This window comes from Neobacillus niacini NBRC 15566, assembly GCF_001591505.1.
GTDB lineage: Bacteria > Bacillota > Bacilli > Bacillales > Cytobacillaceae > Neobacillus > Neobacillus niacini.
Genome location: NZ_BCVA01000008.1, coordinates 1 through 57671, shown reverse-complemented (window position 1 = coordinate 57671; position 57671 = coordinate 1). Strand labels below are relative to the sequence as shown.

Sequence of the window (57671 nt, the reverse complement as noted above, 5' to 3'; positions counted from 1 at the left end):
TTCCTTGCTTGAAGAACGAGTAATTCCCTAGCTTGTTCTTCTTTGGATTTTTGCAGCTGCCTTAGCTCCCCGATACTTCCGTTTATCTCTTGTAATAAATGTGGTGAAAGCTTAGGAACCTCTTCACTTTGCTCCGCTTTTTGTTCGGCAGGAAAAACGGCTTCTTCAATAAAGAAGGCAATTTCCTTTATATTTTGTTCGGTGGTAAGTTTCCATTCTAGGTATGTTTGATTCCACTGATTTTGCAGTTCAACGGTCTGCTGGTGCTCTTTACCTATTTCTTGTTGCTGAAGTGTCAAGGCTTCCTTCTGTTTTTCTTTTTCCAGTTTTACCCGTTTATTTTCTAAGTGAAGCGTTTTTTCCTGATCAAAACCCTCTAATGTCTCAACATTTTTTGAAAATTTTTCTATCTTCCCTTTTGTCTTTTCCAGCTGTTCTCTTAACGCAAGCTGTGATTCTTTTTCTTTCTCTTCTTGTGTCTTAATTTCCTGTAGCTTCGTTTTCAAAGAAAGAAGAGTGTTTTGTTCCTGAATCATCGCTTTTTCGATATCACTAGAAAGCTCACTTGATGAAAAACGATCGATTTCTTTTAAAACACGACGCAAGGAGGTTTCTGTTTTTTCAATTTCAAAAAGGGTATCTTTCTTGTCTTCAATTTGTTTTGTAATATTTATTTTCCAGCTGGTAAATTGATTTTTATCGGTTAAAAGCTCTTTCTCTTTTCCGTTAATGATGACAAAGGTTGGTTGTTGCTGTTCATTGTTCATTTCCTCACGCAAGAAAATCGGAACAGGACTCTTAAACATTCTTCCTGAGAGAACCTGCTGGTTAATTTTTTGCCATTGCTGCCCGCTTACGACCAAACCGTATGGAAGCAGCGGATCGTTAATAAGGGTATTCGCCAATTCTTCGGGACTTAAAGATTGAAGAAATTGAGTTCCATAAAAGACATCAATTCCAGTCTTCTCATCAATCCATTCCTTTAACTCTTTCACATCTTTATTGGCAATCCAAAAGGGCTCATCGTTTAAGGAATAGTCAAGTTGTGTTTCCCAAAGTTCTTTTTTCATTTGTTCTGCTTGTTGTCGGTTATTGCTCAATATTTCTTCTATTTGCAGGCTATACTTGGATAAGAGAGAGTGCGTTAACGGTGCTGTAACATCATCCAGTAAACCATGCAGCCGATCTACTAGTTTTGCTTCTCTTTCTTTTTGCTTTTCATTTGCAAGGCTTAATTCCTCATATTTCTCTTCTGAATACTGAATCGATTGAACGTGTGTACCATGGGAAGTGGCCAACTTGTTTTGCTTTTCACTAGATTCCTTATCCTTTGTATGCAGCTCTACTAATCTTGCATTTTTCTCATCAATTTGCTTCAAGAAACTGTCAGTCAAGCCCTTTAAATCATAAGTTAAGCGGTCGCCAAATTCCTTAATGAGTGCTGCTTCCTTAGAATCAAAGTTATGCATTTGCGTATAAAGAAAATCAATTTCAGAACTGAGCTGAGCAATCTCTGTCGTCTTTTGTTTCTCCTGCTGCGACAGCTCTTTTGCTTTTTTAGTTAAGAACTTTTGATACCCTAGATACTGTTTTATCCCTTCTTGTATCGATAGAAAAGAATGATTCCATTGTTCTCTCGCTTCTTTTTTAATTTCGTCCATTCTTTGATTCACTTGCTCTAACCCGCTATTTTGTTCCAATGTTGCAATCTGCTGAGAGAGGGAAACAATACTCTGTTCATTTTCATTCCATTCTTTCAATAACGCTTGAAAAGCAAGCTGTTCTTTTCGTTCCTGTTTTTCTTTCACAACACTTTGTAAGGAAACATGTTTTTCCTTTTCTTGTACTAATTTCTTTTCCCAATCCATGACGTCTCTGTGAGCTTTTGCAAACTCCAAATTATCCTTTTGATAACGTAAATCTGCTTGCTTAATGATTAGTTTCTCTATGTCTTTCTGCAGAGTAAGCAAACCTTCCTCTTCTGTTTGCTTCAAATGCTCCAGCGCACCTAGAAGCTGCCTGCCAGTTTGTATACTTGCCTGAACAATTTCTTTATGTTCTACCCCTTTAGCTAAGTGCTCTTCAAATGGGACAATGTCTTCTAAAAACTCTTTATGAGCTTGCTCTCTTTTCAATAGGACAGGCAGATCCTTTGCGATACTGGCCTGACTTTTGAATATCTCCACTAGATCGTTCTTTTGGTGTTCGGTTCGATGTAAGACCTGACTTACGGTTGGAATGATTCGTTTTTGGAACAGGGAATGATCATCCTCAGCTCCCTCGAAGTATTTTCCAACGCCGCCTTCATCTTTATTAATGTCCTTCATAATATCCCAGTCTTTACGGTTAATGCCGTATGTATCAAGAATGCGATAATGCTTTTTCGTATCTCGGTAAACGTCATATCCATTCCACTTTAAATAGTCTTTTAAGCCTTCGGTTTCAGCCACCTCACCATTTTCATAGAGCGGAATATGCTCAATGGAAGCTTCTTCCTTCCGTTCAAATTCTCTTGTATAGAATGTTATATTAGGAAGAATCTTAGCTTCCTGTTCTAATGTTTTATTTTCGTTTTCTTCACTCATCGAAATCCGCTGCTCAGCTGAAAACATTCCTCCAGTTATCAAATGGCGGTGGTCCGCACCGTCCAACTCCCACTGAATGAGAACATGAAAAGTATAGGGAATAAATTGCTCTTTATTATTAAAAAAGAACTGCTGGTAATAACGATTGTTTTGCTTTCCCCAAGAGGTACCTGGTTTAAGTATCTGGAAAATGGTCTGAAGAAACACACCTTTCCCGCCGCCATTCATCATCGCAATCAGCCCATTTGTGGATGTCTCCTCATTATGGAAATTAAACGTGGTATCTTTATATTGCTTTTGCATGCCATCATACTTGAGGCCGACAATTCTAATTCGATGGATTTTCGGCATGCTCATCCTCCTCTGATGTCATTAACTTTTTAAAAAGTTCATAACGGTCATAATCATGATACAAGTATTCAATCCGTTCAAAAAGTTCTTGTTTTGGAATGACCTTAGCGATATCGTCTCGGTCCAATATGACGATAAGCCCCTCACTCTCTAATAAGCGCATAGCACCGGCAATTAAACCAATCCTAGTTCGTCTATTGCCCTTTTTTAACCCAAAATCGTCACTATCGACCTCCATGTATTTCCATGTAATCACCACTTCCTTCATATCAATTCGTTCTTCTTCTCCAAAGGTGGGTTGATTTTTAAGCAGGCTCTCCCATTTCATGATGAGATCATTTACTTGGCGTTCTAATGCATAAAAGCTAATGCCTTCTCGCTTCGTGCGGATTTTTGCAGCCTGGTTTCGATCGATGGCTGCCAAAAAAGACATAATGATAATGCTGATAAGATGAAAATGTTTTTTCGTTTCCACTTGCTTATGCTTATCTTTTAAATGGGTAAAATTGGTTGCAAAGACCGAACCCGTTGGCTGAACCACTAAATGGATGCGTTTAGGGGCTTCAATGATATATGTACCGGATTCGTCTGCTAATAATAGTACTGTCTGTCTTACTTCCGGATCAAAATAGGTTTGGAAGTGTTCACTATTTTCATCAATTACTTTTTCTTTTAATAGAGTAAAATAGACAGCTGATGCTTTTTTGATTGTTTCTGCATTCATCACTTATTCTCCTCTACACAAATTTTAAAAGGGGTCATTTTCGTTTGATACCACAGAAAAGGTTCCGCCTGATGATCGAACATGGTATAGATTTTTAAGCCTTCAAACATTTCAAATTGTGGATATTCCTTCATTAGTTTATAAAGAAGAATTTCCCTCTCATCGCTTAAGGTTTCTTCCTTTCGATGGAGCACTTGGACCTTCAGCGGCTTTTTATCGAACATCATCCACAAATCAATCGTTTCAGATTCTTCAAACCATAAGTCCTGCACTTCTAATGGCAGCTCTTTTAAATCGGTTAATGAAAATTCACCGTTGGTTTGTAAAAACTGAAATACATAACTCCATGCCTTGATAACAGAATCCCAGTTGGTCACTCGTAGTCTGGTGATTCCTTCTTCTTGTTCCTCTTCAATGATTGTATCAGTTACTTGTTTTTCATTGAGTTCTTGCTCACCCCAAATCCAGTCAAGCGGCAAGATAAATTCATTCTTCGGTGAGAATAAAGGAGATAGTAGTTTTTCTATGACAGTGAAACGTTGAACGCCTTCCTTCATTAACCAATTTTCATAAAAATGCTCTCGAAATGAAACGAGACTGTTTTCCCAAAACAATGAAGGGTTTTCAGCTTTTAATTTCATCTCATAGGAAATATTTTGAATGACGAGTTTGGCAAAACGATCATGCAGCTGCCTAGTATGGCCAATTTTTTCTTGAAGTAGAATCAATTCTTTTTGAATAAAATCATCTTCTTCGTTTCTTCGTTTTGTCTTATCTATCATACTAGTAATCGTCCGGAAGTGATTTTTCTCTTCTTCAAATTGCTTCTCAATTTCAACACGATTGTCTGCCCTTTGCCATTCATCTTCAATTAATAAGATTTTGGGATTATTAATCATTTCCTTTTGAAAGGAGAATTCCTTTGCCATTAGGCGGTTCACACGTGAAATGAGATGATCGAGGTTACGAGTGGCTTTTCTGAAATTACCGTTTTTAATCAACTGCATACTGTAGAGTTGTTCAATCGTAATCGAGAATTCCTCTGCCATTTCCCTGCTCATAAAAATCATTTCCTGAGCGACATCGGTGAGTTTATATACAATGGATCCGCCCATCTCCAAATTCGTATATAATTCATCCATGGTGACATATCGAAAGGTTTGTGTCTCCCAGGATTGTTTTATTTCATCGTAATATAAGGCTTCAAACGGTTTACTATACTCTTCTTTACCCTGATAAAGGAGCCCGCTTGTAATCCGTTCAATTTGCTTTTCGTCTGCTAATAGTTTCATCTGTTTAATAGAATCTTCCACCATATACTTAATATCTGACTTACGACGATGATCATCATCATTTAATTCACGATAAAAGATGGTGAGAAGAACTTGCATGAGAATGGTTTGGATATGTGGTTTCAATTCCCCTACTTCCATTCCCCTGCCAAGCTCAAACAGTGGATTTAATCGTTGGATTCGCTGGGCAAATCCTTCCCATGATTCGTTCACAGCCATCTCCTCCATGTTTCGATGTTTAAAACCTCTTGCGGAATCCGTTTATTTTCCTGCCATAATTGCATTAATAGATTTTGCTCCTCTTCGGTAAACCATTGAAAGAAGGCGTCACGGTATTTAAGATTCTGTGTTTGGCCTTGCTTTTGCTCATTTCGCTGATCTATACATTTAAGCATTTTTCGATAAATTTTTAAGGCAGGCTGAATACAGCAATCCGAATACTTTTCGATAAGCCGAATGAGGATGCCGTATCCTGCAACATCCAAATCACCTGCGTAATAGAAAAGATAGTTTTTGGCTGGAAACATTCGGAAGAAAAAAGAAAAGCTCCGTTCAATCTTAGTCCCTTCACCGTAAATAATCAGTTCAGGTTCATAATCAAGTTGATTGGCTTCCAATAACTTAATGGAAGTATGGAAAAAAGATAGATTCTCAACAATCAGTACCCGCTGAATATCGTTAATTTCTTTCCCTTGCTTCATCCAAAATACAAATGGCTCCCCGTAGTTAACCATTTTAAGACGCTCTTCTGATACTCCTATTCTAGCTAAAAATCCTTTCCCTTCAGGAAAACTATCACCGTCGAGTAGAAATTTTTCATGACCGAAGAGCTCCAAGCTTCTTTCTTCGACTGATACAATATCCCGTTCCTGACTGGATTGTAGAAACGAATATAAATGGTGGATTCGGTCCCATTCGTCTTTCGTTTGCCATTGGGGGTGCCGTTCATAAAAGGAAAAGTCAAACTGATCACTTAATTTCATCATCCCAAGACGATCCCATTTGGCTGATTGAACTTTTATATTAACCCAGTAATATAATGGCAGCCCTGGTGTTCTGCCATTATATTGATTATTTTGTATAGGAATAAGAATTCCCTCAGCTTGCAAGGCTTCAATGGCACGGTGGAACAATGCATACCCGTCCATTTCGAAATAATCATCCAAAAGCCTGCGCAACTGAATCTCTAAATCGTTGATATTAATCTTCTTTTTTTGTTTTGGGTGTTGAATATCAGCAATAAACCCTCTCACCCTTGTTTCAATGATGTCGATGACCATTCACCTACTTAAATCTCTTAGTTTCATAGGAATAGACTCCTATCATCCAATTTGGACATCCTTTTATTATAAACTAGTTGTGTGAAGGTTGGTAAATGGATTTTTTCTTACAAAAATTTCCCGTTCAAATAGGCACCGGTTAACTCATCCGCCAAGTCGCGGACCCTATGTGTTAGAATTTATAGAGTAGTCCTTTACTAGAAGTTCATGATTGTTTAATATGTAACATATTAGTTTTATACTATTTAAGAATTGTTTAAGGTTTATATTGGAGAATAAAAGGAATTGATAGACAAATAGAAAGAGGACACAAGCTCGGCTTAGTAGTCTTCTAAACCTGAAAGGAAGAGGCACCATGAAAAGGATTAAACTGTTACTTTTTCTACTGGCTATTGGGATTAGTACCATTTTTATATTAAAAGACAACGAAACCATACCTTCTAAAGCAACAAGCATAGAACAAAAGAAAGATGTACCCTTACCAACAGAGCTTCATCCCATCGTAAAGGAAAGAAGCGACCAATTAGTCCAACAAGCGGCAAAGATAGGAATTGTCGTTATGATTACGGACGGCTTCCGCAGTATAGAGGAGCAGAATACCATTTATGAGCAAGGTCGTACGGCAGAGGGCAATATTGTCACAAATGCGAAAGGTGGAGAGTCTTACCATAATTATGGGCTTGCGATTGATTTTGCTCTTGAAACTACTTCAGGAGACGTTATTTGGGATCGTCAATATGATCGTAATCAGAATGGAAAGTCCGATTGGTCCGAGGTAGTGAAAATAGCTAAATCACTAGGGTTTGAGTGGGGCGGAGACTGGAAAGGTTTTAAAGATTATCCACATTTCCAAATGGATTTTGGACTGACAATTGCGGATTTGCAGAATGGAGAAAGACCTGAGGATACATCTAACGTGGCGGATACCCAGTGATATTAACAATCACAAAAAACAAAGCACATTTGCGTCAGACGTACTTTGTTTCCTTTTATACTAATATACTCGGTTTCCGCTATTATATTGAAACTTTCAATCTATTTAATTACTTGAACATTTCTTGGGAGAAGTCCATTCCCTTTTCTCTAAAAATATCACTGCGCAGCATGATTCTCAGAGTATCGTTCCCTTCTTCTCGAATAACCTCGCTGCACGGGCACGATTCTCTCAGTATCGTTCCCTTCTTTTCGAATAACCTCACTGCACGGGCACGATTCTCTAAGTATCGTTCCCTTCTTCTCGAATAACCTCACTGCACGGGCACGATTGTCCATTACTTCCTTTCTCCTAGTGCATATATCAAAAAGCACAACCCTAATTAGATTGTGCTTCTTAATCAACAAATGCAAACTTTAGGGTTCACCCCAACAAGTATTTATGAACTTCCTGTGCAACTTCCCTGCCCTCGTTGATCGCCCAAACGATGAGGCTCTGCCCTCTTCTAGCATCACCTGCAGCGAACACTCCTTCAACGTTGGTTTTGAACTCACCGTATTTAGCCGCAACCTTTTGGTTGACTGCTTTCACACCGAATTGGCTTAACAGAGGCTGTTCCGTACCTTCAAAGCCGATTGCGATAAACACAAACTGCGCTGGCCATACTTTTTCAGTCCCCGGGATTTCTTTAAAATAATAACGTCCGCCTTCATCCTTCAATTTCTCCATTTGGATAGTGTGAAGTTCTTTCAGGTTCCCATTCTCATCTGCGACGATTTTCTTTGTTTGAATCGAATATTCACGAGGATCCTGACCAAATTTGGCTTCTGCTTCCTTATAAGCATAATCCATGGTAAAAACGTTCGGATACGCTGGCCATAAATTATCAGAAGTACGCTCACCAGGTAATTGCGGATGCTTCCCGAACTGAACGACACTCTTGGCTTTTTGACGAAGCGCTGTTGCCACACAGTCAGCACCTGTGTCCCCGCCGCCAATAACAATAACGTCTCTATCTTCAACATTGATAAATTGACCATCCTCAAAGTTTGAATCTAATAGACTTTTTGTCGCCATAGTTAAATAATCCATTGCAAAATGAATACCCTTTGCTTCACGGCCTTCAATCACTAAATCGCGCTGCTTCTGTGCACCCGTACAAAGAATGACCGCATCGAATTGTGCTTGAAGTTCTGCCGCTGTTATATCTTTACCCACTTCTGTATTCGTAACAAAGTCAATGCCTTCCTGTGTCAATAAACGAATACGGCGTTCTACAACATCTTTTTCAAGCTTCATGTTCGGAATTCCATACATCAGCAACCCACCTGGACGGTCGGCACGCTCATAAACAATTACGGAGTGGCCAGCTTGATTAATCTGATCTGCCGCTGCCAAACCAGCAGGACCAGAACCGATAATCGCCACTTTCTTTCCAGTCCGTACCCTTGGAATCCTAGGTGTAATCCAGCCGTTTTCAAAACCTTTATCAATAATTGCCTGTTCAATATTTTTAATTGTAACCGCTGGGTCGGAAATGGCTAACGTACATGAACCTTCACACGGAGCCGGACAAACCCTGCCTGTAAACTCAGGAAAATTATTTGTTTTCATCAGCCGGTCGAGTGCTTCTTTCCAACGGCCGCGGTAGACTAGATCATTCCACTCCGGAATCAGGTTGTGAATCGGACAGCCTGATGTTGCTCCTTGAATCTCCATCCCGGTATGGCAGAAGGGGATGGAGCAATCCATGCACCGCGCCCCCTGTATACGTAACTTTTCATCAGAAAAAGGAACCTTATATTCTCTCCAATCGTTTTGGCGTGTCAGCGGATTCCTTTCCCCTACTTTTTCGCGGGCATATTCCATAAATCCCGTTGGTTTCCCCATTGTTCCTCTCCCCTTTCTTAGCGGTTTGCAGCTTCCTGCTGTTTAGAATGTGTTAGTTTTGCAGAGGAGTTCGCTAAAAAGGCACTCATAACTGCTTCTTCTTCCGATAATCCTGATACTTTTTTCTCTTCAATCAAATCAATCATCCGTTTATAATCCTTTGGAATGACCTTGACAAATTTTCTGACACACTTTTTCCAGTCTTCTAGTACACAACTAGCCTTTACACTTTGAGTGTAATGGAAATGGTTTTCGATTAACTTTTTTAGCTCATCCTGTTCGGCAGGAGTTGAGACTGATTCAAATTCAATTAATTCTTGATTACATAAATGCTTAAATGCGTCCTTGTCTTCTGGTAACACGTAGGCTGTTCCGCCAGACATTCCAGCTGCGAAATTTTTGCCAACTTCACCCAAAATAACGACGCGTCCGCCCGTCATATACTCACACCCATGGTCACCAACGCCCTCAACTACGACATTTACACCACTATTCCGAACAGCAAAACGTTCGCCAGCACGGCCGTTAACATAAGCCTCGCCGCTTGTTGCCCCGATAAAGGCCACATTTCCAGCGATGACGTTTTCTCCAGAAGCAATCTTCGTATGCTCATCTGCTCTGACGATAATCTTTCCGCCAGAAAGACCTTTACCAACATAATCGTTCGCGTCCCCGGTAAGTTCAAGAGTCATTCCTTTTGGTACAAAGGCACCAAAACTTTGCCCTGCTGAACCGTTAAATCTTAAGGTAATGGTATCCTCTAAAAGACCTTCTTCACCATAGCGTTTGGAAATTTCACTTCCGACGATCGTACCAACCACACGATTGATGTTCGTAATTGGGAAGCGTAAATCAACAGGTGTTCCCTGTTCTAATGCCGGTTGAACAGCCGGTAGAATTTTTTGGATATCAAGAGATTCATTGATTCTATGATTTTGTGGTCGTTTAAAGGTACGTGCACCTTCAGGCTTGTAAAGCAATGCTGTCAAATCCAAATGCTTTGCCTTCCAATGGGCTTTTGCCCGCTCACTTACTGTTAGTACATCTGCTCGGCCGACCATTTCCTCAACTGTTCTGAAACCAAGTTCAGCCATAAGCTCGCGCACTTCCTGTGCAATAAAACGCATAAAGTTAACAATATAGTCTGCTTCACCCGTAAACTTTCTGCGAAGCTCTGGGTTTTGAGTGGCAATCCCAACCGGACATGTATCCAAATGACAAACACGCATCATCACACAGCCAAGGACAACCAGCGGTGCAGTTGCAAAGCCAAATTCCTCCGCTCCAAGCAAGGCCGCCATAACGACATCCTTGCCCGTCATTAATTTTCCATCTGTCTCAAGCACAACTCGATCCCGTAATCCATTCAGCATGAGCGTTTGGTGTGCTTCTGCTAATCCAAGTTCCCACGGTAATCCGGCATGTTGAATGCTCGTTTTCGGAGAGGCACCTGTTCCGCCATCATAACCACTGATGACAATAACATCTGCTACTGCTTTTGCCACACCTGCAGCTATCGTTCCAACTCCGCCTTTTGAAACAAGCTTTACGCTAATGCGCGCATCACGATTGGCATTTTTCAAATCATGGATCAATTGCGCCAAATCCTCAATGGAGTAAATATCATGGTGCGGCGGTGGAGATATTAAACTTACCCCAGGTGTCGCCCCGCGAACATCTGCAACCCATGGGTATACCTTGGTACCCATCAACTGGCCGCCTTCACCAGGCTTTGCACCTTGTGCCATTTTAATTTGCAGCTCTTGGGCATTCACAAGATAATGACTTTTTACACCAAAGCGGCCGGAAGCAACCTGTTTAATCGCACTTCCTCTGTTGTCGCCATTTTCATCTACCTCATATCGGCTAGAATCTTCTCCGCCTTCACCGGAATTGCTTTTTCCGCCTAACCGGTTCATGGCAATCGCCAATGTTTCATGAGCTTCCTTACTGATCGAACCAAATGACATTGCACCCGTTTTAAAACGGCGGACGATCGAATCCACTGATTCTACTTCTTCAATCGGCACAGATGTACGCGTTCCATTAAAGGAGAATAAGTTGCGCAAGAAGCCAAGTCTTTCTTCATTTGCCAATGTTGAATATTTTTTAAATAATTGATAATCACCGTTACGGCAAGCCCATTGTAACGTATGAATCGTTCCTGGATTGAATGCGTGGTGTTCACCATTATGTCTCCATTGGAAGTTACTTCCTGTTTCTAAAGTCTTGTCAGTTGATACTGTATAAGCTTGCGTATGACGCAGCTTCGCTTCTTCGGCAATAGTATCTAAACCAATTCCGCCAATCTGTGAGACTGTTCCAGTAAAGTAGGTATCGATGACATCAGAGCCAATCCCAACCGCTTCAAAAATTTGTGCACCGCGGTAGCTCTGCACGGTTGAGATCCCCATTTTTGACATGACCTTCACAACACCCTCCGTCATGGCATAGATATACTTCTTCACCGCTTCTTGATACGTGAATGGTATGGTTCCTTCCTCAACTGCTTGCTGATAGGTAGCGAACACAAGATATGGGTTAATGGCATCCACACCATATCCAAGCAGTACAGCAAAATGGTGAACTTCTCTTACTTCTCCGGTTTCAATGATGATGCTTGCCTTCGTTCTCAATCCTTCACGAATCAAGTGTTGATGAAGGGTGCTCGCTGCCAATAAAGATGGAATGGCAGCTTCTGTTGCATTCATATTTCGATCAGACAGGATAATTAAGCTGGAACCGCCTGCAATGGCTTTTTCTGCTTGATGGCAAATTTCCTTAAGGCTATTCTCTAAATCCTCTGTAAACAGGATATCGATTACTTGGCTTTTAAATGATTCGTTCGTTCTTAAATCTCCAAGCTGGCTGTTCGTTAGGATTGGTGTCTCCAACTGAATCCGACGGCAATTTTCTGCCGATGGATGAAGTAAGTTCCCTTCAGTTCCTAAATAGGAAATCGTCGAAGTGACAATGGCTTCACGAATTGAGTCAACCGGCGGATTGGTTACTTGGGCAAATAATTGCTTAAAGTAGTTAAACAAGTTCTGTGGCCGGTCTGATAAGACAGCAAGAGGCATATCATTTCCCATCGCTCCGAGCGGATCTTTTCCTTCTGTTACTGCTGGAAGGATATATTTTTGAATATCCTCATACGTATATCCAAAGGCTTTTTGAAGGGTCAGTATATCGGCCGGGATTTCTCCCTCAGCCTCTACGCTATCGCTCAATCGAACAAGCTGTTCATTTAGCCATTGCTGATACGGCTGTTGACTCGCTAACTGTGATTTGATTTCCTCGTCAGAAATAATTCTTCCTTCTTCTAAATCAATCAAAAGCATTTTTCCTGGGCGCAGGCGCTCTTTATATAAAACCTTTTCGGGTTCCACATCGATGACGCCAACCTCTGATGAAAAAATAATATAATCATCTTCTGTTACGTAATAACGAGCCGGACGTAATCCGTTCCGATCCAAAATGGCACCGATTTGTTTACCATCTGTGAAAGAAATAGCAGACGGTCCATCCCAAGGCTCCATTAACGAACTATGGTATTCATAAAAAGCGCGCTTTTCCTCTGAAATATGAGGGTTTTCAGACCATGGCTCTGGTACAAGCATCATGGCTGCGTGAGCTGGCTTTCGGCCAGCAAGCACCAAAAATTCGAGCGCATTATCCAAAATGGAAGAATCACTTCCATCGGTATCGAGAATTGGCAGTACTTTTTCTAAATCCGTTCCAAATGCTTCTGAAACGAATTGTTTTTCCCGCGCTTTCATCCAGTGAATATTTCCCTGAAGTGTATTAATCTCGCCATTATGAATTAAATAGCGATTAGGATGTGCTCGTTCCCAGCTCGGAAATGTGTTTGTACTAAAGCGTGAATGAACTAAAGCAAACGCTGAAACAAACGTCTCATCCTGCAAGTCCAGATAAAACTGATCAACTTGCTCTGGTGTTAATAACCCTTTGTAAACAATCGTCCTGCTAGAAAGACTAGCAAAGTAAAAACGATATTCTGAGGCCTTTGCCCATTTTTCTGCAAGTTTGCGAATGACGTATAGTTTGCGTTCAAACGCTAATGAATCCGTACCTTTTTCGTTATCACCAACAAACAACTGACGAATCACAGGACAGCTTTCCTGTGCCGTTACCCCTATTGGTTCTGCATTAACTGGGACTGTTCTCCAGCCAAGTACCGTTTGCCCCTCTTGTTCGACCATTTTAGTGATATATGTTTCAATTTCTTCCCGTTCCCCATCGTTCTTAGAGAAAAACAGCATCCCCACACCGTATTTCCCTTTTTGCGGTAAGTTGATTTCTGAACATTCTTTGCGGAAAAATTGATCCGGTATTTGAACCATAAGTCCCGCGCCATCGCCTGTAAGAGGATCACTCCCCTGTCCGCCGCGATGATCCAATTGACAAAGCATCTTTAGTCCTTTTGCCACAATATCATGTGTAGCATTCCCTTTAATGTGAGCATACAAGCCGATACCACAAGCATCATGTTCAAATTCTGGACGGTAGAGACCTTGTGCTTTTGGTAGTTGATGAAACGTCATATCTAATCTCTCCCTGTTAGTGAAATTGTCGGAATATTTATATCCACTATTCTAGGTTTTCTAATTAATACAAACAATATATAATTTATATCAAACCAATCTAAATTTTATATAAATAGAAGGAGGAATAGCATTGGAGCTTCGTCAATTACGTTATTTTATCGAAGTGGCAGAGCGGCAGCATGTGACGGAGGCCGCTGATCATCTAAACGTGGCGCAATCGGCGGTTAGTTATCAAATTACCAAACTGGAAGAAGAGCTAGGGGTTAAATTATTAGAAAGGGTCGGCAGGAACATTAAGATTACACAGGTCGGAAACATTTTTTTAGAATTTGCGAAAAGTGCTCTAAACACATTAGAAGAAGGAAAAGACAAAGTAGATGAATATCTTAATCCTTTAGGAGGCACGCTTCATATTGGGTATCCTTCGAGTCTTTCCATTTATTGGCTTCCAACTCTTATTTCGGCTTATAAAGAAGTTGCGCCAAATGTTAACTTCCATTTGCGGCATGGCTCCTATGCCTACTTAATTGATGCCGTTAAAAACGGTGAAATCGATTTAGCCTTTCTTGGTCCTGTCCCCATGAAGGAACCTGACCTTGAGACGAAGATTTTATTTATGGAAAATATCGCTGCATTGATTCCACAGCGTCACCCTTTGGCTGATAGAAAAAGTCTGTTTTTAAGTGACTTGCGGACAGATCCATTTGTCTTATTTCCAGATGGTTATGTCCTTCGAAAAATTGCTGTAGATGCCTGTCATGAGGCTGGGTTTGAACCGAATATTGTGTCCGAAGGGGAAGATATGGATGCTTTAAAAGGACTCGTATCCGCGGGAATCGGCGTTAGCCTATTACCTGAAAGTACTTTCTATGACTCTGTTCCCAGGTTCACAGTCAAAGTACCAATAGAAGCTCCAAAGGCCATGCGTACAGTTGGGGTTATCATTCCGAAACACAGAGACATAGGGCCTTCCGAAAAGAATTTCTATCAATTTCTCATCCAATATTTCAACCGATTGGATCAATTTAAATAATAAAGTAGTAAAACTTTAGCAGTGTTCGACAATAGAAAAAAGATAACGATATAATCAATTTCCGATTAATCCAAAATGGACATGGGAATAATAAACAGTGTTCGTGAATTTTAAAGCTAGAAAGGAGATAATCACATGCCACAAGGAGCTACTGAAACAAGTACCTTAAAAGTTGGTGATCCGGCACCGGATTTCACGGTGGAAGCCCATGGCGGCCGCAGAGTGACGTTAAGTGAATTCCGCGGATCCAAAAATGTATTTCTTTGTTTTTATCCTCTAGATTGGACCCCAGTTTGAGGAGCGCAAATGCCTTCATACGAGGATGATCTCCCTCGTTTTGAAGATTTTGATACCCAGGTCTTGGGTATTTCAGTCGATAGCGTTCACAGTCATGACGCATGGGCAAAATCAATTGGTGGAATTTCTTATCCGCTTTGTTCCGATTTCTATCCACATGGAGAAGTTTCGGAGAAATATGGCGTCCTTCGTAAAAACAAAGGCGAACCGGCATATGGAGCTTCAGAGCGTGCTCTCTTTATCATTGATAAAGAAGGAATCGTTCAATGGATTGATGTTCATCCACTTGATAAGCAGCCTGATAACGAAGAATTATTTGATGTTTTACGGAAACTATAAATCGAATAATGTTAGTAGAATATAAGGAGGCTGTGTGTGGAACTCTCAAGAAAAGCTATCCCATATACACCTAGTACCAAACCACTGCATGAAATGACCCTTATGATTGTTTCCACTTCTGGTGTTCATCTAAAGGACCAGGAGGCATTTAACACGGACCCTTCAGTAGGAGATGCGACCTTCCGCATTATTCCAGGAGACGTAAATTCAAAGGATTTAACCGTCACTCATGCAGCCCCAAAGGAGCATTATAATACAGATGCTCCGAAAGAGGATATTAACTGTGTTTTTCCTATTGATCGACTTCGGGAAATGGTAGACGATGGAGACCTAGGCGGGGTTGCCGAGAAACATATGACCATGATGGGTTATTCCATGAGATTAAACATTATCAATAAGGAAACAATTCCTGCACTCGTGAAAGAAGTAGTCCGTTCCAAAGCGGATGCGGTGCTTTTAACTGCCGGCTGACCGCTCTGTCATCGCACTGTAGTTACAGTGCAGCGCGGCATTGAATCTCAGGGAATTCCAACCGTATTAATTACGTTAGATGTAGAACAATCCAGTTTAATGAGGCCGCCGCGAGCTATCCATCCAGTGGGGTTCGAATTCGGACACTCCCTAGGAAAGCCTCATGATAAATCAACACAAATGAAAGTATTGATGGCAGCACTGGCAGAACTAAATGAAAGACAAGAGCCAGGAAATATACATGATGTACATTTTCCATCTTATTAAGGAATAAGAAGGGACGGCTTGATTGCCGTCCCTTTCTGTTTATACAATATCCCCCACTGAAGCCCTTTCATATTTTAGTTAATTGGTAGTCGGATTCTAGAGATTATAATGATTAAACGTTGGTAATCTTTCTATTTTTTCAAAATTTAGATCATTGCTTAACTGCTCCCACAGTACTTCAGGTTCGGCAACGTCTGCATACAGACAACAATCGTTAAACTTCTTTTTAACTTCACTGAAAAGTGTTTTAGGAAGTATGTGCTCGACTTGTCTTTTTGTTTCATTTGCAGTTATGACCTTAATATCACCTAAAGGAATACCTAGTGTATCTCCCTGGGTTTGCTCTATTTTTATACGATGAGCTAATTCTAAGACCTGAGTTTCCATTAGAGCACTCTCTGTCAGATTATTCAGGTGAACACTCCCGTGAATAAAGGCAAAGGCAACCATAAAAGGAATACTAAATTTAGCATCTTGTAAGGTTTTAGGATGACAGCGATCCTCAAGCGGCTGACATAACATACATGCTGTTTCATTTACTCCGATTACAATTTGTTCGATTTCATGAACACTAATATGATTTCGAAGAACAAGGGCTGATTGAATATACGGATGTGAGTAGCGGCAGCTAGGATAAAGTTTAATAGATGTATCAGAAAAAGCCCATGTAACAGTATCCAATAATACACCTCGTTGGTTTTCGTTTAGATTTCCCCCAAAATAATTTGGAAAAAGACCTGTCTTTCCATCCAAACAACTTGCAGGAGCAGTCACCCCTTCTCGGGCTAAAAATGCAGCTTGAACACCTCCCATTGAGGCAAAGGCTGGATAAATTGCTCTAGCCTTCGAACCGGTCCCCACTCCCGGCTCTTTCCCACCTGCCGCTTGCATATACGCAAGCCCTAAGGCATGAACTAACTTCTCATCATCTAATCCAAGTACAAGTCCAGCAGTAATTGCGGCTCCTAAATAACCAAACAGTTGACTTAAAAACCATTTGGAATCGGAACCCGTTCCCCTAGGTTCAATTGCATACCCAAGCCGGCATAATAACTCGTTTCCTAATGCAACTGAAGTAATAAGATCCGTCCTCCTTGAATCTTGAGCGTCAGCAGCAGCTAAGGCGGCTGCTAACGTAACAGGAGTTGGATGAATTCTAGCGAAATCATTGATATCATCATAGTCTAAAGCATGTGCTAATGCCGTATTCGAAAATGCAGCATAGGCGGGAGGTAATCGCTGCTCACTCCCGATTACTCGGCCTGTCCCACCGGTTACTCCAATTGATAGACCTGCTATTGATTTTAAAGCAACCGGTGCTCCTTTATAAGAAGCTAATGAAATGGCAAATGTATCACATACATGAAGAATCGCCTTTTCACGAATATGCTCTGGCACTCCTTGCTTCTGTCTTTGACGGATAGCTTTTACAATCTCGTGGCTTAATGACAAAATAGCTTCCCCCTAGTAAATGTTTTGTTGTCAAATATTCAACTATGTCCATCTAGTTTCCTGTTTTTCCTATAAAATTTCCTTTCCATACAAATAGCCCGCTTCATTGAAATAAAGCGAGCTATTACTTAAAGTTGGATTGACTCTTAACAGTTACACCGGATATACAGGATGTTTCCGTTCTGAAAAAATGAGATATTTTGAAGAATATGCCTCAAAACGAGTGACGAGTTCCTTACGTAATGAGTTCGCTGGGATAATTCCGTCAATCACCATTTCAGAAGCCAAGTTATAGATATCAATATCCTCTTTATATTCCTCACGTTTTTGTTCAATAAATGCAGCACGCTCCTCTTCTGGCAGCGCAGCAATCTTATTGGCATAGACCGCATTAACAGCGGCTTCTGGTCCCATAACCGCAATGGATGCGGAAGGTAAAGCAAGACAAGCGTCCGGTTCAAATGCTGGGCCAGCCATTGCATAAAGACCAGCACCATATGCTTTACGTACGATAACTGAAATTTTTGGAACACTTGCTTCAGACATCGCTGAAATCATTTTCGCACCATGGCGAATGATTCCTGCTCGTTCTACCTTGGTACCGATCATAAATCCAGGTACATCCACTAGGAATAATAGTGGAATATGGAAGGCGTCACAAAGATTAATAAATTTCGCCGCCTTATCGGCTGAATCGTGGAATAACACTCCGCCTTTTACACGCGGCTGATTGGCGATAATTCCAACAGGCTTCCCTTCCATGCGGGCAAGGCCTGTGATAAGTTCACCGGCAAAAAGCTTCTTGATCTCAAAGAAAGAACCTTCATCAATGATTCCATTGATTAAATCAAGCATATTAAATGGTGAATTTTGATTCACTGGAATTAACTCTTCTAATGGTTTCTTCAATTGTTTTGGATCCACTGCCTCACGAACTGGAGGTTTCTCTGAAAAATTGGCTGGAAAATAAGAAAGATAGTTTCTAGCCATAGAAATGGCTTCCTCTTCATTTTTCGCCAGAACATCACCGCAGCCTGAAACAGAACAGTGCATGCGGGCTCCGCCCATTTCCTCCAAGGTTACATGTTCACCAATAACCATTTCAGCCATTCTTGGTGACCCCAGATACATCGACGCATTTTTATCAACCATGATTACAATGTCACAAAAAGCTGGAATATAGGCTCCGCCTGCAGCAGATGGCCCAAATAGAATACAGATTTGAGGGATTTTCCCTGAAAGTTTTACTTGATTGTAAAAGATTCTTCCGGCTCCACGACGTCCTGGGAACATTTCCACCTGATCCGTGATCCGCGCTCCAGCGGAATCTACCAAGTATAATAATGGCACCCGCAGCTTTTCAGCTGTTTCTTGGATTCGAATGATTTTTTCAACCGTCCGGGCTCCCCAAGAACCAGCTTTAATAGTGGAATCATTGGCCATCACACAAACCGTCTGGCCATTTATCTTGCCCATCCCTGTCACAACTCCGTCAGCAGGAAGATCCCCCGCCATACAGTTTGCAAATAGACCATCCTCTAGTTCAAGGTCAGAATCAAATAATAATGATAAACGATCACGGACGAACAATTTCCCCTGTTCTTCGTTTTTCACGTGATATTTAGAAGGTCCACCCTTTTTAATTTGTTCGACTCTATCATTTAACGTTTGTTGGAGAGGTTTCATATCCACAGTCATTTTTCCTCCTCGATTCATGTAAGTTTCTTATTCTCCAATGTAGTTTGGAGTCCGTTTCTCTTTAAATGCCTGTAATCCTTCTAAACGATCTTTTGTTGGGATTGTCACTGCATAGGCATTTTGCTCAATGGCAAGACCGGTATTTAGATCAACATCATACCCTTTATCAATAGCGAACTTTGCTTGGGTAACCGCAATTGGGCCATTCCGAACGATTTGCCCGGCAACTTCTAATGCTTTATCTAGTAAATCTTCAAATGGAACCGTATACTCTACTAATCCAATTTCAAGGGCCTCTTTGGCGTCAATTCGTCTAGCAGTAAAAATCAGCTCTTTAGCACGTCCTTTTCCTACTAATCTAGGTAATCGCTGTGTTCCCCCTGCACCTGGGATGATACCCAGGGATGTTTCCGTTAGACCAAGCTTGGCCGTTTCAGAGGCAATGCGAATATCACAAGCAAGTGCAAGTTCAGTTCCCCCGCCAAAAGCGACTCCGTTCACAGCTGCTATGACGGGTTGTGGTAATGATTCAAACGAGTTGATTGTATCGCGGATCAAAGACACTGTTTTCTTCACTTGAACACTATCCATTCCAGCACGTTCTTTTAAATCAGCTCCTGCACAAAAAGCTTTTTCCCCCGCCCCTGTTATAACGATACAGCGGACTGACAAATCAAATTTACAGGCAAGAAGTGCGTCTCGGAGCCCCTCTAACATTTCTATTGATAAAGCATTAGCCGCTTCCGGCCTATTTAACGTAATCATTACGATTCCGTTATCCAGTTTATTAACTAATATTTTACTCATACATTCACCTTCCTCAAACGGAGCTTCCAAGTATTCCACCCAGCCCGGCGGAACTGGCTGCTTGAAAACTTTTACTAGGCAACGTTCTGCCTATCTTCTCCTGAATGAATTGCGAGGCATATAGCAGCTTTTGTTGATCAACCCCAGTATGAATCACCATCCCGTGGAGCATATAGAGTAAATCATCTGTCGCTACGTTTCCGGATGCACCAGGTGCATAAGGACATCCCCCTAAGCCGCCAAGGGACGAATCAAACGTAGTAATTCCCATGTCTAATGATACTAAGATGTTAGCGAGTGCGGTTCCCCTTGTATCATGAAAATGCATGGCTAGCTTATCTGCCGGAAATCTTTTCAATAACACTTCCAATACTTCATGGACTTGCTTTGGATTTGCGACACCGATCGTATCCCCGAGAGACAGCTCTCCAATCCCCATTTCAAATAACGCTTCGGACACTTTTATGACACCTTCAATATCAACATGTCCTTCATACGGACAGCCAAAAACAGTGGAAACATAACCTCTGGTTGATTTCCCTGCTGTCAGGGAGTCTCTTACCAAATCTCTTAAAACAGGTAAAGTCTGATCAATATTTTTATTAATGTTTTTAAGATTATGAGTTTCACTCGCTGACATAAATACAGCCACTTCATCTATGTTTGCTTGAAAAGCCCGTTCCAAGCCTTGGTGGTTTGGAACGAGTGCGGTATAGGTAACACCTGGCACTTTAGTAATTCCAGTTGCAACGGCAACGGCATCAGAAAGTGCAGGGATCCATTTTGGATTAACAAACGAAGTAATCTCAATATGTTTAAGTCCACTCTCTGACATTTGATTAATCCAAGTGATTTTATCCTCTGTCGAAATAAAACTCTTTTCGTTTTGTAAACCATCACGAGGACCAACCTCTTTAATCGTTACACCTGCCGGCCACTTCATTGCTCCATCTCCTTTCCACCTTTATACAGGCTTTATTCGACTACTACAATAACGTCGCCTTCATTTACAAATTCGCCTTCTGCCACCTTTACTTCTTTTACCGTTCCATCGAATTCAGCAGCAATTGGAATTTCCATTTTCATTGATTCTAAAATCACAACATCCTGACCTTCTTCTACTTGGTCTCCAACTTGAACTAATATCTTCCAAACACTTCCTGCCATACTTGCAATGATTTCACTCATGATTAATCCTCCTATTTTACCTTGTTGGGTTTAGTTTGTTTTAAATACTTACTGACAAAGTCTGTTGTCGTATCACCTGAATGGAATGCCGAGTGGGCAATCACTTCTTGCAGCATTGGGATATTGGTTTTAATCCCTTCAATATGATAATCAGCTAATGCAGCTTGTAAGCGATTGATTGCCTCTTCGCGAGTGCTTCCTTTAACAACAAGTTTCGCGATCATTGGATCATAAAATGGCGTAACGACGGATTGCCCGTGAATAGCTAATTCATGTCGTACTCCCGGTCCATTCGGAAGATCTAATTTTGTTATTTTTCCAGGTGAAGGGAAAAATGTCTTAGGGTCTTCTGCATAGATTCTAACCTCGATGGCATGGCCCTCTCGTTTTACATCTTCCTGAGAAAAATTCAAAGGTTGACCTGCAGCAATTTGCAATTGTTGTTCAACTAAGTCCAAACCTGTAATTTCTTCCGTAACCGGGTGCTCTACTTGTAAGCGGGTATTCATTTCAAGAAAGTAGAAGTTTTGCTCTTCATCCACTAAGAACTCAATGGTTCCTGCATTTTTATACCCAATTGATTTTGCCGCTTTCACTGCAGCCTCGCCCATCTTCGTACGGGTGTCTTCCGTGATAAACGATGATGGGGCTTCTTCTACAACTTTTTGATGGCGACGCTGGATTGAACATTCACGTTCCCAAAGATAAACGGTATTCCCCTCACCGTCTGCTAAGATTTGAATCTCAATATGTCTTGGATTGGAAACAAATTTTTCTATATACATTGAACCATCACCAAAGAAATCTGTCGCCCGCTTTTGGTTTCCCGCAAAAGCTTTTCGGACTTCATCTCCGCTATGGACCACCTGCATTCCAATTCCTCCGCCCCCAGCAGAGGCTTTCAGCATGACAGGGTACCCGATGCGATCAGCCACTTCTACTGCTTCCTCTGCATCTGCCAGCGGGTAAGTAATTCCTGGTACAACAGGAACACCTGCTTCTTCCATCACTTTGCGTGATTCAATTTTACTTCCCATTTTCGAGATTACCTTTGGAGAAGGTCCGATGAAGATTAGACCTGCTTCCTCACAACGACGGGCAAATTCAGCATTTTCAGAAAGCAAGCCATATCCCGGATGGATTGCCTCTGCCCCTGAAGCTTGAGCAACCTCTAGTATTTTATTGATGTTTAAATAGCTTTCTGCTACCCGGGAACCTCCGATTAAATAGGCCTCATCTGCTAGTTTTACATGCGGGGCATCCGCGTCCGCTTCAGAGTAGACTCCAATCGTTGTAATTCCTAAAGCTTTGCATGTACGGATAACACGAACAGCAATTTCTCCGCGATTAGCAATTAAGATTTTTTTGAACATGCTTTCCACCCTTTCTCGCTTTTATCAACTCGTAAGCTTCCTTACAAAGATATGTAAAGATACATTTTTATCAACTATCTTTATCAAAAACTCCTAATCTTAAATTAGAAACCAGTCATTTGCCAGGCTAGTTCCTGACAAATGACCAGCGCACCTGACTACCTCTTAGCTGTTGCTTTTTCCGCAACAATCCTTTGTATTTGAAGAACAGTAGCTGGGTCTTCTAGTCCTGTAATATCGCCTTGAACCTTTCCTGATACAACAATTTCCTTTAATAGGCGGCGCATGATTTTTCCGCTGACTGTTTTCGGCAGCATATCGGTAAAAATAATCGATTTTGGAGCTGCAATCTTGCCAATTTGTTGGATAATCTGGTCATTTACTTGCTGTTTTAATTCTGCTGTTTCATGATAACCATCGGCAAGACGGACAAAAACGAGTGGAACTTCTCCTTTGATTTCGTCAGGTATTCCGATGATTGCCGTTTCAGCAACACCCTCAATTTCTAGTACAGCGCTTTCCATCTCCATTGTACTTAATCGATGTCCTGCGACATTAAACGCATCGTCCGAACGGCCAACTACCCACAAATAGCCATCCTGATCAACTAACGCCAGGTCGCTGGCATAATAGCAGCCATCCACTTGACTGAAATAGGAGGCGTAATAGCGCTCAGGTTCTTTCCAAAGGGTACGGCATAGCATAGGAAATGGTTTACGAATAACCAGATTACCTAACCTTCCAGGTTGAACTGAATTTCCTTCTTCATCCACGACATCAAAAACAGCACCTAAAAAGGCAGTACCTGCAGCACCTGGTTTCATTGGCGTCAGCCATGCTGCTCCTGCGATAGGCGACCCTGCTGTTTCCGTCTGCCCCCAAGTATTGTTGATATATACTTTCTTCTTACCTAACACATCGTATGTCCAATACCATGTTTCTGGATCGAAAGGCTCTCCTACAAGAGATATGACATCCAGGCATGTTAAATCAAATTTTTCTAAAACCTTCTCTCCCATACTTTTTAACATTCTTAATGCAGTTGGGGCAGTAAATAGTTTATTCACCCTATATTTTTCAATCACTTGATAGAAACGGTCTTTTGCTGGATAATCTACTGCTCCTTCATAGACAACGGTTGTTACACCATTTGCTAAGGCACCAGTAATCCCCCAAATATGCATGGTTAACCAGCCGATATCCGCGGTACACCAGAAAACATCGTCATCCTGGTGATCCATATGATACTTGGCATATATATAATTCTGAATAACAAAAGCCATGCCGGAATGTACAACACCTTTTGGTTTCCCTGTGGTCCCGCTGGTATAAAATACAATACCGCTCTCATTCGCTTCTAATCTCTCAGGTTCACAAACAATGCTTGCTGCTTTTGTCTCTACATGCCACCAGTAATCCCGGCCTTCTTTCATTTGAACCTCTGAACCTAATCTATTTACAACAATGACAGCATCTATGGAAGCAATCGATGGGACAACATTGTCAACCTTCTCTTTTAAAGGAATCAATTTTCCCCTGCGTTCAGTTGCATCCGCAGTAATCAATACCTTCGGCTCAAAATTAATAAGTCTGTCAGTCAATGATTTTTCGGAGTAACCTGAGAAAATCGTATTGTATATGGCTCCAATTCGAAAACAAGCTAAAACGGAAATAATGGCTTCTGCAAGATTTGGTAGAAAAATAGCGACACAATCGCCTTTTTTTACACCGAATGATTTTAGAACATTGGCAAACCGATTAACCTCCGCAAGAAGCATATTATAGGTATAAAATTTGCTGTCTCCGTTTTCCCCCTCCCAAATCAGAGCTGTCCTGTTCCCTGCACCATTTTCTATATGCCGATCAAGTAAGTTTACACTCGGATTACTTATACCGCCGGTAAAAAAGCGAAAATCAGGAAGTTCTCCACTAATGGTTTCATACCATGGTTCATACCAAACAAGTTCACGTGCTGCCGTATCCCAGAATGTTGCAGGATCTTGTTGAGATTGTTTAAGAAGTTCTTGAAAAGCTTCGGTACTGCCAATCGATGTTGAACGTACTTTTTCTTCTGCTGGATAAATGAGTTTACTATTTGAAACAACTTGTAAAATTCCACTGATATCCATAATATGGCTCCTTTAACAATGATATTTATTCACCATAAAAATACGTTAACATCCAATTTGTTTCGCAATGACCATTCGTTGAACTTCAGATGTTCCTTCACCAATTTCCAATAGCTTTGCGTCGCGGAAGAATCGCTCCACTTGATATTCCTTCATATATCCATATCCGCCATGAATTTGAACCGCTTGGTCGCAAGCACGCATACAAATCTCAGATGCAAATAACTTTGCGTATGCGGCTTCCTTCTTAAATACTCGTCCTTGATCCTTTAACCAGGCTGCTTTGAAAACCATATTCCGCGCCAATTCGACATTCATTGCCATATCAGCTAGCTTAAATTGAATGGCCTGGAAGTTTGATAGACTTTTTCCAAACTGCTTTCTTTCTTTTGCATATTGAAGTGACTTTTCATATGCTCCTTGAGCAATCCCTACCGCCATGGCACCAATTCCAATTCGGCCGCCATCAAGAGTAGCTAAGAATTGTTTGTAACCGTTTCCAATTGTGCCTAGAAGATTTTCTTTAGGAACTCTTACATTGTCAATGATAAGTTCTGTTGTATTAGAGGAATGAAGACCCATTTTTTCGTAGTTGTCAATCACAGTGAATCCAGGAGCATTGGTAGGAACAATAAATGCGCTGATCCCATTGATTCCTTTTGAACGATCTGTTACTGCAGTCACTGCCAGGTGCTTGGCATAGCTTGCATTTGTAATGAAGCACTTTGAGCCGTTAATCACCCACTCGTCTCCATCAAGAACTGCTGTTGTTTGAGTTCCCCCTGCGTCGGAGCCTGCATTTGGTTCTGTTAATCCAAATGCACCGAAAGATTCTCCCGTACAAATAGGGGTTAAGTATTTTTCTTTTTGCTCGTGGGTGCCAAATAGATTAAGTGGAGCCCCGCCTAATGAGATATGTGCTGAATATGTAATTCCAGTGGAGGCACAAACGCGGCTAAGTTCTTCTACGACAATTGCAAAACTGACTGTGTCTGCTTCCCCGCCGCCATATTGTTCAGGAAATGGAAGACCCATGATACCTAGCTCTGATAATTTCGCGAAAATCTCTTTAGGGAATTCCCCCGTCCGATCACGTTCATCTGCACCAGGAGCAACCTCTGCATCAGCAAAGTCCCGAATTAAATTGCGGATCATCTCCTGTTCTTTCGTTAAATCAAAATTCATTTATCAACAACTCCTTTTAACAATTATGAGTGTTTTAGAAAAAAAATAGAAAAAACAACCTATTAAACTCCTTTTCTGCGTGCAGCCCCCCTTTCAATACATTCCAAATTTTCTTATAATCAGAATATAACGATTAGCAATATTATGCTATGTACCTTTTCATGAATATAGATGTGATAAATTTGTGTCTTTTACACAAATTTATAAAAATGGACCGATATGTAAATTACATTTCATAGAGGAAGGGTGATGAAACGGTGCAAGATACATTAACTCATCGGCAACTTAAGTCCTTGATTCATGTTTCCAACGTTATTAATTCCAAATTGGATATAAATTCAATTTTTGAATCCATCATGAGTGAAACCATCTCTGTGGTGGAAGCGGCTGGTGGGGGCTCGATATGGATTTTTGACAAAAAACAGAACCGACTAATCGCAAAATCAGCGCAAGGATTATTTTATCCTCACATCTTCAGGCAAATTAAACTTGTTAGCGGTGAATCGATGACGGGGATGGCTTTTGCTGCGAAAAAATGTCTCATTTTTTGGGATGAGGAAGAAGTGAAGCAAGCACTGTCTACACTGACTCCAGATAATAGAGATTTATTAGATCAGGCAATTCCGAGTAATTTTCATTTTACCTCTGTTATTTCCTCCCCTATCTTACAAAAGGGAGAATGTATCGGTGTTATTACATTAGACTCATTTGAACAGTCTTTGCAGTTTAAGCAAGAGGATATTCATTTATTGGAAGCGATTGGCCACCAAGCTGCGGTTGCCCTGGAAAAATCCAAACTATTTTTCGAGAAGGAAAGAATGGTTCATAAGCTTTCCCACTCTATTGAAATACATAGAAACTTAGCAAATCTTGTGGTGAATGGAGAAGGTATTCAATCCATTTTAAATTTTATACATAAATCAATTGGACAGCATCTGTTTCTCTTTGATGAAATTGGCGAGCTTAAGGCTTCTGCCTGCCATTCCTCCTTTTCTGTTGAAATGACCGAATTTATGAAAGCGTATGCAAAACAAATTATCTTAACTCTAGAAAACTCACATACTGTTTCTGAAATAACTTTAATAGACGATTCATACCAATTGGTTGTATTACCGCTTGGCTCTAAACAAAAGTCTCTTGGCGGTCTTATCATCCTTTCTAAACAAAAAGTAAGTAAAGTGGATATCGCCGCGCTTGAACATGCTTGTACAGTGATTTCACTTGAACTTGTAAAAGAGCAAGCGGTATATGAAACACAACAGCGTTTACGAGGAGAATTCGTAACCAAACTTTTTTCCGGACAGATTGATGAGCTGCTAATTCAGAAAGCAAAAAATTTACAGTTTGATCCGAACTGGAACTACGTGGCGATTATTATTAATGCGAAAGATAAGGTAAACGAGCAAAATGTGATCAGTGAACCCGTTATAAGAAATTTACTCCATATGACCAATCGAACATTGCTAGGAAGGAATTTTCAGGTAACGGCAGTACGGGAAAAAAATCAAATCGTTGCCCTTCTATCCTTGGATGTAAGAGTTACTTCATCCAATATTGTGGCTGAAATTAAGGAACTTGCAAAAAAGTTACAGCTTGAGATTACGAATAAATATAGCGAGATCGATGTATCCATTGGGATTGGAAGAATGAAGCAAGGACTTACACTTGTCCATGAGTCATTTGTCGAAGCGACTAAGTGTATTACGTTTCTCAAAAACTACCTTTTTGATGATAGAGTCATTAGTTATACAGACCTTGGGGTTCAAAGGTTTATTTTGCAAAATTCCAAGGAAGAATTGATTGATTTTATCCAAGAAGTATTAGGTGCTCTTATCCAGTACGAACAATCAAGGAAAGGTGAATTATTAAGCACGCTGATTGTCTATTTAGACCAAAATCAAAACATCAAGAGAACGGCAGACTCCTTGCATATTCACACCAATACGTTAAGCTATCGGTTAAAGCGGATTGAAGAAATTCTCGTAACAGACCTGAATGATAGTCAATCCCTCTTTAATATTCATTTAGCGATAAATATTTATCAGTTCATAAAAGATAAAGATCCATTACTAACAACCAAAGGCTAAATAGAAAAACAAATGCCCGAAAAACAGGAATAAAGCCCATCTTTTTAATAGAAGAGATTGGGTAATATTGTCTAAAATGAACCAATAGAACAAGTTCTATTGGTTCATTTTTCTAAATATAGGGATTTTTCAGTTAATAAAAACTTCCTCCTCTGGTAATATACTCTATAACTACCATTTGTTTCTATACTCGAAAGAAATGGCAGCTAAACATACTGGGGGGAATATCTATGAAAAAGTTTTCAAAGGCTGTTATTCCAGCCGCCATGGCATTAACCATGACACTTTCTACAACTGCATTGGCTGGACCTCAATCAAATCCAAACGGACCTTATATTGAGGGAGAACAAAATATCTCTTTATCAAGCTACATGTCTAATGAGGAACTAACCAAAACATTACAGAAACTGGAAGCGTCCTCTAAAGGGAAAATGAAGTTAGAAGTAGTCGGATATTCCAACCATACGTTAGATGGATATAAAACCGAAGTAGACAAAGGAGATCCATTGTATGTAGTCAAATTCGGTGATGCCGATCCAAACAAAAAAAGAATTTTAATTACGACGCAAATTCATGGTAACGAACAAATTGGAACAGAGGCAGCGATTGATATTATTCAAAAACTATCAAGCGGCGGGCAGGAAATCGATGAAATACTAGAAAATGTATCTATTTGGATTATGCCAAGAATTAATCCAGAAGGATCAGATAATACATATGAAGGAAAATGGTACCCTACTCGTTATACACACCAAACCTGGCTTCCAGAAAATATAGCTCTTCCTGCAGGAACCTTGGCGCCTTGGTACTATAATGCCGATGGCAGTGAAAGGGGTCAGGCAAATGATGGCCGTGTGGTGTATGGAATCCCTGGTTACGACCAAAACCGAGACTACAATCCTAACTTAGATTTTAGAGTGGAAAATATAGATAAAAGTACAGTTGCAGACTTTTTAAATAACAAAGCTACAAATAATAGTAAATATGGCGGTTTTTATGTAACAGCCGAAGCAAGGACGGTTACAGGTGTATTTAAAGAATTTAAACCTGATGTTTATGTAGATGTTCACCACCGTGGATTTAATACACTTTCTGATGAGGACAACAGATCCGTTCCAGTCCAAGTGGCGGCAGTTGTAGCCGATCCATACACCGATCCATTCTCAGGTAAACAATATGAAGTGGATGAAGAGGTATTAAAGCTTGGTAAACAAGTAAATGCGCTGGCCAATCTTGCTCTTCAAAGAGGGAACTCGCATTATGGCGCCATTCAAAAGTATCCTGACGTTAACCTTCCAGGTACAGCACTTGGAGCGTTTGCTTTAAATGATGCAGCCATCATGCTAATAGAAATCAAAGGTCAAAGCCAGACTCTAGGACAAAAACAAGCCGGTATGTTAAAAGAAACCGTAAAAGTACCATTATTTGAGGTATTTAAAGGGCTTGCAGATGGATCGATTCATGATGTGGATACAGCGATTTATGATGCCATTCCAGAATCAACAAATAGAATTGAAGACCCTACCACAAGAGATTAAGTAACAGAGACTGACACCAAAAGGAGCAATTCTTTTGGTGTCAGCTTTTTTAGTTATATTAAAGAACCTCTCCATTGCTTTCAATGACTTTTTTATACCAATGGAATGAATTTTTCTTTCTTCGTTCCAGTGTTCCACTTCCATCATCATTCTTATCGACATAGATAAATCCATAGCGCTTCGACATTTCGCCGGTTGACATACTGACTAAATCAATACAGCCCCAGCTTGTATAACCCATTAATTCCACACCATCTTCTATTGCCTCTCCCATCGCCCTCACATGGTCACGGAGGTAATCAATCCGGTATTCATCATGGATAGAACCATCACTCTCCAGTTGGTCATGTGCCCCTAAGCCATTTTCAACCACAAATAGTGGCATCTGATATCTTCCATAAAGCTTGTTTAAGCTGATACGTAAACCAACTGGATCAATCTCCCATCCCCAGTCACTAGCCTTAAGGAATGGGTTTTTTACGCCGCCAACAATATTTCCTTGTGATTTTTCCTCTTCAGACTTTCCTTTTTTATCCGTACGAGACATGTAATAACTTAAACCAATATAATCTACCGTACCTTGTTTGATTAAATCTAAGTCCCCGTCTTGAATCTCTAATTCAATGTTCTTTTTTTTAAAGAAACGCTTAATGAAAGCAGGATATTCCCCGCGCACATGTACATCACCACAGAAATAGTTAAAAAGTTCCTCTTCTTTTAACGCATACAAAATGTTTTCAGGATTACTATCGAACGGATAAACAGGTGCAAAAAGAATCATGCAGCCAATTTTTGCCCCAGGAATAATTTCCTTGCAAGCTTTAACTGCAATCGCACTAGCAACAAATTGATGATGAAATGCCTGAAACGTCTCCTGGTAACGACTTTCTTCATTTTTTGGAGAAAAGCCCATACTCATAATTGGCATTTTTAAGGCACCATTAATTTCATTAAAGGTCATCCAATACTTTACTTTATTTTTATAACGCGTAAGGATGACATTCGCATATTTTTCAAAGAAGCTCACAACTTGTCGACTTCTCCAACCCCCAAATTCTTTTACTAAGTGCAAAGGCATTTCATAGTGAGAAATCGTTACAACAGGTTCAATTCCATACTTGAGTAATTCATCAAAAACCCGATCATAAAACGCCAAACCCTCTTCATTTGGATCCTTCTCATCACCATTTGGAAAGATCCTTGTCCAAGCGATCGACATCCGAAACACTTTAAAGCACATTTCCGCAAACAAAGCGATATCCTCTTTGTAACGATGGTAAAAATCAATCGCTTCATGATTTGGATACGTGTATTTTTCACGATCGATTTCAAAGTTGAACCCAGCTGACATTAAAATTTGAAGACGCTCTTTTCCACCTGGCAATACATCTGCAATATTTAGGCCCTTGTTTCCTTCATTAAATCCACCTTCTATCTGATTCGCAGCAGTAGCACCGCCCCATAAAAAACCTTTAGGAAATGCCTGTTGTTTTGAAATCAATCCTTTATCCTCCAATCGATAAATTATGTTATATCCTGTTATATTTCTATTGTCTTTGCTCGTTTTCATAATCCTTACCATCATTTGTAGTATTCGACCATTTTATTCTGGATTTCAATGAAGCAAACTAGAGTCATTAACTTCTTCTATCTATGATACAGTCACCGTGATTTATCTAAACGAAGTTTTACAATTTTAACCTTATTCCTCCTCAATACTATTTAAATGTTTAGCTAATACTAAATACATTATGTTTTCTGATGGAGTGATTTGAATGTCACGAAAAAAAGGTAGCTCGATACATTTTTTCTTGTTATTTGTTGTGATTCTGGTTCTTATTTGGTCCTTGATTAATCCTGAGGAAGGTTATAAGGTTTTGATGATGGAGATTTCACCTTCCGTATTAGTTTTAATATTATTGGTATCAAGATACAATCAGTTTCGGCTTACCACTGTTTCCTATGTCATTATTACTCTTCTTGTCATTTTGACTTTTATCGGAGGGCATTATTCTTATGCCAAAGTTCCTCTCTTTACATGGATCAAAGATTATTTTGATTTACAAAGAAACCACTATGATCGGTTCGGTCATTTTCTTAAGGGGCTTATGGTCATAGTTATAATCGAGATATTATTAAGGAAAACCGTTTTATTAAAAAGTAAAACGACAAATTTTATTGCTCTATGTATAACACTTGCAATAGGGGCTTTCTACGAAATCATAGAGTGGATAAGTACAAAAATTGGGAAAGAAGGAAAAGCCACAAAAGATTTTTTAGGTATGCAAGGAGACATATGGGACGCCCAAAAGGATATGGCACTCTTACTAGTGGGTTCAATTCTTTCGCTTCTTTTCATAAAGATCCTTTATAAGCAATTGGAAAAACCTAAATAACAAAAACACTCATAAATGTTGATTTAACAACATTTATGAGTGTTTTATTGTTCTTACAAATGATTAGCAATTAATTTAAAATCCTATCCGCAAATAAAATCAGTTTACATTTATTGACTGATTAATAAAAGATTCAACCTTTTTATTTGTTACATAGCTATGCAAAATCATCCCTAAAATGACCACAAAAATACCAATCCAAGATAAAAGGGTTGGAAAAGGTATGGAAAGAAAAAGTAATTCCCCCACTAATGCAAAAACCACTTCCATTGATTGTGTTGCTTCAACAGCAGCTAACTTCTGCATATTTCCTCTTACCATATCCGTAGCCATGAAAAATAACACAGTAGCAATGACACCTGAAGAAAGTGCCACCAATAAGGATTGAAGACTTTGCCCTCCACTAGGTAAACCGACGGTAAACAATCCATAGAAGGATAGCAAAATCCAGAATGGAAGGCTTGCTAAAGTCATTCCTAACACGCGTTGATACGCATCTAAACGCCCTTCACTTACATCCATCATTTTGCGATTTCCTAACGGATAGGCAAATGAGGCGATTAGAATCGGCACTACTCCCAATAATACATTTTCAAAAGAAAGTTGCTTTGCGTGTTCCATTTGCATGAGAACAATCCCTAACAGAATGATCAAGGACATGACAAGGCCTCTAAAGGGAATTTTCCCTCTTATCTGTATAGGGCCATTCTTTGTAGCGATCGTTTCAAAAAATAACGGTGTCAGTAATGCGCCTGAAATGATGGTTATTTGCCATGTGCCCGCGATTAGCCAGCCTGGTGAGTATGCAGCGGCAAAACACAATGGAGCATAGAATAATCCGAAGCCAACAAAGCTCCATAGCAGCCATTTTCCTGGTCTTTCTTTGATTTCTTTTAATAGCGGCCGTAGGTTTTTCCTTATAATGACAATACATAAAAGAAATGGGACCATAAAGAGATATCGGAGCGAGGCACTCCAAATCCAACTGCCTCCAGATAACTCCATCGACGCGTTAAGAACAAATGTAAAAGCAAAAAAGAAGGCTGCACAAATACCTAATACGATTGATTTCACTAACCTCACCTCGGCTCGATTTGCTGTGATAAAAGTTCGCCAAGACTTAGCCAGTTATCTTCTACCAAACGGACTACTCTTTCAAACTCTCGATTTTTACATGCTGAAATAATTTGATTGTGCTGTTCTACCGATTTTAATCCTTTAACTGAAATAAATTGTGAGATTTCAAGTCGTTGAATTTTAGGCAGAATACGTTCCAATGTGAATGCAATTTCAGGGTTCCCAGCCAAGTCTAGGAAAACGTTGTGAAAAGATCCATCTGCCTCAATGGCCTTAATTACATCACCATCTTCAATTGCTTGTCTCAAAGTCTTATTGCTAAGCTCTAAATCTTCAATTTCCGACTCCTTCAATAATGGACCTGCAAGTCGAGCAGCTAATGCATGTAAAGCTGCAACCACGGTAAACGCATGTTTCGCCTCCTCTAACTTTAATGGTGCTACGCGAGTAGATGATCCCGGCAGTGACTCAACAAGCCCTTCATCCTCCAGTCGTTTAAGTGCTTCTCTAACAGGAGTCCGGCTAATTCCAAACTTTTCTGCTAATTCTTTGTCACTTAGACGCTCATCAGGTTGTAATTCCAAGTTGATAATTGATTTTTTTAAAGTTTGATATACTTCATCTCTAAGCGACAAACGCTTTATGGGTTTTATCATGTTTTTTTTCATAAAACCAATATATCGCATATTGGTTTTTAATACAATCCATCATTTTGAAATTTCGAATGACGACGTTACAAATCATTTTTGCCTTCTCGTATCGATTTTCTTGCAGGTATAAGATTAGGCGGAGAATTTCCTGCTAATATGTATAGGGAAGCTTAAGGAGTGGATATAAGCGGAGATATTCCGGGTAACTGCTCAAAACAAGGTAAAATCTATGGTTTTTGACAATTTAAACGGAAAAGCTCCCCTTATTATTAAGGAAAAATGGATATTTCATAAATTAGTCGGAATTCTTTCTTTTATTTTTCATTTGTAGTGAAATCAACATTCAGTTATAACAAAGGCTGATCTTAAATGAAGTATATCTTGCGGGGGTACATTGGCTATTGTAAATGCAAAGCAAAATTCTCCCAGAACATTATGAAAATCCCTTTATATCAACAAAATAGACCTCCAAATTACCATACAATTTGGAGGTCATTCTACATTACATATTTAATGTTTGCGATAGTTAACGGAACCCGTTTCTATAAAAGCATCTCTTCTTAAATCCCTAATAAATAGGTAATTCCTACATAAACTTCAGCTAAGACAATCGTTGAAATGACCATGATGTGAAAAACAATCCAACCGAATTATGTAGAAGAGAAACCGACAATTTACAGCATAATGACAGGCACATGCTTATCCCTGGAAAGTCCCAGGTTTTGTTACGTTAAATGCTTATTTTTTGAGCTCTCTTCAACTTAAGATCAAAACGATCTGCATTCATGACCTTGACCCAAGCAGCGATGAAGTCCCGTACAAACTTCTCATGGTTATCGTCTTGTGCATACACCTCTGCAATTGCACGTAGAACAGAGTTTGAACCAAACACAAGGTCTACTCTGGTTGCCGTACGCACGACTTTACCTGTTTTACGATCACGTCCTACATATACGTTTTGTTCCACAGGCTTCCACTCAATTCCCATGTCGAGCAAATTAACAAAGAAATCATTTGTGAGTGTACCTACACGCTTAGTGAATACACCGTGTTCTGCTCCACCGTAGTTGGTACCTAGCACACGCATACCGCCAATAAGAGCTGTCATTTCTGGTGCGGTAAGGCCTAAAAGTTGGGCCTTATCCACTAGAAGCTCTTCCGGACTCACTCTATACTGATCCTTCTGATAGTTACGGAAACCATCCGCGATAGGTTCAAGCACGGCAAAGCCGTCAACATCTGTTTGCTCTTCAGTAGCGTCGCCACGTCCAGGTGAAAAAGGAACGGTTACATCAAAGCCTGCATCACGCGCAGCCTTTTCTATGGCAGCACTTCCTCCTAGTACAATCAAATCAGCAAGGCTGACTTCCTTCTTTAATTTACCTTGTAGGTCTTCGAATACCTGAAGCACTTTTCCAAGCTGCTCCGGCTGATTCACTTCCCAATCCTTCTGTGGAGCAAGACGGATGCGTGCACCATTCGCGCCGCCGCGCATATCTGAGCCACGGAAGGTACTGGCAGAAGCCCAAGCCGTTGTGACTAACTCGCTGATTGTTAGTCCTGAGTTTAGGATTTTCCCTTTAAGATCTTCTATTTCACTGTCTGTTAATTCATAATCAACAGTCGGAACCGGATCTTGCCAGATTAAATCTTCTTTTGGCACCTCTGGACCTAGATATCTCTCTTTAGGACCCATGTCACGATGAAGAAGTTTAAACCATGCACGTGCAAACATGTCCGCAAATTCTTCTGGATTCTGATGGAAACGACGTGATATCTTCTCGTATTCAGGATCATAGCGTAAAGCCATATCCGCTGTGGTCATCATCGTTGGAACTTTTACGGATGGATCTTCAGCGTCCGGTGCAAGATCCTTTTCATCAGGATTGACAGCAAGCCACTGAAAGGCACCTGCCGGACTCTTTGTAAGCCACCATTGATATTTAAACAATAGATTAAAGTAACCATTGTCCCACTGTGTTGGATTAGCCGTCCAAGCACCTTCAATTCCGCTGGTAATGGTGTCATGCCCCTTACCGCTTCCGTGTGTGCTTAACCACCCTAAGCCCATTGCTTCAATAGGAGCAGCTTCTGGTTCTGGACCAACATGAGCAGCATCTCCTGCACCGTGCGCCTTACCAAAAGTATGACCGCCCGCAATGAGTGCCACTGTTTCTTCATCGTTCATTCCCATCCGGGCAAAGGTTTCCCGGATATCACGGGCACTTGCAACTGGATCTGGGTTACCGTTTGGACCTTCAGGATTCACGTAAATAAGTCCCATCTGAACAGCAGCAAGTGGATTTTGCAGTTCCCGATCACCAGAGTAACGATTATCACCCAGCCAGTCTGTTTCAGTTCCCCAGTAGATATCCTCTTCTGGATGCCAGATGTCTTCACGTCCTCCTCCAAAACCAAAAGTCTTGCCTCCCATGGATTCAATCGCAACATTACCTGCTAAAAGGAGCAAGTCGGCCCAAGAAATCTTGTTGCCATACTTTTGCTTAATCGGCCACAGGAGCCTGCGAGCTTTATCGAGGTTGCCGTTGTCAGGCCAGCTATTCAGTGGAGCAAAACGCTGTGCACCCGTTCCGCCTCCGCCTCGGCCATCGGTTATACGATAAGTACCTGCAGCGTGCCACGACATTCGGATAAAGAATGGACCATAATGTCCATAGTCTGCTGGCCACCAATCTTGACTGGTTGTCATGAGCTTCTGAAGGTCTTGCTTAAGAGCATAGTAATCTAGTTTTTTAAATTCTTCTGTATAAACAAAGTCTTCTCCCATAGGGTTAGATTTTCTGTCATGTTGATGAAGAATATTTAAATTTAACTGGTTTGGCCACCAATCCTGATTCGTCGTGCCGCTAGATTTGTTACTAGTAGCGCCTCCGTGATGAAACGGGCACCCTTCTGCTTTAGCATTGTTTTTAACGTCCATCGTTTTTCCCCTCTCTTTGTAAAATAAAGAACAAATAATTATTCTTTCTAGTGGTCAAAAACTACAAACTCCTGACAATAACTATTCTATTTATATTCTACTAAGCTATTACTAAAAATTGATAAAATAGCCAAAATAATCACAAACTTGTCACAAAGGACCTTAAAACCATAGGCTTTCCAATACTGGTAAATGGAAAATCTGAACGTTTTCTGCACAAAAAAACTGCAGGTGTGAAAAACACCATGCAGTGAAAGGTAATCATATTTAATTTATACCCATTGAATAGACCCATACACATCATGCGGATGGTTTGATAATTTAAATCTTCTATACTCATATTCTAATTTTGATAGTGACATTTCGGAAAGCTTTTGATCATCTTTATTATAAACATTTAAAAAGATTAATTTATTAATAAGTTTTTGCCGCTTTTTTTCATCATTTTTTCTCATCAGAAACACTCCTTTAGATTTACAAAGTCTTTCCCTTGAATACAACAATCGTTTATTTGATTAATCTTATTATAAACTTATAATTCCTATCTGTAAAGTAGGAATTAAAAAAAGTAAAGGCGGTTCCACTTTATTGTAGAAACGCCATCGTTTGTTTATATATTTATTCCAGTCTTTTTATCAAAATATCAATTAAAAATATCCCTTTTTTTAAACATTGAGCTGGCAAATCGCCACATTACTTTTGGCTTGGTCAGCCAATGTATGCTGGCGTCGTTTTCTTGATTACCGAGGACTTTCTGTGCAAGGAATTTTGTTACTGGTTCGACCTTGTCGCCTAAAATATTGAAGATTTTCCGGTTGTGCTCATCAAGAGATTTCCTTAAAAAATCAGTCGCAACCATTCCAGGGCTTAACGTGCCTACTTTAATAGTTGTCTGCTTGGCCTCGATAGCCAAAGAGCGGGTAAAGTAGCTGACAGCACTTTTTGATGTTCCATATAACGTCATCTTTTCGCGCATCATCCCGTTGCTGCCGAAGCCCTCCATATTAAAAATTTGGCCGGAACCTTGTTTTAACATGTGATTGAAGGCTACATGGCAGCCGTTCATTACACCTTTTAGATTGGTATCAAGAATTTGGTCATATGCCTTTTCTTCCAGCTCCCAAAAGTATTTCCGCTCTTGGTCAATTCCTGCATTATTGATCCAAATATCGATCGTGCCAAATTTTTCTTCGGCGCATTTCCATAATTGCTCCATCTCGTCTCGTTTACCTACTGCTGCAGCGAAACCATCGACAGTATCGGGATACAATATTCTTAAACTTTGCATTGCAGCATCCACACTTTCCTGTGACTGTCCATTTATCGTCACCCTGCAGCCTAATCGTAGAAATTCCCTGGCCAGTCCATACCCAATTCCTCTTGTACTTCCCGTTATTACAACATGCTTCATCGTACATGCCAACTCCATTTCCATGAAGAATTCAACTATCTACATTATAAATTCTTTTCAATGGGCATTTCCTGCTGGTAATAAATAATTATTGAAATTTTTGTAAACTCTTATAATCTTTAATAAAAAATGTTATTGGAGTGTTTTGGTCATGATAAAGTCTGTCTGTTCTTCTTCACCCATAAAAAAAGAGTGGGCTCCAGTTTGCACATATCCCATTTTCGTATAAAAAGCGATCGCATTTTCATTTCTTTCCCATACGCCCAGCCAGATTTTCTTTTTACTACATTCCAGTGCAATTTCCGCAGCTTTATTTAGCAGGACTTTCCCAAGCCCATGCTTATGAAACTGTTTCTTAATATAAATTCTCTCAACTTCGAGTGATTCATCACCCATTTCTTCAGACTGAGCGTCATTAATATTGACCTTTAAATATCCAGCAACTTCATTATTAAAAAAAATAAAGTAGAATTGAGAAGAAATATTGGCTATTTCTTTGTCTAATTGTTTTAAGTTATATGCCTTTTCTATATAGGCTTCCATCGCCTCGGGTGTGTTTTGATCTTTAAATGTCTCATTAAATGTTTGATAACTAAGTTCTTGAAGTTGGTATAAATCCTCATGGGTACACTTTTTTATAGTAATCGTCATTTATATCTGCCTCTCCTTATAAATCAATAATTTCTCTTGTTCCCCTTTTTTACAAAATCCCAGTCTATTTCTATATTTTTTCTTACTCTTTGAAGAAGATTAAAAATAGTTTCTACTTCTTTTTCGGAAAATCCGGATAATGCTACCTTATTGGAATGATTATTTTCTCTTACTATGAAAGGATAAACTGTTTTCCCTTTCTCTGTTGGATAAAGTTTTTTAATTTTTTTGTTACGTTCATCTTCTTTCTTTTCAATAAAACCATTCATTTCAAGTTTTTTTATGGCACGGGCTGCTGTTGTTCGATCTACTTTTATCATTTCAGCTAACTTTTCTTGAATGATTCCAGGGTTCTCACAAATTCGGACAAGGTACAAATACTGCCCCTTTGTAAGGTCATATTCTTTAAATTCTATATTACTGATGGAATCCAATGCCCTTGCGATCATTCCGATTTCTCGCAAAATTTCCTTCATGATAAACTCCTTAACCTTCATTTTTTGTTGCATTTACTATAAAGATGGTATAATTTAAATGTAACCTATTTTTGTTGCATTTACAACAAAAACAAATGGATAAAAAGGACTGATAGAATGAATGCAAAAAGAGTAACGACCGATGAAGATTTAAAAGCAGCATTTGCTATTCGAAAAGAAGTATTTGTGAGAGAACAAGGGGTACCGCTAGAGGATGAATTTGATCAATTTGATACACTGAATGGAATTTGTGAACACATTTTAGTCTATCAACAGGATCAACCAGTCGGAACGGGAAGGTTACGGTTCATCGATGGAGTAGGAAAATTGGAGCGAATCTGTATACTCGAGCCATACCGTAAATTCGGTCTTGGAAAAGTCATTCTAGCCACATTAGAAGGACTTGCTGCTGAACGAGGAGCTAAGAAGGTTAAATTACATGGACAAACACATGCGGAAGGTTTTTATAAAAAACTTGGTTATCAGACTGCATCTGATATCTTTATGGAGGATGGTATCCCCCATATTCTTATGCTTAAAGAATTGTCTAGTAAATAATGATAGTAAGGTCGAGTTACCCATATATCTAAAAAAATCAGCTCCAAAAACCTTGGAGCTGATTTTCTATTATCTTATTTGTGGTCGATAATTGCCCAATAGGCTGGTTTTACATTGTATTCTGGATCAAATACAAATGGTGCATCTTTTCCTGATCTAGGTACCATTTTAGTATATGGAGCATTTGGCAGTGTTACAACATTGCCATCTCCATCATAATAAACATCTGCACGGTCATTTAACCATGTATGATTATCGGCAATACCCCAGAATGTTACATTGCTGATTTTATCTCCTAATTTCTCATATATCTTAAATAATCGATCATAACGGTCTGCTTGATCTATGAATTTTTGTCCTGGAATTGCTTCATAAGTCGGAAACGCTCTTACAGGCCAGCCGTACATACTAACATCAAGCTCGGTAATTTGGTTATCTAATCCTAGATCGGCAAACATGTTAATAGTATCTTCAATTTCTTTATCAGAAGGCCAGCCAATTTGGATGTGTGACTGATGCCCAACACCATCAATAGGAACACCTTGCTCTTTTAAACTTTTTACCAGGTTGTAAAGGTAGGTTCTCTTTGGTGTTACTTCTGTATTGTAATCATTGATATATAACTTAGCGTCTGGAGCAGCATATTTTCTGGCTGTCTCAAAAGCAACTTTAATATAGTCTGTCCCGGTGATGAGGAACCATGGAGATAGACGTAAACCATCAGGCTGCCCGCCCCACTCATCAATTACTTCATTGACAACATCCCAAGATTTTATATCATTTTTATAACGTGATACGACCGTTTTAACATGATTTTCTAAGCGGCTTAGTAAAAGCTCTTTGTTAGCCTCAAGATTTGCTGGATCAGCAACTACTTGTCTTCCATTTTGCCAAACTACCATTGAATTTCCATTTCCATCTTTAAAGAACCAATCTGGTACTTGGCTATGCCAGACAAGCGTATGGCCGCGCATGTCCATTCCATTTTCTTTCGCAAACTTAACAAGTTTATCTGCTGGTTCCCAGTTAAATTGCCCTTCTACTGGCTGTAGACTGCTCGGCTTCATGACATTTTCTGCTACGATACTATTAAAATGGCGCTTTAACATTTGTGCGTCTTTTGAATCTAACAATTGAGAGGGTTCCACCGCCGCTCCAATAGTAAAAGAATCTTTGTATCTTTGGTCCAATTGCGGAGCTGTTAATCCGCTAATACTTGGCTTATTTGAAATATTCGTTTCGGCACCTGCTGACCCAACCGGTAATAATAAAGCTAAAGCTAATCCAGAAATAATAGGTTTACGTAAAACTTTTAGCATGTCTTAATCTCCTCTTTATTAATAGATTTTTGAAAAAGTCTAAGCTAAGGTGAAAATTATTCTTCCTTTTCTGAATTTATTGTAACGCAAATAACTTTGTCTATATACCAGACAAAGTAAAGGTCTTACTTTTACTTTTAAAGGTAGTTACCCCCAAAGTGGTATTATTTACTACCTTTAAAGTATCAATTATCTACAATGTGGCTATTCGATGTAAATTTTAAAAAAATAAAAGCAGCACCACAAATATGGTACTGCTTAATCACCGTGATAAGTACCTATTCTTGTTTTCCAATATCGCTAAACGAATTAGTTTCAGTTTGATTTCTTTGCTTAATGAAAGCCATTCCGGTTTAAAGATTTTCATTTTCCATTCCCCCATAAGAGTATTGTTCATTCCATTAACAACATATCTTGCAACAATATTCATCTGAGCTGTATTTGATATTTATCATTCCCCTTCCCGCGAGCTCTTTAACATTTTTCGTTTTCCATTTTTCTACATTTTTTTCGATTTTATAAGATTAAAAGATTCGAAACAATAATGGGGTTTATTACCTTTATCTAACGGGTACTGAATTACCATAGTATATTTTTAGGAGGTATCATTTTTCCATGAACAATGAACAATACCCAAGCAAATTACCCGCACAAGAACAAAACCAGCAGCCAGGGATGGAGAAGGAAATGAGGCCACTTCCAGAATCCGAAAATCCGAACTACAAAGGAAGCGACAAGTTACAAGGAAAGAATGCAATTATTACTGGTGGAGACAGTGGAATTGGACGTTCAGTAGCAATTGCCTTCGCAAAGGAAGGAGCAAATGTTGCGATTATTTATTTAAATGAAAGCAACGACGCCGAAGAAACGAAACAGCTGGTTGAGGAGCACGGTGGAAGGTGCCTATTAATTGCTGGGGACATCGGTGATGAATCCTTCTGTAAAGAAGCTGTACAGCAAACGGTAGATGAGCTTGGCGGCCTTGATATCCTTGTAAACAATGCGGGTGAACAGCACCCTAAGGACAGCATTATGGATATCGGTACAGATCAGCTGGAAAAGACATTCCGGACAAATGTTTTTTCTATGTTCCATTTAACAAAATCGGCGTTACCTCACCTTAAGGAAGGAAGTGCCATTATTAATACAACATCCATCACTGCATATAAAGGGAATCCAAAGCTGCTCGACTATTCTTCTACAAAAGGTGCCATAACATCCTTTACAAGGTCTCTTGCCCTTCAGCTGGCTGAGAAAGGAATCAGGGTAAATGGAGTCGCTCCAGGACCTATTTGGACACCGCTTATTCCTTCTACGTTTACTGCGGAAGAAGTAAGTAAATTTGGACAGGATTCACAGATGAAGCGTCCTGGACAGCCGGAGGAGGTTGCTCCTGCATTTGTCTACCTCGCCTCACATTCAGATTCATCCTATGTAACTGGACAAATTCTGCATGTTAATGGTGGACAAGTCGTTAATGGGTAGGTTTCTAAAAACAGCCCTAAAATAAGGGAATTCCTTACTGTTTTCTATTAATGTTTTATTTTGTTTTTTCACCAATTAAAACGGACCTCCGGTATATGGATGGTCCGCTTAAATGTTTATTTAATTACTTATGTATGATTTTTTATATTAAGATATGAAGAAAGCAGGGAATATGAAACATGCCCCCTGCTTTCTTTATGCTCTTTTTGTTGCCCCTGCCAAGGAAATTCATTTTAACACATTACTTACTTACTTGCCACGTCTATAATGATCCTCCTGTATATATGCAATCAGTTTTAATTCTTAAATACTATTTAACTTGGATTCACATTCGACTATTTTGAGTTTTAGTGACAGTAATAGATTGTAACGACTCATTTCCCCACATAATAAGTTTCCGTCGGGCCCAGGTAGCTATTTGCCGGTTTCTTGCCTTCCCGATTGATGACAAGCTTTTCCAAAATAAATCCTGGGCTTACTGCATAAATCCTTAGTGTATTTAACCCCGCCGTACAATTTATGCTGCTACAGTACCTGCGGATGGTACTAAGTACCCCGGCTGCCCAGTTTTGATCATCAACACGATATCCTTCTGGGAGTGTATTTAATATGTTAATGATATCCTCATTTGCTTGTATTCCACAGAATAACGTATGTTCTGTAGTGACAGGGTTGGAAGGCTGCATACATAATTCCAATTCATACACTCCAGCTTCCTGTACGACGAAATGATATTCCAGATAAGGTGCGTCCTTTCCTGCAGTAAAATATTCCGTTGTTGGAAAAGCCTTCACGGCAGATAATGTCCTGCCATATCCCTGGAGCACTTTAAATCTATTAACATTACCAAACTGATTCGTTGCTTCCTTATTCAGAAAGTAATGCTCGGCTTCTATCGATATATATCCATTCGTTTCGACATAGGTCATAGCAGGTAAATCACTGAAATCATCCTGTGCTGCATTTACAATTATTGTAGCCGTGCCGCATGGCATCTCAACGACAATACTGCCTTCTGTCTCGTCATGCATAGCACTGCGATCAATCTTCACATAGATGACCTCCTTTGTTTTTTCCTTCCCATCTAGGTTGCCGCTCGTTTTCGAACATATCAGCCACTGATTTTTGCTAGTAATCTTAAAATCTGCGTTCAAATCACTTAAACTTGAAATTGTAAACGAAGCCTCTTCTATATCAGGTTGCAGAAAGTCATTTAAAAAGAGATTATTATTATGCCAAGCAGGGCCCTCCGTGTACTGTTCCGTCCCATCCACCGTGACCATGAGCCTTGGCTTGCTAGCAGGTAAGACATTCATTAGAATCGGGTACCTGCATCCTTCTTCGTTCCAGTTGATAAAACCAATATGCTCAGATAGCCCCATTCCGTACCACTTACCTTTATCAATCGAATGATACTCTTCCACCAGGTCCCTATCTCTTTTCAGGCATTCTCTAATTTGGTCAGCCAGTCTGTTTGCTTCCATTTTCCCAAGCTTTGCATCATAATGATTTTTCTCCGTAAGTAACCACATCTTCTGCAAATTGAGATTTCCTACAGCAGGATAATATACTAGTGAGAAATAAGTGGGTAGATTCTGAGAAACCACAAACTTATATAGTTCTTCAGCAATATCCAAAAGGTAATCGATTTGCTTTAATGTATAATCACTTTCCTTGTAGTTCACCGGATGATATACATCTGCATTCATGTGCTCAGGTCTGCGGTTATGAGCAATCTTTGTGTAACCTGTGAGCAGCTCAAATGCCTTTTTCACTTCATCCTGAGCGAATATCCCATCAAACTGTTTTTGAATCCATTGCATGGTGTAAATATCCGTCTTATTTACGGCACTTGTTCCCCATTTTTCAAAATCATAAGCCAAATCCATGAAAAAGGATAACGGGAATTCCTGTGTAGCAATATCACCTAAATTTACAATCCACAGGTCCCGAATACCGAAGTCGTAAGCCATACTCATCTGCTCCCATATCTTAGGGAGGTAGGAACTATTAATCCATTCATACGAAATCGGGCCGCCATGATAGTCAAAATGATAATACATACCATAACCACCTTTATGGGTACGCATTTCTTCCGTTGGCAATGTCCGTAAGTTGCCATGATTATCATCACAGAGCATCAGAATGACATCTTCAAGTTCCTCTGAGTTCATTAATCCTGGTGTATCGTTATCTCCATAAAAGAAAGGTTCCACTTCTTTATATAAAGCTAGCATTCTTGGCACTTCTGAAAGATTTGGATTGATATTTTCCCGAATCAACTGGTTTTGTGTCCTTAGCACATCTCGCAGCAACTCGATATTGTCAGCCAGTGTAGCTTCTTTACCCATAATGGTAGTATCTTGTTCGCCCCGCATACCCACCGTTACCACATTTTCAAATTTGCCACTGCGCTTCAGGCCGTCTTCCCAGAACCTTGTAATTCCTTCTCTATTCGTAATAAAATTCCAGGCATCTCCATAAATTGAGTTCTCTCCACGCAGATACTTATATTCTTCACCATACCGCAAACATGGCTCATGATGGGACGCCCCCATGACAACTCCATATTCATCCGCGAGTTCAGCATTTGCTAAGCCTGGCCGTCATCACTAAAACGGGCAGACCACATGGCAGGCCAAAGATAATTACCTTTCAATCTGAGCAGCAGTTCAAAAACGTGATCATACATTTCCGCATTAAAGCCGTCAAAATTCTTCATCGTCCAATTACCAAAAGCCGGCCATTCATCATTAATAAAAAAGCCACGGTAACGGACAGATGGTTCTTTAGATATGTACTTCAAGTCTTCACCCAAAGAAAATGAATCTTTCCGTTTCGGCTTCACACCGCACCAATCTACTAACGGAGAAACACCAAGCAACTCAGATAAATGAAAAAGACCGTAAATGTTCCATACAATACAGCATGTTTTCCAAGCTTCTTTTTATCAGTGGCTACTTGTGGTGTATATCCAAAAACCAACTCCACATCATGCATAACCTTTTCCGCGATTTTATTCACACCGCTAAAAGCCTCTTTTTCCTGATAAAATAGTGCCCCCATATGTAACATTTCTTGATTAATTAAAAAATTCATAAATAAGTCCTTTCTTAACATCCAGTTTCGATTATTTTAAAATTACGGTTCCTTGCAGGAATAATGAAATGTTACAAGGTGTATCCGAATCCCAGTATGGTAAAACATTTGTCTTCATGATCGGCAGCCATCTTGATTTCTATCTGATGTTCCCGGCATACATTCTCCTGATACAGGATTACAGTATTGCAATGAGTCCAGTTCACTTCATGAGGGTCGAGGGTTTTTATATGCTGGCCATCCACAAATATTTCTGCTATTCCAAACTCACTACTTCCTGAATCCTTAAAAACAAGGATGAGACTTTTGCTATTTATCGTGATTTTGAAACTCTCATTTCCCGAAGCAGCTGTATGCATCCAGTTATTCGGGAATTGTGACATAACAAAAGGGTTTGCATCCATCTCTACCATTTGCAAATCAGCATCTAATTCATAAAAACTGCCCATATTTATCGTTGCATTTATTGTGTTATCTCTCCTATCAAGTAACTGAACATCCTTAAAACCATTACCAATAACCGGCGTTTTATCGATTTCGATGTCAACCTGGTCTTTACTAGATTTCTTTGTTTCTGAAAATAAATAGGCAAGACAATCGGCCATTACAGTATGACCGTCATTTGTTGGATGATAAATATCGTAAAAAAATTGCCTTTTGGTAATGATATTTCCGTCTTCCTTCGTAAGCCTAAACTGCTCTACCACTGCGTCCTTTACACTGACCATTGGCAGATCATAGTGCTTTCCTACGGGAGAAAGCCTGTCCTGCAGATTCCAGTCATTTTCAAACACGCTGAATAATAAAATAACAGCTGGTTTGTTTTTCGATGAAAGTATGTTTAAACATAAGCTTTCATAACAAACTCCCTCTGTTTCGTCTCCTGCATCATTTACGGCAAACTCAACAATCACAATATCCGGTTCTACTTTTCCATTCCTTAAAATATCCCGTTCATAACGAATCATGCCAAGTTCAGATGGTGTACCTCCTACCCCGGCCTTTATGAAATGAACGTTCTCGCCATCATCTTTCCCAAACATTTCTCTGAATTTCAAATAAGATTGGTAGGCATAACAATGGGTATGAATTGGTTTTGCACCAGCGCCCTGAGTGATGGAGCCCCCTATATAGGCAATGGTAACATCGTCGCCTCCTTCTGCTTTTTCAATAGCTGCTTTTAATCTATGATTGTTTCCCTTTCTTAAAAGGGACTTATTAATCATAGCCTGGTAACCTTTTGAGCCAAATGCAACCGGTGGTTCCATTGGTATCTCGGGTACCTTATAGTTATCATGAAGATAGAATTTGACACTTGCCAATGCTAGTTCACCAGGATAGTTAAATTCAAAGGCAAATTTACCTGGAACATCATCATCTAGGGACCATTGAAAATCCCCAAGTTCTAAAATCGTCTCGGTTCCATCTGTTGGACAAGCTATTCTTAGCAGTGTTCCAGTTTCATATTTATTTTGCTTTCCATAATTGTGTAATATAAAATTAATTTTTCCTGCATTTTCAGCATCTGTTTTAATCACTATACCTATACTATGCACAAGCTTGCGGAAACCCTTACAATCGTCAAGGAGCGTCAAGATGTCCTCATCCTTCACGCCACCTACAAGCCTGGCAATACTTTTTAATCGTTCTCCATCCAAATAGATCTCCTGCGAAGGCTTCCCTTCATTACGGGGAGTTGCCTCAATCACTTTCTCGAACATAACGAAAAAACTATCTTTCTTTACTACTGGATTTTTTGGTGACTTGAAATCGTTATTTATTAATCTGCTTTCTGTCATCGTTACCTATCTCTCCTATGAATGATCAATTTTTATGACACATGAAGCTTCATAATTGACACCTGTTGCCGATCCAATGGGAGCCTTTTGGTTATTTTTAAAAGTAATAACCACCTTTTTCAATGTTACTGCTACTAAATTTACAAAGTTTATTCATTCAACAAACAAAGTCTATGTGTATTAATTTTATTATTATTTTCAGAAAGGTCAATGCATTTTTGAAATCGCTTTATATTATTAATATAATCTTGTTGCAATTAACAATAAATGGTTAAATGGGAGTATCATCTACTTTTCTGTAAGTCGATGCATCGTAAGGGGGGAAGTTGTTTGAAATCATTTGAAAAACTACATCCATTATTAAAAAGCTTTGTCGAAAACGGTCCGGCTGGATGTGCTTGTTCGGTTACCTATCAGGGGAAAACAGTATTTGAAGATTACATAGGATATGCCGACATTGAATCTGAAAAACCAATTTTCCACGATACGATTTATAGAATTTTTTCAAACACCAAATTGGTTACGTGTGTTGCTGCCCTTATTTTATATGAACGGGGATTGTTTTTGCTGAATGATCCTCTTGAGGATTATCTTCCGGAATTCAAAGAACCAAAAGTTTACCATAGAAATATAAACGGAGAGTTGTCGATTTTACCCTCTTCAAAATCAATCAGGGTCAAAGATCTCTTCATGATGACCTCCGGATTAACCTATGGAGGGGAAGGAAATGAAACGGAACGTTCGGTTAAAGTGGCGATCAATAACTTTAATAACGACAACGGTTCTGAGAATTTAGATGTAAGATCCCTCTTTAAAATGCTCAGCAAGATTCCACTTGCCTTTGAACCGGGGACACAATGGCAATATGGCTATAGTCATGACGTATTAGGTGCACTGATTGAAGTCGTGTCAGGTAAATCCTTTGGACAATTTTTACAAGATGAGATTTTTGATCCTTTGGAAATGAAGGACACATTCTTCAAGATTCCCGAGGAGAAAAGAGAGCGTCTTAGCAACCTTTACAATCGCAGCGAAAATGGAGAGTTAACCAAAAATTCTTTATTGGATGGGTATTATCAACCAGAAGCCAAGTTTGAAAGTGGAGGTGCAGGTCTGCTGTCGACGTTAGGTGACTATAGTCGATTTGCCCACATGTTGGCAAACGGCGGAGAGCTTAACGGGGTCAAAATTTTGGGGAGAAAGACGGTAGAACTAATGTCCACCAATCATCTACAGCCTGAGGTGTTGCCGTACTATAATTGGGACTATCTCAAGGGCTATGGTTATGGATTGGGTGTCAGAGTCATGATCGATCCGACTTTAGCTGGCAGTAACAGTTCAATTGGAGAATTTGGCTGGTGTGGTTTAGCGGGTACGTGGGTATTAATCGACCCAAAAGAAAAGCTTTCTGCAGTGTATATGCAGCAAATGTTGCCTAACTTTGAGGCTTACCATCAGCCACGGCTTCGCTCGGTTATTTATAGTTCGCTTTAAGAAAAGGCATATGTGTTGAATTATTTAAGGAAAACAATGATTATTTTGTAATTGTTGTATCATTGGTACTCAAAAGCAATCGCCCAGACCAATGCAATGCTGGGTCGATTGCTTTTGTTTACACAAAATAAAACAGCTTCACCATTTTTAAACATTCGGGCTATTAGCGGAATCTTAAAGCTTACAAGATATCCATCCAAATCTTGATAGCTGTTGCTAAGATTAATAATGCCAGTACAACTTGTAAGATCTTCGTATTGATCTTCTTTCCAGCCATTGCACCAAGTGGGGATGCGATTAAGCTGGCAATCACCATTATGAGCGAGGGTACAAAATCAACTTGTCCGGTTGTAATCTTCCCCACCGTCGCACCAATTGAAGAGATGAAAGTTATCGCTAATGAGGACGCAATGGTCATTCTAGTTGGAATTTTTAATACCACGAGCATGATAGGTACCAATAAGAATGCACCTGCTGCACCAACAATGCCAGAACCAACTCCAACAATTAATGCAAGAGCTGCTGCCAGCCATTTATTAAACTTCACTTGATCAAGAGGTATATCGTCGATTCCTTTCTTAGGAATAAACATCATGACAGCCGCTATTAATGCTAATATACCATAAACTAGATTAATTCCACCCTCTGTCATTAATCTTGAACCAAAACTCCCAACAAAACTACCCATTAATATGCTTCCACCCATATATGCAATTAGTGTTTTATTTAAATAACCGCCTTTACGGTAGGCCCATACACCACCAATGGTCGCAAAGAACACTTGAACAGCACTTATTCCAGATACTTCGTGGGCGCTAAATGCTGCCAGACCAAATAAAGGTGGAATGTATAACAACATCGGATATTTAATAATGGAACCGCCTATTCCTAACATTCCTGATATATAGGATCCTATAAAACCAATTAAGAAAATAATCATAATAAATCCAAAATCCATGGTATTTCCCCCCTTAAGAAAAGGGAACCTGATTGGTTCCCATATTCTTACCCTTTTCTAATCCAAAACTTAAACACATCGTTCTCCTCATCGTGTTTAATTAGTTCGTGACCACCTGATTTTGCCCATGCAGTAAGGTCATTTTTTGCCCCTTTATCTGTCGCATGAATTTCTAGTACTTGACCACTTTCTAAATCATTCATCGCCTTTTTTGTTTTAACAATTGGCATTGGGCATGCAAGCCCTTTTGCGTCTAAAATTTTATTTGCTTCCATATTTATTACCTCCTTTTTTTATCGAACGGCACAGCGATTTGGTCCAATTTCCATTTCGCGTTGTTTTTCTAAATCTGGATTCATTTTCCCCATATTTGTTTCACGAATCTCTTGATAAGCATTTGGTTGTGGCGGCAGGTTTTCCGTAACCATTTTTCTGAACTCATTTCCATCTTCTATGTTTAAGCCATGGTTTTTCGCGAACAATGTTCCTAATTTTTCAGCGACACTGCCATCTTCATTCAATTCATCAATAATCATAAAGTGAGCAGGAAGAACCGTTAAATCCTCTGATAATTCTCTGTAGCGCTTATATAAACTTTCTCTTAAATCCCCTACCCAATCCTGTGCCAATCCTGCTAAATCAGGTCTGCCAATAGAGTCAATAAACAAGATATCACCGGAGAGTAAGAACTTCTCATCAACAATAAATGAAGTAGATCCAATCGTGTGACCTGGTGAATACAAGGCGTGGATATTGATTTTCACATGACCATTTTCAACATCATTACCATCTTCTAATGGCTGATACGCAAACGTTACTTCTGTTGCGTCCTTTGGCGGCAGCCAATACGTTGCACCCGTTTTTTCTGCAATCGTTCTACCACCGGAAATGTGATCGGCATGTAGGTGTGTGTCAAAAACATGAGTAATTTTTGCACCAATACGATCAGCAAATTCAAGATAAATGTCTGTCATACGAGTGGCGTCTATAATCGCAGCCTCATTGTTCGACACAACCATGTAAGATAAACAACCTTTGCCAACACGGACAAACTGATACATTTCTCCGCCGTCTCTTAACTCTCCGACTTTTACTGGTTCTAAATGCTCACTCCATGCTTTCATACCACCCTGTAGGTAAGAAACCTTAAGCCCTGCGTCCGAGAGCATTTCTGCCACCATGATAGAAGATCCTTCTTTTGCACATACCACTAAAACTTCCTTATCTGATGGAATCTTATCGATGATCTCTTCAACACCATCTAGTAATTCAAAATAGGGAATGTTAAAATACTCGAAGTTTTCTCCTTCAATTTTCCAATCCTGAAAGTCACTTTCATTACGAACATCGAAAATAAATAATTCTTCCTTATTAAAGACTTTCTTTGTTACTTCTTTTGAAGTCATAGCTTTAACAGTCACTTTCAATTACCCCCTATGGTATATTTTATTTTAAAAAAATTAAATATATCTTATTTGACGATAGTAGTAGTTTTCCCCGACCATTGACTCATTCCTGGTACGACGTTCGTCACCTTCGTAAATCCCTTTTCTGTTAATTTTTGTGCAGCAAGGTCACTACGGCTGCCTGTTCGGCAAACAACATAAATCTCCGCTTCTTTGTTTATTTCATCAAAACGTATTTCTAATTCACCTAATGGGATCGAAATGGAATTTGGGATATGATTAAACGCATATTCAGCATTTTCTCTAACATCGAGAACAATGATGTTATCCTCCGTTTCGAGTTTTCTTTCAAGTTCATCATTATCGATAACATTTGGATGTTTTCTGTCGATTGTTTCATCACTAGAGGATTTTCGTAAGTAATGCTTTAATACGTCTCCTTCCTCTAACGTACCTAAATATTGATGACCTGTGCTCTCAGCCCAAACCTTTAAATCAGCCTTCGACCCCTTATCAGTTGCTTGAACTTCCAATACTTGCCCAGCTTCCAATCCATTCATCGTCTTCTTTGTTTTGACAATTGGCATAGGACAAGCTAATCCTTTTGCGTCTAACATGACATTTGCTTTAACGTTTTCCATCTTAAAACCTCCGTTTTATACCCACCATGGTATTATTTGTGTGAAAAAAATTTATTCCATCTTTCCTTCCCAAGCCATCATCCCGCCTGTCATATTAATGACATTATATCCGTGATACTCTAAAAATTGCACAGCACGGGCACTTCTTCCACCAGAGCGGCAAACGATGATATATTCTTTTGCTTTATCTAATTCATGCATACGGAATTCTACTAATCCTAAACGAATGTTCTCAGCACCAGGAATCTTTCCAGATGCAACCTCATCCACTTCACGTACATCAATAATGTTTAATTTCGTTCCTTCATTTAATTTCGTTTCAACTTCTTTAGCTGTCATTTCTCTCATCTTTAAGTCCTCCTTTTTCTAAAACCAAGCACTCATACCGCCTTTAACATTTGTAACGTTTGTAAAACCAAGTTTTTTTAACTGCTTACTAGCCTTTTGACTTCTCATACCACTTTGACAAATAACGACTACTTCTTTATCTTTTGAAAGCTCGGGTGCTTTTTGAGCTAGTTGATGAAGAGGAATATTTTTAAATTCTTTAATATGATTGCCTTTATACTCACCTGGAGTTCGAACATCAACAAATTGCTTATTCTTGTCTTTTAATTCATTTTTCAATTCTGTTGTCGAGATATTTCTTACCCCTTTTGTTGGAATGAAACGATTGACAATCAAAAAGAGGAAGAGTCCCATGATTACATAATTTATATATTCCATCTTAGTAACCTCCTAATGTTGGGGCGTAAATCCGCCAATTAAAATTAAATGAACAGATTTACATCACCATCTTCAGCTTCCGCTAAATAGGCTGCCACTCCTGCATATTCAATGTTGTCTAATAGTTCTTCTTTTTGAAGACCTAGTAAATCCATCGTCATCGTACAGGCAATTAATTTTACCTCTTGTTCTTGAGCCATCTCAATAAGATCAGGAAGAGGAAGCGCATTGTGTTTTTTCATTACTTTTTTGATTAACTTAGGACCAAAACCAGCAAAGTTCATTTTTGATAATCCCATATTGTCAGCGCCTCTAGGCATCATTTTAGCAAACATTTTTTCCAAAAAGCCTTTGTCGACTGAAATGCTCTCATCTTTTCGTAACGCATTTAACCCCCAGAAAGTGTGAAAGATCGTTACTTCATGATCATAAGCAGCTGCACCATTTGCAATAATATAGGCTGCCATTGCTTTATCGTAATCACCGCTTAATAAGACAATCGTAGTTTTTTTCTTTTCAGTCATTTTTATGACCTCCTGTATTTTTACCCCTAAGGGTATTTATTTGGATAAAAATAAAAGTAATTTACCATTACCCCTATGGGTATCATAGTAACGAAAATAAAAGAGGGTGTCAACCCTTTTTTATCGGCTTCTTACCAATAAGTTTACTGCATCTTTAATTAACTCTTCGGCACTTCTTTCTTTTGTTTCATCGGCTTTTCGAACACATTCAACTAAATTGGAACTCACAATGACCCCTATTGTTCGATCGATTGCAGTTCGAGCAGCAGACAACTGGGTAATAACATCTTTACAATCCTTATCTTCTTCCATTAATCGTAAAATACCTCTTAATTGACCTTCAATTCGTTTTACTCGGTTTTTGACTTGATCATTATACTCCATGATTTTACCTCCTAACAATGTATTTCTAATGGACATTTATTTAATTCATGATTACGAACAAAGGTATATCCAACTACTCGAAAACCCTTTTTTTGCAGCGTCCGTATCCCTATATTTCTTTCAAGTAAACTTGATACAACCAAATGTAATTCTTTATGTGGTATCTCATGCATATTCCTTTTAAAATAGGATATAGGAATATTAATGGCTCCATCTATCGGGTTCTTGTAAGATTCGTTATAATCTCTGACATCAAGGATTTCTATTTGAGATAAATCAAGTTCTGTTAATGGATGACATTTTACACCCAGAACTGGAAAATATCTTTTATACAAGATAGTTGCTACTGCGAGCAGCGCTAGAATTAAATATACCATGTATGCCTCCTAGAATGAAACAAATTGCAATGACAAGTTCTATAATATACCCCCATAGGTATAAAGTCAACCGTAAATTTTAATTTTTACATCCTATTGAAAAGACCGCTTAATCCAGCGGTCAAAGAAGCATAACAAAGTTTAGATAATGCATTATCTACTTTTGTTGATAACGTTAATTAACCGATCTTCAATTTCTTTAGCAAAATTTTTCATTCTTTCATCATTTAACAGACTTATCAGTGCAGTTGGTTTTGGCATTCCAATTTTTGTTTTCCCTTCATGCCCATAAACAACCATTTTACAAGGGAGGAAAGATCCTGCCATTTCATTTTCACTTAATACCCTCTGTGCTTCAACAGGATTACAGACTTCAAGCACTTTAAATTCCTTGGAAAATTCCAGGCCTTTCTCTTGCAGCTTTTCTTTAATATCAAACATCCATAATACCCCGAACTTTTCTTCTTGTAAGCTTTTTTCTAGGCTTTGTATGGCCCCCTCAATTGTTTTATCCGTTATAACGGTATAATCAAACATGTTTTCTTCCCTCCTTTCTTGTTTAGTATCACCCACCTTTTTTGACATGCCTCCTGCCAGTTTTTTTTCACATCTAAACAGTTCGTTTTGGGTAAATATAAAAAGCATGACTCGAAATTCAGAGTCATGCTTCATGTTTAAACTTTTTATTTTTCTAAAAAACCTACCTATATTAAAACAATGACCAAAACGCCTTTACTTGCGGCAAAAGCACCTTTACTTAGAATTTCAAGAAATTCGAATTTTCCCAACTCTTCTGTTTCGATTATGATCTTTAGTATTCTGGGATGGAGGTATCCCTTGAAAAGATATGAGGCCAGCCTTAAACAGGGCAAAACCAATAAATGCGGCAAAGACCGAACTTCCAATTAGAAATAAGATAAATTTTCTGCCAACATTACGTAACATGTTTTCACCTCTTTAACCTCTCATTAGTGATAAATATGATGAAATCATCTTTTTTATGCCGTCATATTCAGCTCCTTCGTCCTTCCTTTCGGAGTACGGATTCAAGCGCTTACAATAATTTATCTCTTTTAGCTTTTTGATAATTTAATATTCTAACTATTGTTTTTATTCAAAAACTATTCTATAATACTTTTCATTACATAAAATTCAAAGTCTGAGGTGTAAAAAATGAGAGTTTTAGAGAAAATAAGTCAATTGGCTGGCAGTACCTTTGCTGTTTGGGTGCTATTATTTGCAGCCCTTTCGTTTTTTTGGCCATCCGCATTTACGTGGATAGCACCACATATTTCCCTCCTATTAGGGATCATTATGTTTGGAATGGGACTTACATTGTCTACAGGAGATTTTAAAGAAGTATTCAGACGTCCAAAGGATGTGGCGATTGGAGTTATTGGTCAATTTTTAATCATGCCTGCTCTTGCCTTTATACTTGCAAAAGGATTACAATTACCTCCTGAAATCGCTGTCGGAGTCATTTTAGTAGGCTGCTGTCCAGGCGGGACTTCATCTAATGTTATGACTTTCTTGGCAAAAGGCGATGTTCCCCTAAGTGTAACGATTACCTCGGTGACTACACTACTTGCACCAGTGGTAACACCAGCACTTATTTTATTACTTGCAAGCGAATGGATTCCAGTAGATCCAGCTAGCCTCTTTATTTCCATTGTAAAAATTGTGATTATACCTATCGTCCTAGGGGTAATCATTAAGAAATTATTTAATCGTCAAGCGCAGGCAAGTGTAAAGGTCCTTCCGCTCGTATCCATTATAGGAATTGTTGCGATTGTAGCCGCAGTAGTATCGGTTAACCAACAAAACATTGCGAAAACGGGGTTAATCATTTTTGCTGTTGTGATCCTCCATAATGTCCTTGGCTATTTATTGGGCTATTTCTTTGGAAAGCTATTCAAGATGGATTTATCGAAGAAAAAAGCAGTTGCAATTGAAGTGGGAATGCAAAACTCCGGCTTAGGCGCTGCCATTGCTTCAGCACATTTCTCACCATTATCTGCCGTACCTAGTGCTATTTTTAGTGTTTGGCATAATATATCTGGTCCGATATTAGCGACTCTATTTAATCGGATGGATAACAATAAGTCAGTCGATGCGGATTCAAAAAGTTCACAATTAACAAACTAGATAATCACACCTTCATTGTTGGAAATTTACGACAACATGGAGGTGTGGTTTTTTCCTTGTAATTGTGAAAAGGGTTTTGTGAGCCAGTTCCCCTTTCTAGAATTTAACTATTTCACACCATTCGAAATACCGGAACATAGGACTTTAGCAGCAATAATTATTGGCAAAAAATAGAGAGAAATGCAGCCATTACGACTGTACCTCTATCACTTTATTTAAAACTCTTTCATTATGTATCTGACTGAATCAACATAGGGGTGCAGTGGACCCCTTATGCACCGTACTCGAATACTTCCTATTCATCAAAAAGATAAATGGCACTCTTTGGGCTCTTGTCAATAAAAAAAAGACCGAGTGCCCTCTGGTCTATGCAATATAAAAATCCGTCAGAAACCTTGGTATTATTGAGTTGGCGGGACTGAGTGGGAATCGAACCCACCAGACCTGGCACGCAGGTCTCAGGCAGTTTTGAAGTTCTATACCGTATGTAATTTCTAGTGACACATAATCCCATAAAGTGCTATAGAATAAGGTTTCAGTGATTTAGAGTGTTATGTAATATCATTAATTTTTTTCAAATTGGCACCAAACTCGGCACCGAAACTTTTCTTCTTCTTCCCCACCCTCATTGTAACCAACAAAATAACCTTTCTCATACATCTTCAACTCATTCAACCCGTTTGCTGGTCAGGAAGATCAAGATTTGATTAATGCAGGAAAGGAAACGATTACCCCTGTGCCTGGAGCTTCCATTTTTGACAGCACTGAATCATTTTCAATGATTCGTGGCGGGCATATTGACGTAGCCATCCTTGGCCGCATGGAAGGTTTTGAAGATGGGTGACCTTGTAAATAGGATGATTCCGTGTAGCTGCTCAAAGATATGGGTTGAGCTACGGATCTCTTTAACGGTGCAAACGGATTGTTACTATAATGAAACATGTCAATAAGTATGGTGAGTCCAAGATAAAGTATTGGTTTTGATAATCGACAGGTGGAAACAATTTGACGTTTACATTTTACTATTTTTTATTTTTTTCGGAAGCTGGTACTCCGGCAATTCCCCAATGAGTCTTTGGCATTTCATTAACCAAAACTCTAACACTTTGTTTAGGAGCATCTAATGTTTCAACAACTGTATCAGTAATATTTTCAATTAATGCTTTTATTTTTTCAGGGGGTCTGCCTTCCATAATATTTACTTGAATAAGAGGCATAATTTATCACTCTCAATCCTTCATAAATTTCAATCTTAACATATCTTAACTTTTAATTATCTTATTCACCAATAGTGAAAGTAACTTCTCCAAGTCCGTCGAACTTTCCGGAAACAAAATCCCCTACTTTTAAAAGGACAGCACTTGTTAAAGCACCAGACATGATGATTTCACCTTTTTTAATCTTGTCGCCTTTTCTGGCAAGCATATTGGCTAACACAGCAATTGCATTGGCTGGATGCCCTAAAACGGCTGCACCAGCTCCAAGTTCTTTAATTTGACCATTAATCGAAAGTGTAGCACCTACTAATTCCAAATCAAAATCACTTGGTTTTCTTAGTGTATTTCCGAAAACAACCCTTGAAGTAGATGCATTATCAGCAATAACATCTGTATGGGTAAAGTTAAAGTTTTCATAACGGCTGTCAATGATCTCCAGTGCCGGCAAG

Annotated in this window: 53 protein-coding genes, 1 tRNA gene and 1 pseudogene (1 of these 55 running past the window's edge); 13 read left to right on the top strand and 42 right to left on the bottom strand. The window is 39.4% G+C overall.

Annotated elements, in window-relative coordinates:
* The 4 genes in view from BANA01_RS09365 to BANA01_RS09350 are tightly spaced (each overlapping or abutting the next) and all read right to left on the bottom strand, a layout consistent with a single transcriptional unit that may run on beyond the window.
* On the bottom strand, positions 1-2936 hold the 5' portion of the coding sequence (locus BANA01_RS09365; RefSeq protein WP_034677474.1) for a hypothetical protein. The gene continues 1528 nt to the left of window position 1, outside the view; the window shows 2936 of its 4464 coding nt (coding positions 1-2936); it begins with the start codon at positions 2934-2936; its stop codon lies off the left edge, out of view.
* A complete protein-coding gene (locus BANA01_RS09360) occupies positions 2914-3660 on the bottom strand; it encodes a DUF6063 family protein (RefSeq protein ID WP_034677472.1) in 747 nt (248 codons plus the stop codon). The genes BANA01_RS09365 and BANA01_RS09360 overlap by 23 nt, the downstream gene beginning before the upstream one ends.
* Positions 3660-5171, bottom strand: a complete 1512-nt coding sequence (locus tag BANA01_RS09355) for a hypothetical protein (protein WP_235847094.1) — start codon at positions 5169-5171, stop codon at positions 3660-3662. Before BANA01_RS09355 ends, BANA01_RS09360 begins: the two co-directional genes overlap by 1 nt.
* Positions 5162-6232 (bottom strand): Wadjet anti-phage system protein JetD domain-containing protein, encoded by a 1071-nt coding sequence (locus tag BANA01_RS09350; protein ID WP_034677469.1) that lies wholly within the window; start codon positions 6230-6232, stop codon positions 5162-5164. Before BANA01_RS09350 ends, BANA01_RS09355 begins: the two co-directional genes overlap by 10 nt.
* Before the next feature lie 355 nt (positions 6233-6587).
* On the opposite strand from BANA01_RS09350, the gene BANA01_RS09345 reads away from it, so the two are divergent.
* Positions 6588-7166 carry a M15 family metallopeptidase gene (locus tag BANA01_RS09345; RefSeq protein WP_034677467.1) on the top strand — a complete coding sequence of 193 codons (579 nt, stop codon included), beginning with the start codon at positions 6588-6590 and terminating at the stop codon, positions 7164-7166.
* A gap of 423 nt (positions 7167-7589) precedes the next feature.
* Here the strand turns inward: BANA01_RS09345 and gltD are convergent, their stop codons facing one another.
* Positions 7590-9056 (bottom strand): glutamate synthase small subunit, encoded by a 1467-nt coding sequence (gene gltD / locus BANA01_RS09335; protein ID WP_034677466.1) that lies wholly within the window; start codon positions 9054-9056, stop codon positions 7590-7592.
* 17 nt (positions 9057-9073) lie between these two features.
* Positions 9074-13621 (bottom strand): glutamate synthase large subunit, encoded by a 4548-nt coding sequence (gene gltB, locus BANA01_RS09330; protein WP_034677465.1) that lies wholly within the window; start codon positions 13619-13621, stop codon positions 9074-9076.
* 133 nt (positions 13622-13754) lie between these two features.
* Here gltB and gltC point away from each other — a divergent pair, with 133 nt between their 5' ends.
* The 4 genes from gltC to BANA01_RS09305 all read left to right on the top strand — a co-directional run bounded on the left by gltC (position 13755) and on the right by BANA01_RS09305 (position 16031).
* Positions 13755-14657, top strand: coding sequence for a glutamate biosynthesis transcriptional regulator GltC (gene gltC, locus BANA01_RS09325; RefSeq protein WP_034677464.1), 903 nt, complete (start codon positions 13755-13757; stop codon positions 14655-14657).
* Positions 14658-14792: 135 nt separating this feature from the next.
* Positions 14793-15293, top strand: coding sequence for a redoxin domain-containing protein (locus tag BANA01_RS09315; protein ID WP_082799457.1), 501 nt, complete (start codon positions 14793-14795; stop codon positions 15291-15293).
* 36 nt (positions 15294-15329) lie between these two features.
* Entirely contained in the window at positions 15330-15764 is a 435-nt protein-coding gene (locus BANA01_RS09310; RefSeq protein ID WP_034677461.1) for a glycine/sarcosine/betaine reductase selenoprotein B family protein, read from the top strand.
* Positions 15765-15791: 27 nt separating this feature from the next.
* Entirely contained in the window at positions 15792-16031 is a 240-nt protein-coding gene (locus BANA01_RS09305) for a hypothetical protein (protein ID WP_034677460.1), read from the top strand.
* A 96-nt stretch (positions 16032-16127) separates the two neighbouring features.
* Here the strand turns inward: BANA01_RS09305 and BANA01_RS09300 are convergent, their stop codons facing one another.
* The 8 genes from BANA01_RS09300 to BANA01_RS09265 all read right to left on the bottom strand — a co-directional run bounded on the left by BANA01_RS09300 (position 16128) and on the right by BANA01_RS09265 (position 25863).
* A complete protein-coding gene (locus BANA01_RS09300) occupies positions 16128-17483 on the bottom strand; it encodes an MmgE/PrpD family protein (RefSeq protein ID WP_034677457.1) in 1356 nt (451 codons plus the stop codon).
* A 153-nt stretch (positions 17484-17636) separates the two neighbouring features.
* Positions 17637-19169, bottom strand: coding sequence for an acyl-CoA carboxylase subunit beta (locus BANA01_RS09295; RefSeq protein ID WP_174524413.1), 1533 nt, complete (start codon positions 19167-19169; stop codon positions 17637-17639).
* A 39-nt stretch (positions 19170-19208) separates the two neighbouring features.
* On the bottom strand, positions 19209-19988 hold the full coding sequence (locus tag BANA01_RS09290) for an enoyl-CoA hydratase (protein WP_034677491.1): 780 nt from the start codon (positions 19986-19988) through the stop codon (positions 19209-19211).
* Between the two features lie 13 nt (positions 19989-20001).
* Positions 20002-20931, bottom strand: coding sequence for a hydroxymethylglutaryl-CoA lyase (locus tag BANA01_RS09285; RefSeq protein WP_034677455.1), 930 nt, complete (start codon positions 20929-20931; stop codon positions 20002-20004).
* Positions 20932-20963: 32 nt separating this feature from the next.
* Complete coding sequence (locus BANA01_RS09280) at positions 20964-21176, bottom strand: acetyl-CoA carboxylase biotin carboxyl carrier protein subunit (protein WP_034677454.1); 213 nt, start codon at positions 21174-21176, stop codon at positions 20964-20966.
* Between the two features lie 11 nt (positions 21177-21187).
* On the bottom strand, positions 21188-22549 hold the full coding sequence (accC, locus tag BANA01_RS09275; protein ID WP_034677452.1) for an acetyl-CoA carboxylase biotin carboxylase subunit: 1362 nt from the start codon (positions 22547-22549) through the stop codon (positions 21188-21190).
* A 158-nt stretch (positions 22550-22707) separates the two neighbouring features.
* Positions 22708-24678, bottom strand: coding sequence for an acetate--CoA ligase (locus BANA01_RS09270; RefSeq protein WP_034677451.1), 1971 nt, complete (start codon positions 24676-24678; stop codon positions 22708-22710).
* A gap of 45 nt (positions 24679-24723) precedes the next feature.
* Positions 24724-25863: an acyl-CoA dehydrogenase gene (locus BANA01_RS09265; protein WP_034677449.1), complete on the bottom strand. Its 1140-nt coding sequence runs from the start codon at positions 25861-25863 to the stop codon at positions 24724-24726.
* Between the two features lie 257 nt (positions 25864-26120).
* Between BANA01_RS09265 and BANA01_RS09260 the strand changes: the two genes are divergently transcribed.
* Both BANA01_RS09260 and BANA01_RS09255 read left to right on the top strand, forming a co-directional pair.
* Positions 26121-27950, top strand: coding sequence for a helix-turn-helix domain-containing protein (locus tag BANA01_RS09260; protein ID WP_063252836.1), 1830 nt, complete (start codon positions 26121-26123; stop codon positions 27948-27950).
* Positions 27951-28180: 230 nt separating this feature from the next.
* Positions 28181-29488: a M14 family zinc carboxypeptidase gene (locus tag BANA01_RS09255; RefSeq protein WP_063252835.1), complete on the top strand. Its 1308-nt coding sequence runs from the start codon at positions 28181-28183 to the stop codon at positions 29486-29488.
* 58 nt (positions 29489-29546) lie between these two features.
* Here the strand turns inward: BANA01_RS09255 and BANA01_RS09250 are convergent, their stop codons facing one another.
* The gene (locus BANA01_RS09250; RefSeq protein WP_063252834.1) at positions 29547-30989 is read right to left on the bottom strand and encodes a glycoside hydrolase family 1 protein; all 1443 of its coding nucleotides are present in this window, start codon (positions 30987-30989) and stop codon (positions 29547-29549) included.
* A 274-nt stretch (positions 30990-31263) separates the two neighbouring features.
* Between BANA01_RS09250 and BANA01_RS09245 the strand changes: the two genes are divergently transcribed.
* A complete protein-coding gene (locus tag BANA01_RS09245) occupies positions 31264-31884 on the top strand; it encodes a DUF2238 domain-containing protein (protein ID WP_063252833.1) in 621 nt (206 codons plus the stop codon).
* A 99-nt stretch (positions 31885-31983) separates the two neighbouring features.
* Here the strand turns inward: BANA01_RS09245 and BANA01_RS09240 are convergent, their stop codons facing one another.
* The 7 genes from BANA01_RS09240 to BANA01_RS09210 all read right to left on the bottom strand — a co-directional run bounded on the left by BANA01_RS09240 (position 31984) and on the right by BANA01_RS09210 (position 39090).
* Entirely contained in the window at positions 31984-32958 is a 975-nt protein-coding gene (locus tag BANA01_RS09240) for a DMT family transporter (RefSeq protein WP_063252831.1), read from the bottom strand.
* 5 nt (positions 32959-32963) lie between these two features.
* Positions 32964-33629: a GntR family transcriptional regulator gene (locus tag BANA01_RS09235; protein ID WP_063252958.1), complete on the bottom strand. Its 666-nt coding sequence runs from the start codon at positions 33627-33629 to the stop codon at positions 32964-32966.
* Between the two features lie 712 nt (positions 33630-34341).
* Positions 34342-36552 (bottom strand): catalase/peroxidase HPI, encoded by a 2211-nt coding sequence (katG, locus tag BANA01_RS09230; protein ID WP_063252829.1) that lies wholly within the window; start codon positions 36550-36552, stop codon positions 34342-34344.
* A 272-nt stretch (positions 36553-36824) separates the two neighbouring features.
* On the bottom strand, positions 36825-37007 hold the full coding sequence (locus tag BANA01_RS09225) for a Fur-regulated basic protein FbpA (RefSeq protein ID WP_063252828.1): 183 nt from the start codon (positions 37005-37007) through the stop codon (positions 36825-36827).
* Between the two features lie 188 nt (positions 37008-37195).
* On the bottom strand, positions 37196-37981 hold the full coding sequence (locus BANA01_RS09220) for an SDR family oxidoreductase (protein ID WP_218008389.1): 786 nt from the start codon (positions 37979-37981) through the stop codon (positions 37196-37198).
* A 114-nt stretch (positions 37982-38095) separates the two neighbouring features.
* Positions 38096-38614, bottom strand: a complete 519-nt coding sequence (paiA, locus tag BANA01_RS09215; protein WP_063252824.1) for a spermidine/spermine N(1)-acetyltransferase — start codon at positions 38612-38614, stop codon at positions 38096-38098.
* A 23-nt stretch (positions 38615-38637) separates the two neighbouring features.
* Positions 38638-39090 carry a MarR family winged helix-turn-helix transcriptional regulator gene (locus BANA01_RS09210; RefSeq protein ID WP_063252822.1) on the bottom strand — a complete coding sequence of 151 codons (453 nt, stop codon included), beginning with the start codon at positions 39088-39090 and terminating at the stop codon, positions 38638-38640.
* Between the two features lie 117 nt (positions 39091-39207).
* On the opposite strand from BANA01_RS09210, the gene BANA01_RS09205 reads away from it, so the two are divergent.
* Positions 39208-39648 carry a GNAT family N-acetyltransferase gene (locus BANA01_RS09205; RefSeq protein ID WP_063252821.1) on the top strand — a complete coding sequence of 147 codons (441 nt, stop codon included), beginning with the start codon at positions 39208-39210 and terminating at the stop codon, positions 39646-39648.
* Positions 39649-39722: 74 nt separating this feature from the next.
* Here BANA01_RS09205 and BANA01_RS09200 read toward each other — a convergent pair whose 3' ends face one another.
* The gene (locus BANA01_RS09200) at positions 39723-40967 is read right to left on the bottom strand and encodes an endo-1,4-beta-xylanase (protein WP_063252819.1); all 1245 of its coding nucleotides are present in this window, start codon (positions 40965-40967) and stop codon (positions 39723-39725) included.
* Between the two features lie 262 nt (positions 40968-41229).
* Positions 41230-41397 (bottom strand): hypothetical protein, encoded by a 168-nt coding sequence (locus tag BANA01_RS29865; RefSeq protein WP_169803672.1) that lies wholly within the window; start codon positions 41395-41397, stop codon positions 41230-41232.
* A 185-nt stretch (positions 41398-41582) separates the two neighbouring features.
* Between BANA01_RS29865 and BANA01_RS09195 the strand changes: the two genes are divergently transcribed.
* The gene (locus BANA01_RS09195; RefSeq protein ID WP_063252818.1) at positions 41583-42452 is read left to right on the top strand and encodes an SDR family oxidoreductase; all 870 of its coding nucleotides are present in this window, start codon (positions 41583-41585) and stop codon (positions 42450-42452) included.
* Between the two features lie 374 nt (positions 42453-42826).
* On the opposite strand, the gene BANA01_RS30550 is transcribed toward BANA01_RS09195, so the two are convergent.
* From BANA01_RS30550 to BANA01_RS09185, 4 genes are all read right to left on the bottom strand, one after another.
* On the bottom strand, positions 42827-45010 hold the full coding sequence (locus BANA01_RS30550) for a glycosyl hydrolase 115 family protein (RefSeq protein ID WP_268875065.1): 2184 nt from the start codon (positions 45008-45010) through the stop codon (positions 42827-42829).
* A 35-nt stretch (positions 45011-45045) separates the two neighbouring features.
* A complete protein-coding gene (locus BANA01_RS30545) occupies positions 45046-45258 on the bottom strand; it encodes a glycosyl hydrolase 115 family protein (protein WP_268875064.1) in 213 nt (70 codons plus the stop codon).
* 56 nt (positions 45259-45314) lie between these two features.
* On the bottom strand, positions 45315-45551 hold the full coding sequence (locus tag BANA01_RS30305; RefSeq protein ID WP_235847093.1) for a hypothetical protein: 237 nt from the start codon (positions 45549-45551) through the stop codon (positions 45315-45317).
* Positions 45552-45622: 71 nt separating this feature from the next.
* Positions 45623-47350 carry an SGNH/GDSL hydrolase family protein gene (locus BANA01_RS09185; RefSeq protein WP_063252816.1) on the bottom strand — a complete coding sequence of 576 codons (1728 nt, stop codon included), beginning with the start codon at positions 47348-47350 and terminating at the stop codon, positions 45623-45625.
* 330 nt (positions 47351-47680) lie between these two features.
* Here BANA01_RS09185 and BANA01_RS09180 point away from each other — a divergent pair, with 330 nt between their 5' ends.
* Complete coding sequence (locus BANA01_RS09180) at positions 47681-48844, top strand: serine hydrolase domain-containing protein (RefSeq protein ID WP_082799453.1); 1164 nt, start codon at positions 47681-47683, stop codon at positions 48842-48844.
* Positions 48845-49025: 181 nt separating this feature from the next.
* Here the strand turns inward: BANA01_RS09180 and BANA01_RS09175 are convergent, their stop codons facing one another.
* The 11 genes from BANA01_RS09175 to BANA01_RS09125 all read right to left on the bottom strand — a co-directional run bounded on the left by BANA01_RS09175 (position 49026) and on the right by BANA01_RS09125 (position 54805).
* Entirely contained in the window at positions 49026-49802 is a 777-nt protein-coding gene (locus BANA01_RS09175) for a sulfite exporter TauE/SafE family protein (RefSeq protein ID WP_063252812.1), read from the bottom strand.
* Positions 49803-49849: 47 nt separating this feature from the next.
* Positions 49850-50077: a sulfurtransferase TusA family protein gene (locus BANA01_RS09170; protein ID WP_063252811.1), complete on the bottom strand. Its 228-nt coding sequence runs from the start codon at positions 50075-50077 to the stop codon at positions 49850-49852.
* An 18-nt stretch (positions 50078-50095) separates the two neighbouring features.
* Positions 50096-51223, bottom strand: coding sequence for an MBL fold metallo-hydrolase (locus BANA01_RS09165; RefSeq protein WP_063252809.1), 1128 nt, complete (start codon positions 51221-51223; stop codon positions 50096-50098).
* Positions 51224-51273: 50 nt separating this feature from the next.
* Positions 51274-51849, bottom strand: a complete 576-nt coding sequence (locus BANA01_RS09160; RefSeq protein WP_063252807.1) for a sulfurtransferase TusA family protein — start codon at positions 51847-51849, stop codon at positions 51274-51276.
* 51 nt (positions 51850-51900) lie between these two features.
* Complete coding sequence (locus BANA01_RS09155; protein ID WP_063252805.1) at positions 51901-52197, bottom strand: rhodanese-like domain-containing protein; 297 nt, start codon at positions 52195-52197, stop codon at positions 51901-51903.
* An 18-nt stretch (positions 52198-52215) separates the two neighbouring features.
* Positions 52216-52575, bottom strand: coding sequence for a rhodanese-like domain-containing protein (locus BANA01_RS09150; RefSeq protein ID WP_063252803.1), 360 nt, complete (start codon positions 52573-52575; stop codon positions 52216-52218).
* A gap of 44 nt (positions 52576-52619) precedes the next feature.
* Positions 52620-53099: a DsrE/DsrF/DrsH-like family protein gene (locus BANA01_RS09145; protein ID WP_063252801.1), complete on the bottom strand. Its 480-nt coding sequence runs from the start codon at positions 53097-53099 to the stop codon at positions 52620-52622.
* 120 nt (positions 53100-53219) lie between these two features.
* The gene (locus tag BANA01_RS09140) at positions 53220-53483 is read right to left on the bottom strand and encodes a metal-sensitive transcriptional regulator (RefSeq protein WP_063252800.1); all 264 of its coding nucleotides are present in this window, start codon (positions 53481-53483) and stop codon (positions 53220-53222) included.
* Positions 53484-53494: 11 nt separating this feature from the next.
* On the bottom strand, positions 53495-53860 hold the full coding sequence (locus BANA01_RS09135; protein WP_063252798.1) for a rhodanese-like domain-containing protein: 366 nt from the start codon (positions 53858-53860) through the stop codon (positions 53495-53497).
* A 153-nt stretch (positions 53861-54013) separates the two neighbouring features.
* Complete coding sequence (locus tag BANA01_RS09130) at positions 54014-54397, bottom strand: DUF302 domain-containing protein (protein ID WP_063252956.1); 384 nt, start codon at positions 54395-54397, stop codon at positions 54014-54016.
* Between the two features lie 228 nt (positions 54398-54625).
* On the bottom strand, positions 54626-54805 hold the full coding sequence (locus tag BANA01_RS09125; RefSeq protein ID WP_063252795.1) for a hypothetical protein: 180 nt from the start codon (positions 54803-54805) through the stop codon (positions 54626-54628).
* A 228-nt stretch (positions 54806-55033) separates the two neighbouring features.
* Here BANA01_RS09125 and BANA01_RS09120 point away from each other — a divergent pair, with 228 nt between their 5' ends.
* Positions 55034-56005 carry a bile acid:sodium symporter family protein gene (locus tag BANA01_RS09120; protein ID WP_063252793.1) on the top strand — a complete coding sequence of 324 codons (972 nt, stop codon included), beginning with the start codon at positions 55034-55036 and terminating at the stop codon, positions 56003-56005.
* Between the two features lie 410 nt (positions 56006-56415).
* On the opposite strand, the gene BANA01_RS29495 is transcribed toward BANA01_RS09120, so the two are convergent.
* Positions 56416-56517, bottom strand: a tRNA-OTHER gene (locus tag BANA01_RS29495).
* Positions 56518-56681: 164 nt separating this feature from the next.
* On the opposite strand from BANA01_RS29495, the pseudogene BANA01_RS29490 reads away from it, so the two are divergent.
* Positions 56682-56977 (top strand): annotated as a pseudogene (locus BANA01_RS29490) (CoA-transferase); the annotation flags it as partial.
* Positions 56978-57027: 50 nt separating this feature from the next.
* On the opposite strand, the gene BANA01_RS09115 reads toward BANA01_RS29490, so the two are convergent.
* Positions 57028-57222, bottom strand: coding sequence for a 4-oxalocrotonate tautomerase (locus BANA01_RS09115; RefSeq protein WP_063252791.1), 195 nt, complete (start codon positions 57220-57222; stop codon positions 57028-57030).
* 61 nt (positions 57223-57283) lie between these two features.
* Positions 57284-57671, bottom strand: a 388-nt coding sequence (locus BANA01_RS29860; RefSeq protein WP_369689644.1) for a 2-keto-4-pentenoate hydratase, incomplete at its 5' end; no start/stop codon positions are given.

What these genes read in the sequence shown, in the direction of transcription:
- BANA01_RS09285 (WP_034677455.1), bottom strand. Translation starts at nt 20,931, where the DNA reads ATGAAGTGGCCGGCAGGTGTAACGATTAAAGAGGTTGGTCCTCGTGAT.
- BANA01_RS09255 (WP_063252835.1), top strand. Translation starts at nt 28,181, where the DNA reads ATGAAAAAGTTTTCAAAGGCTGTTATTCCAGCCGCCATGGCATTAACC.
- BANA01_RS09170 (WP_063252811.1), bottom strand. Translation starts at nt 50,077, where the DNA reads ATGGAAGCAAATAAAATTTTAGACGCAAAAGGGCTTGCATGCCCAATG.
- BANA01_RS09115 (WP_063252791.1), bottom strand. Translation starts at nt 57,222, where the DNA reads ATGCCTCTTATTCAAGTAAATATTATGGAAGGCAGACCCCCTGAAAAA.
- BANA01_RS09120 (WP_063252793.1), top strand. Translation starts at nt 55,034, where the DNA reads ATGAGAGTTTTAGAGAAAATAAGTCAATTGGCTGGCAGTACCTTTGCT.
- BANA01_RS09185 (WP_063252816.1), bottom strand. Translation starts at nt 47,350, where the DNA reads ATGACAGAAAGCAGATTAATAAATAACGATTTCAAGTCACCAAAAAAT.
- BANA01_RS09355 (WP_235847094.1), bottom strand. Translation starts at nt 5,171, where the DNA reads ATGGCTGTGAACGAATCATGGGAAGGATTTGCCCAGCGAATCCAACGA.
- BANA01_RS09290 (WP_034677491.1), bottom strand. Translation starts at nt 19,988, where the DNA reads ATGAGTAAAATATTAGTTAATAAACTGGATAACGGAATCGTAATGATT.
- BANA01_RS09345 (WP_034677467.1), top strand. Translation starts at nt 6,588, where the DNA reads ATGAAAAGGATTAAACTGTTACTTTTTCTACTGGCTATTGGGATTAGT.
- BANA01_RS09140 (WP_063252800.1), bottom strand. Translation starts at nt 53,483, where the DNA reads ATGGAGTATAATGATCAAGTCAAAAACCGAGTAAAACGAATTGAAGGT.
- BANA01_RS09360 (WP_034677472.1), bottom strand. Translation starts at nt 3,660, where the DNA reads ATGAATGCAGAAACAATCAAAAAAGCATCAGCTGTCTATTTTACTCTA.
- BANA01_RS09245 (WP_063252833.1), top strand. Translation starts at nt 31,264, where the DNA reads ATGTCACGAAAAAAAGGTAGCTCGATACATTTTTTCTTGTTATTTGTT.
- BANA01_RS09270 (WP_034677451.1), bottom strand. Translation starts at nt 24,678, where the DNA reads ATGGATATCAGTGGAATTTTACAAGTTGTTTCAAATAGTAAACTCATT.
- BANA01_RS09350 (WP_034677469.1), bottom strand. Translation starts at nt 6,232, where the DNA reads ATGGTCATCGACATCATTGAAACAAGGGTGAGAGGGTTTATTGCTGAT.
- BANA01_RS09160 (WP_063252807.1), bottom strand. Translation starts at nt 51,849, where the DNA reads ATGGAAAACGTTAAAGCAAATGTCATGTTAGACGCAAAAGGATTAGCT.
- BANA01_RS09125 (WP_063252795.1), bottom strand. Translation starts at nt 54,805, where the DNA reads ATGTTACGTAATGTTGGCAGAAAATTTATCTTATTTCTAATTGGAAGT.
- accC (WP_034677452.1), bottom strand. Translation starts at nt 22,549, where the DNA reads ATGTTCAAAAAAATCTTAATTGCTAATCGCGGAGAAATTGCTGTTCGT.
- BANA01_RS09235 (WP_063252958.1), bottom strand. Translation starts at nt 33,629, where the DNA reads ATGAAAAAAAACATGATAAAACCCATAAAGCGTTTGTCGCTTAGAGAT.
- BANA01_RS09265 (WP_034677449.1), bottom strand. Translation starts at nt 25,863, where the DNA reads ATGAATTTTGATTTAACGAAAGAACAGGAGATGATCCGCAATTTAATT.
- BANA01_RS09130 (WP_063252956.1), bottom strand. Translation starts at nt 54,397, where the DNA reads ATGTTTGATTATACCGTTATAACGGATAAAACAATTGAGGGGGCCATA.
- BANA01_RS09200 (WP_063252819.1), bottom strand. Translation starts at nt 40,967, where the DNA reads ATGCTAAAAGTTTTACGTAAACCTATTATTTCTGGATTAGCTTTAGCT.
- BANA01_RS29865 (WP_169803672.1), bottom strand. Translation starts at nt 41,397, where the DNA reads ATGAATATTGTTGCAAGATATGTTGTTAATGGAATGAACAATACTCTT.
- BANA01_RS09205 (WP_063252821.1), top strand. Translation starts at nt 39,208, where the DNA reads ATGAATGCAAAAAGAGTAACGACCGATGAAGATTTAAAAGCAGCATTT.
- katG (WP_063252829.1), bottom strand. Translation starts at nt 36,552, where the DNA reads ATGGACGTTAAAAACAATGCTAAAGCAGAAGGGTGCCCGTTTCATCAC.
- gltB (WP_034677465.1), bottom strand. Translation starts at nt 13,621, where the DNA reads ATGACGTTTCATCAACTACCAAAAGCACAAGGTCTCTACCGTCCAGAA.
- BANA01_RS09135 (WP_063252798.1), bottom strand. Translation starts at nt 53,860, where the DNA reads ATGGTATATTTAATTCTAGCGCTGCTCGCAGTAGCAACTATCTTGTAT.
- BANA01_RS09155 (WP_063252805.1), bottom strand. Translation starts at nt 52,197, where the DNA reads ATGAGAGAAATGACAGCTAAAGAAGTTGAAACGAAATTAAATGAAGGA.
- BANA01_RS09150 (WP_063252803.1), bottom strand. Translation starts at nt 52,575, where the DNA reads ATGGAATATATAAATTATGTAATCATGGGACTCTTCCTCTTTTTGATT.
- BANA01_RS09280 (WP_034677454.1), bottom strand. Translation starts at nt 21,176, where the DNA reads ATGAGTGAAATCATTGCAAGTATGGCAGGAAGTGTTTGGAAGATATTA.
- paiA (WP_063252824.1), bottom strand. Translation starts at nt 38,614, where the DNA reads ATGACGATTACTATAAAAAAGTGTACCCATGAGGATTTATACCAACTT.
- BANA01_RS09210 (WP_063252822.1), bottom strand. Translation starts at nt 39,090, where the DNA reads ATGAAGGAAATTTTGCGAGAAATCGGAATGATCGCAAGGGCATTGGAT.
- gltD (WP_034677466.1), bottom strand. Translation starts at nt 9,056, where the DNA reads ATGGGGAAACCAACGGGATTTATGGAATATGCCCGCGAAAAAGTAGGG.
- BANA01_RS09145 (WP_063252801.1), bottom strand. Translation starts at nt 53,099, where the DNA reads ATGACTGAAAAGAAAAAAACTACGATTGTCTTATTAAGCGGTGATTAC.
- BANA01_RS09195 (WP_063252818.1), top strand. Translation starts at nt 41,583, where the DNA reads ATGAACAATGAACAATACCCAAGCAAATTACCCGCACAAGAACAAAAC.
- BANA01_RS30550 (WP_268875065.1), bottom strand. Translation starts at nt 45,010, where the DNA reads ATGGGGGCGTCCCATCATGAGCCATGTTTGCGGTATGGTGAAGAATAT.
- BANA01_RS30305 (WP_235847093.1), bottom strand. Translation starts at nt 45,551, where the DNA reads ATGAATTTTTTAATTAATCAAGAAATGTTACATATGGGGGCACTATTT.
- BANA01_RS09295 (WP_174524413.1), bottom strand. Translation starts at nt 19,169, where the DNA reads ATGAAACCTCTCCAACAAACGTTAAATGATAGAGTCGAACAAATTAAA.
- BANA01_RS09220 (WP_218008389.1), bottom strand. Translation starts at nt 37,981, where the DNA reads ATGGAGTTGGCATGTACGATGAAGCATGTTGTAATAACGGGAAGTACA.
- BANA01_RS09225 (WP_063252828.1), bottom strand. Translation starts at nt 37,007, where the DNA reads ATGAGAAAAAATGATGAAAAAAAGCGGCAAAAACTTATTAATAAATTA.
- BANA01_RS09175 (WP_063252812.1), bottom strand. Translation starts at nt 49,802, where the DNA reads ATGGATTTTGGATTTATTATGATTATTTTCTTAATTGGTTTTATAGGA.